Genomic DNA, 55,476 nt, shown 5'->3' on the forward strand with positions numbered 1-55,476 from the left:
TTACCGCCCCGGAATTGGAAAAACACCGGAAACAGGTGGCCGAGGAAGGCGCAGAAGCCGACCAGCGCCGCCGCCGTGGCGGACAGCCCCAGGCCGTAAGCCACCAGCACCGGCACGGTGCCCTTGAGCACGTCGCCGAGCAGGGTCAGGGCGGCGGCGGGTTTGCCGCCGATGCGCAGCACATTGGTGGCGCCGGGGTTGCTGGAACCCTGGGTGCGCGGGTCCGGATAGCCGAACAGCCGGCACACCAGAATGGCGCTGGAGATCGAGCCCAGCAGGTAAGCGGCCGCGCACAAAGGCAGCAACCAGCCCCAGCTTTCCTGTAATGCTATGGTGTCCACCGGCTATAATCCTGTTTTTTCAAAGTCTCGAAACCCCGGGCATTATCAAGGACCAACATGGATATCGTCTATATCAGTGATCTGAAGGTGGACACGGTAATCGGCATTTTCGATTGGGAGCGCCGTATCCGCCAGACCGTAAGCCTGGACCTGGAAATGGCCACCGACATACGCAAGGCCGCCGCCAGCGATCACATTGACGACGCTCTGGACTACAAGAGTATCGGCAAGCGGGTGATTCAGTTCATCGAAGACAGCGACTTCCAGTTGGTGGAAACCCTGGCCGAGCGGGTCGCCGACGTGGTCCGCGAGGAGTTCGGGGTGGCCTGGCTGAAGCTGCGCCTCAGCAAGCCCGGCGCCCTGCGCGGGTCGCGGGATGTGGGCGTTATCATTGAGCGGGGGGAGCGCACCTGATGACCACGGTATTTCTCAGCCTCGGCTCCAACATCGACCGGCAGCACAATATCGGCTCGGGGCTGGACGACCTGGCCGCCGCCTTCGGCGAGCTGCGTCTGAGCCCGGTCTATGAAAGCGAGGCGGTGGGCTTCAAGGGCAGCCCGTTCTTCAATCTGGTGGTGGCGCTGGACACCGACCTGCCGGTGGCGGCACTGGCGGACCGGCTGCGCGACATCGAACGCGCCCACGGCCGGGTGCGTGGCGAGAAGAAATTCGCCAGCCGTACCTTGGATATCGACATTCTCACCTACGGGGAGCTCACCGGCGAGTTCGACGGCGTCAGCCTGCCCCGCGATGAAATCCTCAAACACGCTTTCGTGCTGCGGCCGCTGGCCGATCTGGCGCCGTACGCGATGCATCCCCAGCTTGGCCGTACCTACGCGGCCCTGTTCAACGAATACCGTTTTCCGGAGCAGCGCCTCTGGCAGGTCCCGTTCGTCTGGCCCTGAAGTGGCTCAGCCGCCGGGGAAGGAGAGCGAGCGGCCGCCGTCCACGGCCACAATCTGGCCGGTGATGTAGGGCGCTTCCAGGGCCAGCCAGGCCACGGTGGCGGCGATGTCGTCGGGATCGCCGGCGCGGCCCAGGGCGGTGGCGTCGAGGATGTCCTGCTGGTTTTCCTGGCCCTGCTCGGGCCACAGGATGGCGCCCGGCGACACGCCGTTAACGCGCACCGCCGGCCCCAGTTCGCGGGCCAGGCTCTTGGTCATCATCGCCAGCCCGGCTTTCGCCATGCAGTAGAGCGGGTGTCCGGCGAGCGGCTTCTCCGCGTAGACGTCGACGATGTTAACGATCGCCCCGCCGGCCGCCTCCAGGTCACCGGCCAGTTGCTGGCTGAGCAGGAAGGGGGCGCGCAGGTTGCTGTGCATCAGCGTGTCCCAGTCGTCGTCGGACGCCTGGCCGAGCGGCGTGGGGTAGAAGCTGGAGGCGTTGTTGATCAGTACGTCGAGACCGCCGAAGGCGTCCCGGGCGCGCACCGCCAGATCGCGCACCGCCACCGGGTCGCGCAGGTCGGCGGCCAGGCACGCGGCGCTGGCCGGCCGCTCGCGGTTGAAAGCGTCCACCAACTGGCGGGCCTCCTGTTCGCTCCGGTGGTAGTGAATCACCACCCGACAGCCTTTCCGGTGCAGGGTTTCCGCGATGCGGGCGCCGATGCGCCGGGCGCTGCCTGTAATCAGAGCGATGGGGGCTGCCATTTTTCCAGGAACTCCTTTTTGTATTCCTTGATGCGTTTAATGCGTTTGTCGTCCAGCGCGCGGCCCAGGGCCGGACCGGTGAGGCCCGCTTCCCGCAGGCCGGCCACGTCCACGTCGCGCACCGCTTCACTGAGGCCCAGCAAAAACGCGCCCTGAACGTAGGGCGTTTTGTAGTCCGCCGAGCACACCCGGGCGTCCGCCTCGCAGGCGTCGACCAGAAACTTCAGCCGCCGGGGGCGGCGCAGCACGTCCAGGTTGTGCAGCAGCTCCCAGACCTCCGGCGGGCGCAATTTCAGCACCCGCTGCACCCGCGATTGCCAGCGCGCCATGGTCATGGCGGCGTCGGTCATTTCCTTGGGCACGCGCAGCCGCTGCGACATGGTCTTGGCCACGTGCATGCCGCGTCGTTCATGGCCGCGGTGTTCCGGCCAGCCGTCCGGCGGCGTTTCCGCTTTACCGAAATCGTGGCAGAGCAGGGCGTAGCGTGACGTCAACGGCAGTTTCAGACGCGCCGCCTGGGCCAGACAGCGCCACTGATGGCTGAGCACATCCAGGGCCGGCTGGTGGTCCGGCGATTGCGGAATGCCGTCCAGGTTGGCCACCTCGGGAAACAGTTCGGCGAGCGCGCCGCATTCGTGCAGCACCTGAAAAAAGACCTGAGGGGAGCGTTCCATCAGGGCGCGGCTGGTCTCTTTCCAGACCCGCTCGGCGGCCAGGTGCGTCATCTCGCCGCTCATCACGATGTCGCCCATCAGTTCCAGGGTGGTGTCCGCCACCCGGAAACCCATCCAGTGGTAGCGGGCGGCGAAGCGCGCCACGCGCAGCACGCGCAGCGGATCCTCGGCGAAGGCCGGCGACACATGGCGCAGAATACGCGCCTTTAAATCCCGCTTGCCGTTAAAAGGATCGATGATCTCGCCGCCCGGGGTTCTGGCCATGGCGTTGATGGTGAGGTCGCGCCGGATCAGATCGTCTTCCAGCGTTACATCGGTGTCGGTATGGAACACAAAGCCGCCGTAACCGTGGCCGCTTTTGCGCTCGGTGCGGGCGAGGGCATACTCCTCGCGGGTGTCCGGGTGCAAAAACACGGGGAAATCGTTGCCCACCGGTTTGAAACCCTGGTCCACCAGTTGTTGCGGCGTGGCGCCGACCACTACCCAGTCTCTTTCCTTGACCGGCAGCCCGAGCAGTTGATCGCGCACGGCACCGCCTACCAGATAAATGTCCATGTTGTTGTTACCAACCCTTTAACGCAAAATAGTGACACCGAGGCCGCGGCGCTGTTAAGCCCGCGGTTTTTTTGTTTTTGGAACCTTGATCCGTGTCGGCGGGCTCCTTAGTGAACGCATTTTCACTGCCGCGTCCCCGAGGTACAAGTTTTACGAGCGGATAAACACCATGAATACCCTGGTCGCCTATTTGATCGTGATCGCCGTTTGGGCGACCACGCCACTGGGCATCAAATGGAGTGGCGAGGCGCTGCCGGCGTTCGCCGCCGCCGGTTCGCGGATGGCCATCGCCGCCGCGCTGGGGTTGCTGTGGCTGGCGGCGCGGCGTCAGGGGCTGCCCCTGCACCGCCGCGCGCTGCTCAGCTACGCGGCGGCACTGCCGGGGATTTTCGGCGCCATGGGCTGCAGCTACATGGCGGCGCGGGACCTGCCGTCGGGCCTGATCTCGGTGGTGTTCGGGCTGGCGCCGTTGATCTCCGGGGTGATGATGCAGTGGCTGCCCGGCGGCACCCGGCTCAACGGTTGGCACTGGCTGGCCTGCCTGCTGGGGCTGGCCGGCCTGGCGCTGGTATTCGGCGACAGCTTCGCGCTGCTGTTCCAGGACGGCGCCGCGCTGGCCGGCGACGAGGCGCGGCGCGGGCGCGGGCTGCTGTGGATTCTCAGCGCGGTGACCCTGTTCGCCGCCTCCGGCATCGTGGTGCAGCGGGTCGGTGCCGGGCTGGCGCCGATGCAGCAGACCGTGGGCGGTTTGCTGTTTTCCCTGCCGCTGTACGCCCTGGCCATGTGGCTGAGCGGCCAGGGGTTCGACTACAGCGGCGACCAGCGCGGCCTGGGCGCGATCGTCTATCTGGCGGTGTTCGGTTCCCTGCTGGGCTTCTACTGCTACTTCCAGGTGCTGGCGCGGCTGCCCGCCGCCACGGTGGCGCTGGTCACCTTGATCACGCCGGTGCTGGCGCTGATGTTGGGCGCGGCGCTCAACGATGAACTGCTGGGCGCACGGGTGCTGGCCGGCGCCGCCGTGATCGTGGCGGCCCTGGGTCTGTACCTGCTCGGCGACCGGCGGGTGCGGCGCGGTGTCGTTTCCACCGCCGCCGGCGACGGATAAGATCATTGCGCCCACGGCGGCCTCTGAGTAGGGTCACTGGGTCACGACGGGAGAGTGAATCAATGAAAACACGTCTTACAGAATTGCTGGGTACCCGCTACCCGATCATCCAGGGCGGCATGCAGAATGTCGGCTACGCGGAACTGGCGGCGGCGGTGTCCAACGCTGGCGCGCTGGGCATCATCACCGGGCTGACCCAGCCCACGCCGGAAGATCTCGCCAAGGAGATCGCCCGCTGCAAGGAAATGACCGACCAGCCGTTCGGCGTCAACCTGACGCTGTTGCCGACCATCAAGCCGGTGCCGTACGAGGAGTACGCCCAGGTGATCGTCGACGCCGGCGTCAAGATCGTGGAAACCGCCGGGCGCAGCCCGGAACCCTTCATGCCGCTGTTCAACGAGCACGGCATCAAGGTGATCCACAAGTGCACCTCGGTGCGCCACTCCCTGAAGGCCCAGAGCCTGGGCTGCGCGGCGGTGTCCGTGGACGGTTTCGAGTGCGCCGGCCACCCCGGCGAGGACGACGTCACCAACCTGGTGCTGCTGCCCGCCGCCGCCAAGGTGCTGGACATTCCCATGGTCGCCTCCGGCGGCATCGGCACCGGCGCGCAGATGGCCGCCTGCCTGGCGCTGGGTGCCGACGGCATCAACATGGGCACGCGCTTCATGGCCACCAAGGAAGCGCCCATCCACGAGAACATCAAGCGCGCCATCGTCGAAGGCAGCGAGCGCGACACCGCGCTGGTCTACCGGCCGCTGCGCAACACCGCCCGGGTCTACAAGAACAAGGTCGCCGAGCGGGTCAACGAGATCGAGCGCGAGCAGGGCAAGGACATGAAGTTCGAGCTGATCAGCGACATGGTCGCCGGCGCCAAGGGCAAGGTGGCGCTGACCGAGGGCGACGTGGACTACGGCATCTGGACCAGCGGCATGGTGCAGGGGCTGATCGATGCCATCCCGTCCTGCGAGGATCTGGTGCAGGAAATCATCCGCGAGTGCGAGAGCACCATCCGCGACCGGCTGTCGGTGTTCGCCGCCTCCTGATTGGGGAGCGGGCCTGGCCCGCTCCCTGGACCTGGTTACGGAGTGCCGGATTCGATGGGCGTGAACGTCACCAGGTGGTCCATTTCCAGTTCGATACCGATGCGCCCCCCGACCGGGTGGGCGTGGTGGCTGGGTGCCATGCACGGCACCCGTACGCCGCCGTCCAACTCCAGCGTGTAAAGCATGTGGGCGCCGCGGAAGGCGCGGTCCACCACCCGGGCGGTGCGTGGGCTGTCGTCGTTGTGAAGGATGTCGTCCGGGCGGATCATCACGTCCACCCGGTCGCCGGGGGCGGCGCCGTCGGGCAGGTTGCCGGCGAACACGCCCAGGCAGGTCTCCACCCGGCCTTCGGTGGTCACGGTGCCGGGGATGAAGCTGCTGCGGCCGATGAAGTCGGCCACGAAGCGGGTGCGCGGCCGGTGGTAGATGCGGTAGGGCGTGTCCCACTGGGCCAGTCGGCCGGCGTGCATCACGCCGACCCGGTCGGCGATGGCGAAGGCTTCGTTCTGGTCGTGGGTGACGAACAGGGCGGTGATGCCCTCTTTCAGCAGGATGGCGCGCACGTCGCGGCTGATCTGCTCGCGCAGTTCCGCGTCCAGCGCCGAGAAGGGTTCGTCCAGCAGCAGCAGGCGGGGCTTGGGGGCCAGCGCCCGGGCCAGGGCCACGCGCTGTTGCTGGCCGCCGGAAAGCTGATGGGGGTAGCGGCCGCCCATGCCGGGCAGGCCCACCAGGGTGAGCAGGTCCTCGACCCGGACGCGGCGCTGGTCCGCGCTCCAGCGGTCCAGGCCGAAGCCGATGTTGGCGGCCACGTCCAGGTGCGGGAACAGGGCGATGTCCTGGAACACCATGCCCACCCGGCGCTGCTCGGCGGGCACCAGCAGCCGGTCGCCGGTGACGGCGTCGCCGTGCAGGGCGATGCGGCCGCGGTCCGGGGCCAGGAAGCCGGCCACCAGACGCAGCAGGGTGGTCTTGCCGCAGCCGGAGGGCCCGATCAGGCAGCCGATCAGGCCCTCGTCCAGGGAGAGGGAGACGTCTTCCAATACCGGCTGGCCGTCGAACCGTACGTTCAGGTCGTCAATGGTCAGCATGGGGGCTCTCCTGGTGGGGGTTCCGTATCGAGCGGGTCAGCAGTATCACCGGCGCCACGCCGGCGAGCAGAATGGTGAGCGCCGGCAGCGCCGCGTCCGCCAGTCGCTCGTCGGACGCCAGTTCGAAGGCGCGCACCGCCAAGGTATTGGTGTTGAAGGGCCGCAGCACCAGCGCGGCGGGCAGCTCCTTGAGGGTGTCCACGAACACCAGCAGGGCGCTGGTGGCCAGCGGCACCCGCAGCAGCGGCAGATGCACCCGCCGCAGCATCGGCAGCGACGCCGTGCCCAGCGAGCGGGCGGCGTTGTCCAGGTTGGGGGACAGGTTCTGCAGACCGGCGTCCAGCCCCTGGATGGGGATGGTCAGGAAGCGCACCGTGCAGGCGAACACCACCGCGAACAGGGTGCCGGAGAACAGCAGCCCGGGCTCCGGCAGGCCCACGGACGCCAGCAGATTGTTGAGGCCGCGGTCCAGGCTGGCGAGCACCAGCACCACGCCCACCGCCAGCACGGTGCCCGGCACCGCGTAGCCGAAGCCGGCGAGCCCGGCGGCCAGGCGGCGGGGCCGGTCGCGGCGCAGCCGCCGCGCCCAGATCAGCAGCAGGCCCAGGCCGGTGGCCGCCAGCGCGGTGCACAGGGCGATCAGCAGGCTGGTGCCGAGCAGGCCCAGGAAGCCCGGCTCCGCCAGATCCCGCCAGCGCGGCAGGCTCCACACCAGCAGTTGCAGGGCGGGCAGAATGAACCCGAGCAGCACCGGCAGCCACAGCGCCGCCGCCAGCAACAGGCCCGGGCCCCGACCCAGCGGCAGCGGCGCCGCCGCCCGCGCCGAGGCGACGCTGATGCGCCGTTCCTTGCGGGCGCGCCGCTCCAGGGTGAGCAGCACCACCATGGCGAGCAGCAGTACGCCGGCCAGTTGCGCCGCCGCCATGGCGTCGCCCAGCCCGAACCAGGTGCGGTAGATGCCGGTGCTCAGGGTGGGTACGCCGAAGTAGGCCACGGTGCCGTAGTCCGCCAGGGTCTCCATCAGCACCAGCGCCAGCCCGGCGATGATCGCCGGCCGTGCCAGCGGCAGGGCCACCCGGAAGAACCGCCGCCAGGGCCCGGCGCCCAGGGTGCGCGCCACTTCCAGCGCCACCGCGGACTGACTGACGAAGGCGGCGCGGGTCATCAGATACACATAGGGATAGAGCACCAGCGTCAGCATCAGGCCGGCGCCGGCCGGGCTGCGGATGTCCGGCAGGGGGAGCGGCAACGCCTGCTGCAGGGCGCCTTCGCTGGCCAGCATGCCGGTCCAGGTGTAGGCGATCAGATAGGCGGGGCAGGCCAGCGGCAGCAGCAGGGCCCACTCCAGCACCCGGCGCCCGGGGAAGCGGAAGCGGGACACCGCCCAGGCGGCGGCGACGCCGATCAGCAGGGTGCCGGTGCCGGTGAACAGGGCCAGGAACAAGGAGTGGCGCAGGTACGAGGGCAGTACCGTGCTGCTCAGGTGGCCCCAATTGGGCGAGGCGCCGGCCAGCCAGCTGCCGGCCACCACCAGTACCGGTGTGGCCAGCGCCAGCGCCAGCAGCAGTAGAACCAGGGAGCGCAAGGCGGGCAACGAAAACATGGCGCGATTATACCGATCCGCCGCCGCCTTGCCTGTCTTGAACGATTATTTCCAGCCTGCGCGGTCCATCAGTTTGACCGCGTCGGCGTTCAGCTCGCCGAGCTTGATCAGCGGCAGGTCGTCCTGCTTGAACTCACCCCACTCCTGCAGCAAATCGCTGACCGGCACGTCGGCGCGCACCGGGTACTCGTAGTTGGTCTCGGCGTACCACTGCTGGGATTCGTCGTTGACCAGGAACTCGATCAGCTGCCGGGCGTTGTCCGGGTTGGGGGCGTTGGTGGCCACGCCGGCGCCGGAAATATTGATGTGGGCGCCGCGGCCGTCCTGGTTGGGCCAGAACACCGCCACCTGCTCGGCGATCTCGCGGGCGTCGGCGTCGTCGCCGCCCTGCATCATGCCCAGGTAGTAGGTGTTGACCACGGCGATGTCGCACTCGCCGGCGGCCAGGGCCTTGATCTGGTTGCGGTCGCCGCCCACCGGATCACGGGCCATGTTGGACACCAGGCCCTCGGCCCATTGCTCGGTGTCCGCTTCGCCGTTGTGGGCGATCAGGCTGGCGGTGAGGGACTGGTTGTAGATGTTGTCCGAGGAGCGGATGCAGATGCGGTCATCCCATTTTTCGTCGGCCAGGGCTTCGTAGGTGGACAGCTCGGACGGGTCCACCCGGTCCGGGGCGTAGACCACCACCCGGGCGCGCACGGACAGGCCGTACCAGTGGCCTTCCGGGTCGCGCAGGGCCTCGGGCACCTGCTCGGCGAGGGTGTCGCTTTCCGTGGTGGCCAGCTGGCCTTCCTGCTGGGCGCGGTACAGACGGCCGGCGTCGGTGGTGATCAGCACGTCGGCGGGGCTGTGCTCGCCTTCGGCCTTCATGCGCTCCACCAGGGCGTCGGCGCTGCCGGTGATCAGGTTCACGGTGATGCCGGTTTCCGAGGTGAAGCGGTCCAGCAGGGGCTTGATCAGTGCTTCCTTACGGGCGGAATAGACGTTCACTTCTTCGCTTTGCGAGCTGCATCCGGTTACCACCAGGGCGGCCATTAACGAGAAGAGGACACTGAGTCGACGCATGAAGGGTTTCTCCGGCGAATGAACGAATAAGGTTGCGCCGGATATAAACATTAATGAGAACGTTTATCAATCAAGGCGGTGTGAAGGAATCGACAATCGCTCCACCACGCTGCCGTTGTCGACGCTCTCCAGGTGCACGTCGAAGCCCCACAGGCGGTGCAGGTGGCGCAGCACCTCCTGGGCGGTGTCCGCCTCCAGCGGGCGGTGGTGCTGGCGCAGGTGCTGCAGGGTGAGGGATCGGTCGCCGCGCACGTCCGCCGAGTACACCTGGATGTTGGGTTCCTGGATGCTCAGGTTGTACTGCTCGGAGAGCCGGTTGCGGATCGCCTGGTAGCCGGGCTCGTTGTGGATGGCGTTGATCTCGATGTAGTCGCGCTCGGAGTCGTCCATCAGGCTGAACAGCTTGAATTCGCGGATCAGACGCGGTGACAGAAACTGCTGAATAAAGCTCTCGTCCTTGAAGCTTTCCATGGCGAACTTGAGCGTCGCCAGCCAGTCGCTGCCGGCGATGTCCGGAAACCACTGGCGGTCTTCGTCGGTGGGCGCCTCGCAGATGCGGCGGATGTCCTGGAACATGGCGAACCCCAGGGCGTAGGGGTTGATGCCGGAATAGTAGGGCGAATCGAACGGCGGCTGGTAAATCACCTGGCTGTGGTTCTGCAGGAATTCCAGCATAAAGCCGTCGTCCACGCGGCCCTGGTCGTAGAGCTCGTTAAGCAGCGTGTAGTGCCAGAAGGTGGCCCAGCCTTCGTTCATCACCTGGGTCTGTCGCTGGGGGTAGAAGTACTGCGCCATCTTGCGCACGATGCGGATCACCTCCCGCTGCCAGGGCTCCAGTAGCGGGGCGTTCTTCTCCAGGAAGTAGAGCAGGTTTTCCTGGGGCTCGGAGGGGAAGCGCCGGCTGGGCTCGCGGCGCTGCACCATCGGCTGCATGTCGGGAAAGGTTTTCCACAGTTCCGAGACCTGACGTTGCAGGGCCTCTTCCCGGTCGCGTTGGCGGCGCTTTTCCTCATGGGCGGAGATCGGCGTGGGCCTTTTGTAGCGGTCGACGCCGTAGTTCATCAGCGCGTGGCAGGAATCCAGGGTTTCCTCCACCGCGGTGACACCGTGGCGTTGCTCGCACTCGGCCAGGTAGTGGCGCGCGAACACCAGGTAATCAATGATCGCCGAGGCGTCGGTCCAGGTCTTGAACAGGTAGTTGCCCTTGAAGAAGGAGTTGTGGCCGTAACCGGCGTGGGCGATCACCAGCGCCTGCATGGTGATGGTGTTCTCTTCCATCAGGTAGGCGATGCAGGGGTTGGAGTTGATCACGATTTCGTAGGCGAGGCCCATCTGGCCGCGCCGGTAGCGGCTTTCCACCTCCACGAACTGTTTGCCGAACGACCAGTGGTTGTAGCCCACCGGCATGCCCACCGAGGAGTAGGCGTCCATCATCTGCTCCGAGGAGATCACCTCGATCTGGTTCGGGTAGGTGTCGAGCCCGAACTTGCCGTGGGCCAGCTCGGCGATGGCCTGGTCGTATTCCGCCAGGGTCTCGAAGTCCCAGTCGGAACCGCTGGAGATCAGTTTGCTGTCGGCCACGGTCATGCCACCTCCATGCGCTTCTTGAACAGGCGCCGGAATACCGGGTAGATGTCGCCCGGGTCGTCGATCTGCGCCATGGAGAACACGTCGCCACAGCGTTCCTGCACGCTCTGGTAATGCTCCCACAGGGCCTGGTGGCTGCGCGGCATCACCTCCACGTAGGAGAAATGCTGCATGCGCGGCAGCAGTTCCTTCTCCAGCAGCGCGGCGCAGCCCGGCGAATCGTCGTTCCAGTTGTCGCCGTCCGAGGCCTGGGCGCCGTACAGGTTCCACTCTTCCACCGGGTAGCGGGCCTTGATGGTGTCCAGGGTCAGCTTCAGCGCACTGGAGACGATGGTGCCGCCGGTCTCCCGGGAATAGAAGAACTCCTCTTCGTTGACTTCCTTGGCGCTGGTGTGGTGGCGGATGAACACCACCTCGGTGTGCTCGTAGTTGCGCTGCAGGAACAGGTAGAGCAGCAGGAAGAAGCGCTTGGCCAGGTCCTTCATGTCCTGATTCATGGAGCCGGACACATCCATGATGCAGAACATCACCGCGCGACTCACCGGCACCGGAACTTTGACATGGTGGTTGAAGCGCAGATCCACCTCATCCAGAAACGGAATGCGCTCGATACGCCGGCGCACCCGGTCGATCTGGGTGTCCAGGTCATTGAGGCGCTCATTGCGCTCCGGGGACTGGTCCTGGTTCAGCAGGGCGTCGCGCTCTTCCTCGAGCAGGCGCAGCCGGCGGCGGCTGGCCGCCGTGAGCGCGCGCCGGCGCATGGACGCCTGGCGCATGGAGCGCACGATGTTGATCTTCGCCGGCAGGCCGTGGCTGACGATGCCGCCGTGGCGGCGGTGAAAAGAGCGGCTGCCCTCCAGGTGCCGTTTGATCAGGTTGGGCAGCTCCAGGTCTTCGAACAGGAAGTTGAGAAATTCCCGCTGGTCGATTTCGAACGCGAACTCGTCGGCGCCTTCGCCGGAATCGCTGGCGTCCCGGCCACCGGCACCGCCTTCGCCGCCGGAGGGCTTCTTGACCCGGTCGCCGGCCTGAAACTCCCGGTTGCCCGGATGCACCACGTTGCGGCGCCCGCCGGAACCGTGATGAAAGCGCGGCTCGGACAAATCCTTTTCCGGAATGCTGATGCGCTCGCCTTGCTCCATATCGGTAATCGAGCGGCGGCCCACCGCCTCGTTCACCGCTTCACGAATATGCCGCCGGTAACGCTCCAAAAAGCGCTGCCGGTTCACCGTACTCTTGTTCTTCCCGTTGAGACGCCGGTCAATGATATAACTCATACCGCTCTCCACTACGAAAACTCACCAGGCGCGACGCCGGCACCGTACCTTCATCCGCGGGCACGGCCCCGCCGCCCAATCCGCCCCAACCCGCGCACTATTAACTATTCACTCTTAACTATTAACTGTCTTTTCATTGCGCTTTCCGCACCCGCAAATACCACTCCGACAACAACCGCACCTGTTTCTCCGTATACCCCCGGTCCATCATTCGCTTGACGAAATTGTCGTGCTTGCGGCGGTCGTCCTCGCTGCCCTTGGGGTTGAACGAGATCACCGGCAGCAGCTCTTCGGTGTTGGAGAACATCTTCTTCTCGATCACATCGCGCAGCTTCTGGTAGCTCATCCAGCTCGGGTTGCGGCCATTGTTGTTGGCGCGGGCGCGCAGCACGAAGTTGACCACCTCGTTGCGGAAATCCTTGGGGTTGGAAATGCCGGCCGGCTTTTCGATTTTTTCCAGCTCCTCGTTGAGGGACTGGCGGTCGAAAATCTCGCCGGTGTCCGGGTCGCGGAACTCCTGGTCCTGGATCCAGAAATCCGCGTACATCACGTAGCGGTCGAAAATGTTCTGGCCGTATTCGGAGTAGGATTCCAGGTAGGCGGTCTGGATTTCCTTGCCGATGAATTCCACATAGTGCGGCACCAGGTATTCCTTGATGAAGCGGCGGTACTGTTCCTGCAGCTCCTGGGGAAATTGTTCCTGCTCGATGCGCTGTTCCAGCACGTGCATCAGATGGACCGGGTTGGCCGCCACCTCGGAGTGATCGAAGTTGAACACCTTGGAGAGAATCTTGAACGCGAAACGGGTGGAGAGCCCGTCCATGCCCTCGTCGACCCCGGCCATGTCGCGGTACTCCTGCATCGACTTGGCGCGCGGGTCCACGTCCTTCAGGTTTTCGCCGTCATAGACCCGCATCTTGGAATAGATGCTGGAATTCTCCGGCTCCTTGAGGCGCGTGAGCACTGAGAACTGGGCCAGCATGCGCAGGGTGTCCGGCGCGCAGTGCGCTTCGCGCAGGCTGGAGTTGCGCAGCAGCTTGTCGTAGATCAGCTGCTCTTCGGTGACTCTCAGGCAGTAGGGAACCTTGACGATGAACACGCGGTCGATAAAGGCTTCGTTGTTCTTGTTGTGGCGGAAGGTCTGCCACTCGGCTTCGTTGGAGTGCGCCAGCACGATGCCGTCGAACGGAATCGCGCCCATGTGCTCGGTGCCGTTGTAGTTGCCCTCCTGGGTGGCGGTGAGCAACGGGTGCAGCACCTTGATCGGCGCCTTGAACATTTCCACGAACTCGAGCAGGCCCTGGTTGGCCCGGCACAGGCCGCCGGAAAAGCTGTAGGCGTCCGGGTCTTCCTGGGCGAATTCCTCCAGCTTGCGGATGTCCACCTTGCCCACCAGGGACGAGATGTCCTGGTTGTTTTCGTCGCCGGGCTCGGTCTTGGCCACCGCCACCTGGTCGAGAATCGACGGGTAGCGGCGCACCACGCGGAACTGGCTCAGGTCGCCGCCGTAGTCCTTCAGCCGCTTCACCGCCCAGGGCGACATGATGGTGCGCACATAGCGGCGCGGAATGCCGTACTCCTCTTCCAGAATCGGGCCGTCCTCTTCGGCGTCGAACAGGCACAGCGGCGATTCGTTCACCGGCGAATCCTTGATGGCGTAGAACGGCACCTTCTGCATCAGCGCCTTGAGCTTTTCCGCCAGTGAGGACTTGCCGCCGCCCACCGGGCCGAGCAAGTACAGAATCTGTTTTTTCTCTTCCAGGCCCTGAGCCGCGTGGCGGAAGTAACTGACGATGTTTTCGATTACGTCTTCCAGACCGTAGAACTCGTCGAAGGCCGGGTAGCGGCGGATCATTTTGTTGGAAAAAATCCGCGACAGGCGCGGGTCCTTGGAGGTGTCCACCAGCTCCGGCTCGCCGATGGCCATCAGCATGCGTTCGGGGGCGGACGCGTAGACACCGGGGTCGCTTTTACAGAGGGCGAGATACTCTTCCAGGGACATCTCGTCTTCCTGGCCTGCTTCGAACCGGGCCTGATAGTGACGAAGAATACTCATGCTTTACTCCCTCCTGGCGGTGCGCCGCGCCTGCGGTGTGCCGCGAGACAAGTACGGATGGCGATACGTGTGAAAACGGTGTTCGGGGAAAAACCATGCGAGTTTCGTTCCAATCGCAAGTGGAACGAACGGGAAAAGGGTAAAAGCGGGCCCCGGTGCCGGTCGGCGGCACGAAAAAGGAGACTAAGGGTCCACGCCTGACGCATTCGGACGCTCCTGGCCGGCGGGCTGGCGCCGGCGGCTTAAGCGGGCGGAATCGAATCACTTCGGTTCTAGCATGGCGCTAAAACGAAAGCCAAGTCAAAAGCAAAAAATTTTTCCGGCGGGAACTTTTTTTATAAATAAACCAATTGTGGCGGGCGCGTTAATAACGCGCGAAGAGGGCGCCGCCGGGCGGGGTCAGTGGCAGGCGCACTGAAAGCGGCGGCCGTCCTCCAGGCGCAGGGCGGTCAGGCAGCCGCCCCAGACGCAGCCGGTATCCAGGGCTTCCACCCCGGCGGTGCTGGTGCGGCCCTCCAGGGCGGCCCAGTGGCCGAACAGCACGCGGACGTCCCTTTCACGGCGTTGCGGGTGCTCAAACCAGGGCATAAAGCCGGGCGGTGGCTGATCCGGCTCGCCCTTGCTGCCCAGGTCCAGCTCGCCGGCGTCGTTGACGAAGCGCATGCGGGTGAAATAGTTGGTGATCACCCGCCAGCGGTCGGTGCCTTCCAGGCCGTCGTGCCAGCCGGCGGGGCTGTTGCCGTACATGTTGGCGAAGAACGCCTCGGCCTTGTCCGGCGACGCCAGCACGGTTTCCACTTCCAGGGCGCGGGCGCGGGCCTCGTCCAGCCGCCACAGCGGCGGCAGGCCGGCGTGCGTCATCACCGCCTGGAATTCGGGCACCTCCACCAGCAGCGGCCGGCTCTGCAGCCAGCCCAGCAGGTCATCCCGGTCGGGGGCGTCCAGAATCGGCTGCAGGGTGTCTTTGCTCTTCAGGCCGGCGTGGCCGTGGGACGTCGCCAGCAGGTGCAGGTCGTGGTTGCCCAGCACCACGCGGACGTTGTCCCGCAGCTGGTACACCCGGCGCAGGGCGCCCAGCGAGTCCGGGCCGCGGTTGACCAGGTCGCCGGCCAGCAGCAGCCGGTCGCGGTCCGGGTGGAAACCGATCTCATCGAGAAGGGCGTCGAAGGGGGCCAGGCAGCCCTGCAGGTCGCCGATCGCGTAGGTACTCATGGCCGGCCCCTCAGTGCAGCGCGCGCGGCACGGCGAGGGTGAAGGCGGGCACTTCCGCGTCGAAGCAGGTGCCATCTTCGGCGATCATCTGGTAACTGCCTTCCATGGTGCCCACTTCGGTTTCCAGGATGGCGCCGCTGGAGTAATGAAACTCCTGGCCCGGCGCGATGCTGGGCTGTTCGCCCACCACGCCTTCACCGTGCACCTCGCGGGAGCGTTCCTCGCCGTCGGTGATCACCCAGTGACGGGTCAGCAGACGCGCGGTTACCGCGCCCCGGTTGAGGATGCGGATGTGGTAGGCGAACACCCAGCGCTGGCCGTCCTCGTCGCTTTGATCGGGCAGATACTCGGTTTCCACGGTGACCTGCATGCGGTAGCGGTCGGTATCGATGGCGGTGTCGTCCACGGCGGTCATGGCGTCGGCTCCTTGGTTGTTCCGGGTCCCGGCTTCGGCGCGGTGGCGTTGGCCAGGGTCACGTAGTCCGCGACGGACAGGTGATCCGGGCGCAGGCCGGGATCGATGCCGGCGGTGTCGAACACCTCCGGGGCGATCAGTGTTTTCAGGCTGTTGCGGATCGCCTTGCGGCGCTGGCTGAACGCCTGCGCCACCAGCCGGCTCAGCCAGGCCGGGTCATCCGCCGGCCACGGCGGGCGGGCGTAGGGAATCAGGCGCACCACGGCGGAATCCACCTTGGGGGGCGGTTGAAACGCCCCGGGCGGCACCGGAAACAGGTAATCCGCCTGACAATGATACTGCACCATCACCGACAGGCGCCCGTAATCCTTGCCGCCGGGGGCGGCGGTCAGCCGTTCCACCACTTCCTTCTGCAGCATGAAGGTCATGTCGGCGATGGCGCCGGTCTGCGCCAGCAGGTGGAAAATCAGCGGCGTGGAGATGTTGTAGGGCAGATTGCCGACCACCCGCAGCGGGCCTTGCCCGGCGAGGGCGGTGAAGTCGAAGCGCAGGGCGTCGCTCTGGTGGATGGTGAGGCGGTCTTCCGGCACCTGGTCGCGCAGCCGGCCGATCAGGTCCCGGTCCAGTTCCACCACCGTCAGGTGCGCCACCTGTTCCAGCAGCGGGAACGTCAGGGCGCCCTGGCCGGGGCCGATTTCCACCACGGTCTCGCCGTCGCGGGGCGCCACCGAGCGCACCAGCCGGTCGATGATCTCGGCGTCGTGCAGGAAGTGCTGGCCGAAGCGTTTGCGGGCGCGATGTTCGCTCATGGGCTCTCCTGGCCTTCGGTGCGGGCGGCCAGATCCGCCGCCAGGCGGGTGGCGGCCAGCAGGCTGCCGGCGCGGGCCCGGCCGGTGCCGGCCAGGTCGAAGGCGGTGCCGTGGTCCACCGAGGTGCGGATGAACGGCAGCCCCAGGGTCAGGTTCACCGCCTCGCCGAAGCCGGCGTATTTCAGCACCGGCAGGCCCTGGTCGTGGTACATGGCGAGCACCGCGTCGTGTTGCGCCAGCAGGTCCGGTTGGAAGGCGGTGTCCGCCGGCACCGGGCCGGTCAGCTGCAGGCCCTGGTCGCGCAGGCGCGCCAGGGTGGGAATGATCACATCCAGTTCCTCGCGGCCCAGGTGGCCGCCTTCGCCGGCGTGGGGGTTGAGCCCCAGCACCAGAATTCGGGGGCGCGGCAGGGCGAACTTGCGGCGCAGGTCGTCGTGCAGGATGGTCAGGGTGCGCGTCAGGGCGGCATCGGTGATCGCCGCCGGCACCCGCGCCAGGGGCAGGTGGGTGGTGGCCAGCGCCACCCGCAGGTCGCCGGCGGTGAGCATCATCACCACCTGGTCGACGCCGGCCCGCTCGGCCAGGAATTCGGTGTGGCCGGTGAAGGCGGGGTCGGCGCCGTCACAGATGATGTTTTTGGCCACCGGCGCGGTGACCATGGCGGCGAAGGTGCCGTCCAGGCAGCCGTCGGCGGCCCGCTCCAGCATCGCCAGGGTGCCGGCGCCGGTGGCCGGGTCCGGCTGTCCGGCGGTCACGGTGGCGCCGGCCGGGCAGTGCCACAGCACGGCGCCGTGCTCCGGCGCGGGCCGGCCCGGCGCCCATTCCGGCAACGGCAGTTCCAAGCTGAGCGCGGCGGCCCGCGCCGCCAGTACGTCACGGTCGGCGAGCAGCACCAGGGGCAGGTCCGGCAGCGCCGCCGGCAGCGCGGCCAGCAGGTCCGGACCGATGCCGGCGGGGTCACCGGCGGTGATGGCGATCGGGCGCCGCGTCATGATTGCAGGCGGATATCCACGTAGGCTTCCGCGCGCTGCTCCTGCAGCCAGGTTTGCAGCTCTTCGTCGAAGCGGCGCTTCTGCAGCGCCTTGCGGGCCTGCAGCTCGCGGAACTGGTCGCTCATGTCCGCTTCCCGGGTCTCTTCCACGCGCAGGAAGTGCCAGCCGAACTGGCTTTCGAACACCGGTGACAGCTGGCCGGGCGGGGTTTCCACCATCATCTGCTCGAATTCGGGCACCATTTCGCCGGGGGTGACCCAGCCCAGCTCGCCGCCCTGGCGGCCGCTGCCCGGGTCGTCGGAGTGTTCCGCCGCCGCTTCCGCGAAGCTCAGTTCGCCGCTGGCCACCTGGTCGTGAACCCGGTTGATCTCCGCGCGGGCCTGCTCCTCGCTGGTGAGGGTGTCGGCGCGCACCAGAACGTGGCGCACCTGGTACTGGGTGACCACTTTCTCGGCGCCGCCGCCGCGGCGGTCGATCATCTTGAGAATGTGGAAGCCGGCGCCGGAGCGCAGCGGCTCGCTGATGTCGCCCTTGTTCATGTCGATCGCCGCGTCGGCGAACAGACTCGGCCACTGGGCCGCTTCCCGCCAGCCCAGGTCGCCGCCTTCCAGCGCCTCCGGGCCGTCCGATTCGGACACCGCGGTCTCCGCGAAGTCGGCGCCGTCGCGCAGGCGCCGCACCAGGGCCTCGGCCTCTTCCTGGGCCGCGCTCACCTGTTCCGGGCTGGCGTTGCCGGGCACCTTGACCAGGATGTGGCCGAGGTGGAAATCCGCCTGGAACATCTGGCGGCCGGTTTCCGACTCCAGGAACCGTTGCACTTCGCGGTCGGTGACCCGCACCCGGGACGCCACGCTGCGTTGCTGCAGCCGGGACACCACCATCTCGCCGCGCACCTGCTCGCGGAAACGGGACCAGTCGTAGCCGTCGGCGCGCAGGGCGTCGGCGAACTGCTGCAGGGTCATGTTGTTCTGCCGGGCGATGCCGGACAGCGCCTGGTTAAGGGCGCCGTCGTCGACGCGGATGCCGGCCCGCTCCGCCATCTGCAGCTGCAGACGCTCCAGGATTACCCGGTCGAGGACCTGCTCGCGCAGCACCTCGCGGGGCGGCAGCGGGCGGTTGTCGCCTCGGAACTGGGCGGCGATTTCGTCCACCCGTTCCTGGAGCTCGCTTTCCATGATCACGCCGTCGTTGACCACCGCCACGATGCGGTCGAGCATTTCCACCTGGGCATGGACGCCCGGGGACAGCAAAATCGTCGCGCTCAGCAACCAGGTTGCCAGAGACCTAATCATACTCACTCCTGTATCCGGGAATGCTGCGTTCCAGCAGGGAATCCACCCGGCCGCCGAAGCCGCCCAGCCCGGTCATTTGAATCTGTAGTAGCACGGTGGTGTCCGCTTCCAGCGTGGTGTCACCGTCTTCGTCGGTGAGTTCCCGCTGGCTCAGCAAACGGATTTTCCAACAGCAGTTACGCCATTCCGCGCCCGCCAGTGTTTCCACGGTGCGCTGGTTCTCATAGTCGTAGAGCCAGCGGCCCACCAGCCGCCAGTTGTTGTGGATCGGCAGGATGGCGGCGATCTCCGACTGGCGGATGTCGTCCGCGGGACGATCGTGGAAGGCCAGGTTGAACACCCGCCGCTCCCGATCCGTATAGCCCAGGCGCATCGAGGAGCGCTGCCGCTCGTTGGCGTGCGTATCCCATTGTCCCTCCGTGTAGAGGTACCAATCGTGCCCAAAGTTCCAGCGCATGTCGGCGACCATGGGGGTCTGGTCGGCGTCGTCCGGCGGTTCGCCGTCCAGTTGCACCTTGCGCTCGCCCCGGTAGAAGCCCTGGCCGAGGCGCAAGCGCAGCTGCTCGCGGCCGTCGGCGTTGCGCAGGAAGCGGCTGGTCAGACCCAGCGACGCCTTTTCCTCGTCGCCGAAGCGGTCGTAACCGATGAACCGGTTCTGCCGGAACAGCGTATTGTACGAGAAGGTCAGCTCGCCGCTGTCGAAATTGGGCAGCTGGTCCTGCTGCTCGTAGGCCAGTTTGTTGATGAACAGCCGCGGCTCCAGGGTTTGCGTGTAGCCGCGCCCGAACAGATTGGTCTCGCGCTCCAGGAACAGCCCGGAATCCACGCTTGCGCCCCAGGTGCTCAGGGTGGCGTCGCTGGCGGAGGTTTCCGCGTCGTCGAGCTGGTAACGGTTATGGTAAAGCCGCGCCTGGGGTTCCACATAGCCCCAGCTCTCCTCCATGCGCACCGCCAGGCCCGGGGCCAGGTGCACGCGGGCGCCGGTGGGGTTGTTGCTGGTGTCCTTGTCGGAGCGGTCAAAGGCGGTCACGTCGCTGAGCCACAGGCCGCGCACCGGGCCCAGCAGTTCCGGATCGCCGGACAGCTGCAGCTGCGGCAGGCGGCGGTAGGGCAGCTGGTCGTCCGGCAGCGTCGGGTCGATGGTCTGCCAGGATTGCAGACGCGCCAGCGCCCGCCAGTCGCGGCCGAAGTAGCGGGCCTGGCCGAGCCGGGGCAGATGGGTGCGGGAGCTCACCTCCAGGCCGGTATCCAGATCCTTGAAATAGAAGTCGTCGGACACGTAGTTCACATCGGAGGTGAGCGCCCAGCGCCCCACCGAGCCGTCGTGTTGCCAGGCGGCCAGCTCCCGGTTCTCGCCGTCGAACTCGCTGTCGTTGAACAGCACGCCGTAGCTGAGGCGGCCCTGGCCCAGGTCGGACAGGTAGCGGAACTCGCCTTCCACGCCGCTGCCCCGGCCGTCGATATGGCGCGGTGCGATGGTGGCGTCCATCTGCGGGTGGATGTTGATATAGATCGGCTGGGTCAGGTCCACACCGCCGCTGTCGCTGGTGCTGATGGTGGGGAACAGCAGGCCGGTCTTGCGACGCTCGTCGATCGGGAAGGTGATCCACGGCAGCCACAGAAGCGGCATGCCCTTGACGCGCAGGGTCACGTCGCGGGCCTCGCCCCAGCCCTTTTCCCGGTCCAGCCGGATTTGCCGGCCGCCCAGTTCCCAGCCGTTGGAGCCGGGCGCGCAGGTGGTGTAGGTGCCCTGCTCAATGGTGGTGAAATTGTCCACCAGATCAATGTGCTCGGCGGTGCCCCGGGCGCCCGGGCCGAACAGCGCGTAGCGGACCCGGTTGAGGCTCGCCTCGCGGCGCTGGGTCTGGCCGCTCATGCCGTCGGCGATGAAGGTGAACTGGTCGGTTTCCAGGCGCAGGCTGTTGGCCACCTCGAATTTGCCGCTGGACTGATCGAGCAGGGCGGATTGGCTGGTCAGGCGCCGGCCGGGGCGCTCGATCAGCACCTCGCCGTCCATGTTGATCAGCCCGTCCTCGGTGAGGCTGGTGCTGTCGGCGGTGATGATGATGTCGCTCTGATCCGCCGGCACACCCACGGACGGGTTGTAATAGATGCCGCTGCACCAGACCGGAATCGGCCGCTGCTGCACCGGCGGCAGGCTCGTCATGGTGTCGCGGTCGACCCAATTGAGGTCGTCGTCGGCTCCGGCGACGCCGGCCAGCAAAAGGGCGAGGCCGGTTAAAAACAATCGTGAGGGCAGTGGCATCGGCTGCTCGGAACAGGTAAAAAGGGCCGTTTCGCAATCGCGGCAGTGTAATGGATTGATGGTGGCAATGCAGCCAGAGAAGGGTAACTCCGATATTCGCCGCCGGGCACTGGACCAATGGGTCGGTGACTGGCTGGGTGCGCCGGTGAGCGGCGAAGTGGCGTCCGCCGACGCCAGCTTCCGGCGCTACTTCCGCTACCGGCACGGCGGCCGCACCCTGGTGGCCATGGACGCGCCGCCGGAGCAGGAGGACTGCCGGCCCTTCGTGGACGTGGCCGGCCGCCTGGCCCGCGCCGGCGTGGCGGTGCCGGAGATTCTCCACCAGGACCTGGAACAGGGCTTTCTGCTGCTCACCGACATGGGCCGGGAAACCTGGCTCACCGCCCTGGACGGGGGCAACGCGGACGCCTGGTTCGACGCCGCCCTGGAGACGCTGATCACCCAGCAGCGCTTCGCCGACACCCAAGGGCTGCCCGAGTATGACCGGGCCCTGCTGCGCCGCGAGCTGGACCTGTTTCCGCACTGGTACCTGGGCGAGCACCGGGGCCTGCGCCCGGACGGCGACACCGCCGGGCGGCTGGAGACGGTGTTCGAGACGTTGATCGAGTCCGCCCTGGCCCAGCCCCGGGTGTTCGTGCACCGCGATTTCATGCCGCGCAATCTGATGGTCAGCGACCCCAACCCCGGGGTGATCGACTTCCAGGACGCGGTGGCCGGGCCGATCAGCTACGACCTGATCAGCCTGTTCAAGGACGCCTTTCTGAGCTGGCCGGAGGCGCGCGTGCTGGAGTGGCTGCGCGATTACCACCGGCGCGCCGCCGCGGCCGGGCTGCCGGTGCCGGCGGCGTTCGACGACCTGCTGCGCTGGTGCGATCTGATGGGCGCCCAGCGGCATCTGAAGGTGATCGGCATCTTTGCCCGCATCCGCCACCGCGACGGCAAGCCGAAATACCTGGAAGACGCGCCCCGCTTCTTCGCCTACCTGCGCACCGTGATCGCCCGCCGCCCGGACGAGCTGGGCGACCTGGGGCGGCTGCTGGATCTCTGGGAGTGCCCCTGATGCGCGCCATGATCCTGGCCGCCGGCTACGGAAAACGGATGCGCCCGCTCACCGATCACACCCCCAAGCCGCTGCTGCTGGCCGGCGGCAAGCCGCTGATCGAGTACCACATCGAAGCGCTGCGCGGCGCCGGCGTCGAGCAGCTGGTGATCAACACCGGCTGGCTGGGCGAGCGGCTGGAGGCGCACCTGGGTGACGGCGAACGCCTGGGCGTGTCGATCCGCTGGTCCCGGGAAGGCACCCCGCTGGAAACCGCCGGCGGCATCCGCCGGGCCCTGCCGTTGCTGGGGCCGGACCCGTTTCTGCTGGTCAACGGCGACATCTGGACCGACTACGATTTCAGCGCCCTGGTCGACGCGCCGGTGGGCGACGACCTGGCGCGGCTGGTGCTGGTGGACAACCCGGCCCACCACGACAGCGGCGATTTCCATTTAACAGCCGGGGGCCGGGTAAGCGATAATGCCGAGCCCCGGCTCACCTACGCCGGTATCGCCCGGCTCGCCCCGGCCCTGTTCGCCGCGCTCGACGACGGTGAGCGCCGGCTGGCGCCGGTGCTGCGCGCCGCCATGGCGCAGCAGCGGGTCAGCGGCGAGCACCACCGCGGCCACTGGTGGGACATCGGCACCCCGGAACGGTTGGCGGCGCTCGACCGTTTTCTGGCCGCCCCGCACACTGACTAAGGACATTTCATGGCCAAGCAAACCGACTTCATCGCCCCCTCCATTCTCGCCGCCGACTTCGCGCGCCTGGGCGAGGAGTGCGACGCGGTGCTTGCCGCCGGCGCCGACATGATCCACTTCGACGTCATGGACAACCACTACGTGCCCAACCTGACCATCGGCCCGATGGTCTGCAAGGCGCTGCGTCAGCACGGTATTACCGCGCCCATCGACGTCCATCTGATGGTCAGCCCGGTGGACGATCTGATCCGCATGTTCGCCGACGCCGGCGCCTCCATGATCACCTTCCACCCGGAAGCCTCCGCCCACGTGGATCGCTCTCTGCAGCTGATTCACGACGCCGGCTGCCAGGCCGGGCTGGTGCTCAACCCGGCGACCAGCCCGGCGTGCCTGGAGTACGTGATGGACAAGCTCGACATGGTGTTGTTGATGAGCGTCAATCCGGGCTTCGGCGGCCAGTCGTTCATTCCCGGCACCCTGGGCAAGATCGAGCAAGTGCGCGCCCTGATCGACGCCAGCGGCCGGGACATCCGCCTGGAAGTGGACGGCGGTGTCTCGGAAAAGAACATCCGCCAGGTGGCGGCCGCCGGCGCCGACACCTTCGTGGCCGGCTCCGCGATTTTCGGCAAGGACGATTACCCGGCGGTGATCGGCGAGCTGCGCCGGGAGCTGGCCGGCGCCTGACGCCGTTGTGAAATTTCGTAATGATGCCGGGTCCGCGCTTGTGGACCCGGCCTTCCCCCGCCGAAGCTGAGCCCCTTTCTCCCCGCGACGGAAGCGAGAATGCAAGGAGGCGATATGCTCTCTCAGTGGTTGACTTGGCCGGTGCTGGCGGTCTGGGCCGTGATATCCCTGGCCTGCGCCGCCTGGGTGATCCAGGACCTGCGCCGCCACAACGCCTTCCTGGGCGGCATGATGAAGGTCGCCTGGGTGCTGACGGTGCTGTATTCCGGCCCCCTGGGCCTGGCGGTGTACTGGTACACCGGGCGCGGCCAGATCGCCCACGATTCCCTGTGGCGCAAGAGCTTCCGCTCCGTGGCCCACTGTTATTCAGGCTGCGGGCTGGGCGAAATCATCGGCGTGCTGACGCTGGCCGGGCTGCTGGCGATCAGCGGCTGGCCGGTGAACCTGGTGTCGTTCGCGCTCGCTTACGTTATCGGTTTCGCCTTTACGCTGGGCCCGCTGATGCAGGCCGGCGAGGCGTTCCGGGTGGCGCTGAAGGATTCGGTGGTGGCGGAGTCCATCAGTATCACCGTGATGGAAGTGGTGGCCCTGTCGGTGAACGCGGGGCTGGCCGGCGACGCCCGGATCGGCGACCCGGTGTTCTGGGGCGCGCTGATTATCTCCCTGTCCATGGGGTTGCTGGCGGCCTATCCCGTCAATGTGCTGCTGATCCGCTTCGGCGTGAAAGAGGGCATGCACAACCCCAAGCACATGATGGAACACCAGGGGCACCACTGACTTTGGCGTTGGCCGGCGCCGCCGGCCGGCGGTATAGTCCGCAAAACGCTGTTCCGAAAACCCAGGGAGACGCCGTTTCCGTGCTTTTTGCCCCCGTTCTTCAGCGCGCCTCACTGCCGGTGCTTTTGATACTGGCGGCCTTGCTTGTCGGCTGCGCCAGCCGCCCGGCGCCCCATGTGGAAGAGCGTGCCGCCGGCGGCGAGCCGCCGCCGCTGCTGCGCGACGACGTGCCCGCCCAGGGCGCCGGGGGCGAGAGCTCGCCGGTGCTGCCGCTGCTGCGCGCCCAGGCGGAGCGCTGGCGCGGCGTGCCGTACCGGCTTGGCGGCAGCAGCGAGGCCGGCGTGGATTGTTCCGCCTTCGTGCAGATCACCTTCCGGTCCAAGCTCGGCGTGGACCTGCCGCGCACCACCGAGGAGCTGGCCCGCGAAGGGGAGCGCGTGGACCGTTCCGAACTGCAGGCCGGCGACCTGGTGTTCTTCAAGACCGGCTTCCGCCAGCGCCATGTGGGCATCTACATGGGCGGCAAGCGCTTCCTGCACGCCTCCACCAGCCGTGGGGTGATGACCTCGTCGTTGAACAACGTCTATTGGAAGGAGCGTTACTGGAAGGCGCGCCGCATCGAGCTGGAGGATCAGCCCGCGGCGCTGTCGGTGTCCGACGAATCCCGGTAGACCACCGCGCGCACGTCCAGCGCGCGGCCATCGCGGCTTTGCACCGCCACGGTCCGCACCGGTTCGCCGTTGGCCCGGTCGACCAGTTCCGGGCCGTCGCTTTCCCCGTTCCAGCGGTCGCTCCACTGACGCAGCGCGGTGATCACCGTGAACAGATCCCGCCCCTTGTCGGTGAGCCGGTACTCGTAGCGGGTGCCGTGCTCGCCCACGTCCTGCTTGATCAGCACGCCGGTCTCCAGCAGCCGCGCCAGCCGGTCGCAGAGAATATTGCGGGCGATGCCCAGGTTCTGCTGAAAGTCCACGAACCGGCGAGTGCCGAGCATGGCTTCTTTCACCACCAGAAGGGACCACCAGTCGCCCACGTCATTGAGCGCGCGGGCCACCGAGCAGTGGGTGTCGGGAAATCGTTTACGGACCATACGGGCAGTGTGCCAAATACGGTTGCAAGAAGAAACCGTTATGGGTACGGTTTCGAAACGCAACCGAATTGCCTGTTATCGTATCCCTGTCTGGAGTGCCCCAATGAGCGCTGATCTGGCCCCTTTGTTCCGTCCTTTTGAATGCAAATCCCTGAAGCTGCGTAACCGGGTGGCGATGGCGCCCATGACCCGCAATTTCTCGCCGGGCCAGGTGCCCACCGAGGAAGTGGCCGGCTACTACCGGCGCCGCGCCGAGGGCGAAGTGGGGCTGCTGATCACCGAGGGCACCACCGTGGGCCACCCCGGCGCGCCGGGCCACGACAGCGTGCCGGCGTTCCACGGCGAAGCGGCGCTCAACGGCTGGAAGGAAGTGGTGCGCCAGGTGCACGCCGCCAACGGTGCGATCATTCCCCAGCTGTGGCACGTGGGCGGCACCCGCCGGCCCGGCGTGGGCCCGGACAAGGACGCCCCCGGTTATTCCCCGTCCGGCCTGTTCAAGCCCGGCAAGCCCAACGGCGAAGCCATGACCCTGAAGGACATCCAGGACGTGATCCAGGCGTTCGCGGATTCCGCCCGCGCCGCCAAGGAGATCGGCTTCGACGGCGTGGAGATCCACGGCGCCCACGGCTACCTGCTGGACCAGTTCTTCTGGGAAGGCACCAACCAGCGTGACGACCAGTACGGCGGCTCCCTGGAAAACCGCGCCCGCTTCGGCGTGGAAATCGTCGAGGCGGTGCGCGCCGCGGTGGGCGAGGACTTCGCCATCGTGCTGCGCTTCTCGCAGTGGAAGCAGCAGGATTATGAAGCGCGTCTGGCGGAAACCCCGGAAGAGCTGGAGCGCTTCTTGACGCTGTTCACCGACGCCGGCGTGGACGTGTTCCACGCCTCCACCCGCCGCTTCTGGACCCCGGAATTCGAAGGCTCCGACCTGAATCTGGCCGGCTGGACCCGCAAGCTCACCGGCAAGCCGGTGATCTCGGTGGGCAGCGTGGGGCTGGACGACGACTTTATCGGCGCCAACAACCAGGGCATCGGCGGCAACGCCAACCCCAAGGGCATCGAGGACCTGGCCAAGCGCATGGCGGCGGACGAGTTCGACCTGATCGCGGTGGGCCGCGCCCTGCTGCAGGACCCCAACTGGCTGGTCAAAATGCGCAACGGCCAGCATGATGAGATCGAGCCGTTCACCAAGGCGGCGTTGGGCTCACTGAGCTAGCGGCACTCACGGCGCGGGCGATAACAAGGAGAACACCGATGCCCTCTGACCCACACCCGCCCGCCCTCCAGGCGATCGAGACCTGGCGGGCCGGCGGTGCCACCTTCGACTGGAACGGCCAGGACATCTGGTACCGGGACGAGGGCGGCGCCGACCGCCCGGTGCTGGTGATGATCCACGGCTTCCCCACCGCCAGCTGGGACTGGCGGCACATCCTGCCGGCGTTCGCCGCCGACTACCGGGTGATCATGATGGACCTGCTGGGCTTTGGGCTCAGCGCCAAGCCGCGCCGCTTTCCCTACAGCATTCTCGCCCAGGCGGACATGGTGGAAGCCCTGCTCGCCGAGCTGGGCGTGGCGCGCTGCCGGATACTGGCCCACGACTACGGCGACACCGTCACCCAGGAGCTGCTGGCCCGCCACGGCGAGCGCGCCGACCGGCAACAGCCCGGCCTGCGGATCGACAAAGTGGTGCTGCTCAACGGCGGCCTGTTCCCGGAAACCCACCTGCCGGTGCGCCTGCAGAAACTGCTGATCAGCCCGCTCGGCCCCCTGGTGGTGAAGTTCTTCACCTTCGAGAAGATGGAAGCCACCTTCCGCCACATCTGCGCCCGGCCCCTGCCGGACGGCGAAGTGGCGGGCTACTGGGCGTTGCTGCAGCACCGTAACGGCCGCGCGGTGATGCCGCGCCTGATTCGCTACATGGAGGAGCGGCGCCGCCACCGTGAACGCTGGGTGGGCGCCCTGCGCGACGCGGCGCGGCGCGGTATCCCGGTGCGTTTGATCGACGGTACCGAGGACCCGGTGTCCGGCGGCCACATGGTGGCGCGCTACCGGGAGCTGATTCCCGACCCGGACGTGGTGGAACTGGCCGGCGTCGGCCACTACCCACAGACCGAAGCGCCGGACGCCGTGATCGACGCCGCCCGGCCTTTCCTGGTGTGAACAGGCTCTAGTCGCTGGCTTCCAGGGATTTGTTGATGCGCAACGCCAGCAGCGTGCAGACCACCCCGGAGAGCAGGTAGACACTGACGTAGGCGAGGCCGAAGTTGGCCGACAGCCCGAGCGCCACCAGCGGCGCGAAGGCGGCGCCGAACAACCAGGCGAAATCGGACGTGAGGGCCGCGCCGGTGTAGCGGAAGCGGCGCTCGAAGTTGGTGGTCACGGTGCCGGCGGCCTGGCCGTAGGACACGCCCAGCAGGGCGAAGCCGATCAGGATAAAGGCGTCCTGCTGGATCGGGGAGCCGTCCAGCAGCATCGGCGTGAACAGCGCGAAGACACCGATCAGACAGGCCAGCAACGCCACCGTGGTGCGTTTGCCGATGCGATCGGCGATCCAGCCGGAGGCGATGGTGCCGAACACGGCGAGCACCGCGCCGGCGAGCTGGACGCCGAGCACGTCGTGGATCGACTGGCTTTCGTTAAAGCTGATCCAGGACAGCGGGAAAATGGTCACCATATGGAACAGGGCGTAGCTGGCCAGCGCCGCGAAGGAACCGATGAAGATGTTGTAGCCCTGCCGGCGCAGCATCTCGCGGGTGCCGATGGGCTCCAGTTCGCCTTCTTCCAGGGCGCGGGTGTACTCATCGGTGACCACCAGGCGCAGGCGCGCGAACAGCGCCACCACGTTGATCGCGAAGGCGACGAAGAACGGATAGCGCCAACCCCATCCCAGGAAATCCTCACTGGAGAGGCTCAGCACCAGGTACAGGAACAGGGCCGCGGCCACCAGGAAGCCGATCGGCGCGCCCAGCTGGCCGAGCATGGCGTACCAGCTGCGCCGATGGCGCGGCGCGTTCAGTGCCAGCAGAGAGGGCAGGCCGTCCCAGGAACCGCCCAGCGCGAAGCCCTGCAGAATACGGAACAGCGCCAGCAGCAGGATGGTCCAGACGCCCAGGGTGTCATAGGTGGGCAGCAACGCCATGCCGACGGTGGCGGTGCCCAGCATGAACAGCGCCACGGTGAGTTTCACGCCGCGGCCCCAGTGCCGCTGAATGGTCATGAACAGGGCGGTGCCGAAGGGCCGGGCCAGGAACGCGAAGGAAAAAATAATGAACGCCGCCAGCATCCCTTCCAGGCGCCCCAGGAACGGGAAGAACACGTAGGGGAACACCAGCACCGAGGCGATGCCGAACACGAAGAAATCAAAATATTCCGAGGCGCGGCCGATCACCACGCCCACGGCGATTTCCCCGGGCGCCACCTTGGAGCGGTCGGCGGTGGTATTACGCAGATCCTGTTCCAGGGTAGTGACGGGCGTCGTGGTTTGATCTTGGCTGCTGGACATGATGCTGGCTCTTTATGCAAACAAAGGGTTAAGCACGTCAACGGACGACCAATGCATAGCATCGCCTGAACCCGGGGCCCGCCGCCATAGGACAAAATGTCCAATTCCCGCGACGTCCCCCAACGAGTAGAGTCGTTCGTATCGTGGGCCACAAATCCTGATCCGGCAATGGCATTTCCCAAGCTGTTTTCATTATCCAGGCCGCTTCGAGGCGCCCTTCTATCCGTTCCCCTGGCCCTGCTGGCGGGCTGTGACATGGTGGTGATGTCGCCCTCCGGGGATGTCGCCATGCAACAGCGTGATCTGATTCTCTGGGCCACCGGTCTGATGCTGATCGTGATCGTGCCGGTGATCATCATGACGCTGATGTTCGCCTGGCGGTATCGCGCTTCCAACCGGGACGCGGAGTATTCGCCGGACTGGGATCACTCGACCATGCTCGAGCTGGTGATCTGGGCGGTGCCGTTGCTGATCATCATCGCGCTGGGCGCGATCACCTGGGTGAGCACCCATAAGCTGGACCCGTATCGTCCGCTGGACCGCATCGACGCCAGCCGCCCGGTGCCCGAAGGCACCGAGCCGCTGGTGGTGCAGGTGGTGTCGCTGGAGTGGAAATGGCTGTTCTTCTATCCGGAGCAGGGCATCGCCACCGTCAACGAACTGGCGGCGCCGGTGGACCGGCCGATCCGCTTCGAGATCACCTCGCACTCGAACATGAACTCGTTCTACATCCCCGCGCTGGCCGGGCAGATCTATTCCATGGCGGGCATGGAGACCAAGCTGCACGGCGTGATCAACGAGCCCGGCGTGTACGACGGTTTCTCCGCCAACTACAGCGGCGCCGGTTTCTCCCACATGCGCTTCCATTTCCACGGCCTGGAAACGGAGGCGGACTTTGAAGACTGGGTGGAAAAGGTGCGTGACGATGGCGGCGAGCTCAGCCGGGCGTCCTACAAGCAACTCGCCGAACCCAGCCAGAAGGAACCGGTGCGCTATTACGCCGATGTCGATCCCGGGCTGTATGACGCCATCCTGAACCGCTGCGTGGACCCGGGCACGGTGTGCATGAAGGACATGATGGATCATCACGGTTCGGCGCACACCAATGACCATGATGAACATCATGACCACGGATCTCATGGGAACTGAACATGCTTGAGCAACTCGATCTCACCCAGCTGATTTTCGGACGTCTGTCCTGGGACGCCATTCCGCTCCATGACCCGGTGATCGTGGCAACGTTCGTGGTCGTGGCGATCGGCGGCGCCGCCCTGTTGGGGGCGCTGACCTATTACCGCGTCTGGGGCTACCTGTGGAAAGAGTGGTTCACCAGTATCGACCACAAAAAGATCGGCATCATGTACATGGTGCTGGGTCTGGTGATGCTGCTGCGCGGCTTTGCCGACGCCATCATGATGCGCATTCAGCAGGCCTGGGCGTTCGGCGACGCCACCGGTTACCTGCCGCCGGATCATTACGATCAGATCTTTACCGCCCACGGCGTGATCATGATCTTCTTCGTCGCCATGCCGCTGATCACCGGCATCATGAACTACATCATTCCGTTGCAGATCGGCGCCCGGGATGTGGCCTTCCCGTTTCTCAATAACTTCAGCTTCTGGATGACCGCCAGCGGCGCCGCCCTGGTGATGGCGTCCCTGTTCATCGGTGAGTTCGCCAAGACCGGCTGGCTGGCCTACCCGCCGCTATCGGGGATCATGGAAAGCCCCGGGGTGGGGGTGGATTACTATCTATGGGCGCTACAGATCGCCGGGGTGGGCACCTTGCTATCGGGCATCAACCTGTTGGTGACCATCGTCAAGATGCGCGCCCCCGGCATGAATCTGATGAAAATGCCGGTGTTCACCTGGACCTCCCTGTGCACCAACGTCCTGATCGTCGCCGCCTTCCCGGTACTCACCGCGGTGCTGGGCATGCTGCTGCTGGACCGTTATCTCGGCACCGCCTTCTTCACCAATGATCTGGGCGGCAACGTGATGATGTACATCAACCTGATCTGGATCTGGGGTCACCCGGAGGTGTACATCCTGATTCTGCCGGCCTTCGGTATCTTCTCCGAGGTGGTGTCCACCTACAGCGGCAAGCGCCTGTTCGGCTATGCCTCCATGGTCTACGCCACGGTGGTGATCACGGTGCTCTCCTACATGGTCTGGCTGCACCACTTCTTCACCATGGGGTCGGGGGCCAGCGTGAATTCGTTCTTCGGCATCACCACCATGATCATCTCGATCCCCACCGGGGCGAAGATTTTCAACTGGCTGTTCACCATGTACCGGGGCCGTATCCGCTTCGAGGTACCCATGCTGTGGACCATCGGTTTCATCATCACCTTCGTGATCGGTGGCATGACCGGTGTGTTGCTGGCGGTGCCGCCGGCGGACTTCGTGCTGCACAACAGCCTGTTCCTGGTGGCGCATTTCCATAACGTGATCATCGGCGGGGTGCTGTTCGGTCTGTTCGCCGGCATCACCTACTGGTACCCGAAGGCGTTCGGTTACAAGCTGGACCCGTTCTGGGGCAAGATGTCGTTCTGGTTCTGGACCATCGGCTTCTACTTCGCCTTCATGCCGCTGTACGTGCTCGGCCTGATGGGCGTGACCCGGCGCATGAGCCAGTTCGAGGAAGACGCCGCCATGCAGTTCTGGTTCCAGGTGGCCGCCTTCGGCGCCTTCCTGATCGCCCTGGGTATTCTGTTCTTCATCGTGCAGTTGGTGGTCAGCCATCGCCGCCGGGATCAGCTGCGCGACACCACCGGCGACCCCTGGGACGGCCGCACCCTGGAGTGGGCCACCTCGTCGCCGCCGCCGCAGTACAACTTCGCCTTCACGCCCCGGGTGCATGATCTGGATGCCTGGTGGCAGATGAAGCAGCACAAGTACCGCCGGCCGGAGCAGGGCTTCAAGGCCATCCATATGCCGAAGAATACCGCCGCGGGCATCATTCTCGCCGGTATCAGCACGGTGCTGGGCTTCGCCCTGGTGTGGCACATGTGGTTGCTGGCGGGGGTGAGCTTCGCCGCGCTGCTGGCGGTCGCCATCGGCCATACCTTTAACTATGACCGTGACTATCACATTCCCGCCGAAGAAGTGGAGCGGGTGGAAGCGGAACGTACGCGGATGTTAGCCAGCCATGTCTGAGACCACCTACACCCCGGAAAGCGGTGACGTGGAAGCCCTGGAGTTTCACGTCACCGAGGATCATCACCCGGAAACCGGCACGTTGCTGGGGTTCTGGCTCTATCTGATGAGCGACTGCCTGATCTTCGCCTGTCTGTTCGCCACCTATGGCGTGCTGGGGCGCAGTTACGCGGGCGGCCCCACCGGCGCCGAGCTGTTCGATCTGCCGCTGGTGGCGATCAACACCTCGTTCCTGCTGCTGTCGTCGATCACCTATGGCTTCGCCATGCTGGAGACGCAGCGCAAGCGGGTCGGCGCCACCATCGGCTGGCTGGCGGTGACCGGTCTGTTGGGCGTGGCCTTCCTGGGCCTGGAGCTGTACGAGTTCGCCCATCTGTTGAATGAAGGGGCGGGCCCGCAGCGCAGCGCCTTCCTGACCTCCTTCTTCGCCCTGGTGGGTACGCACGGCCTGCACGTGCTGTTCGGTATCATCTGGCTGGTGGTGCTGGTGGTGCAGCTGCGTAAGCACGGGCTGATCGTCGAGAACCAGCGCCGTCTGTTCTGTCTGTCCATGTTCTGGCATTTCCTGGATGTGGTCTGGATCGGCGTGTTCACCTTTGTCTACCTGATGGGAGTCCTGCCATGAGCGATCATCACGACGCGGCTCACGACGACGTCCTCCCCGATGCGCCGCACAGTACCTTCAAGGGGTACATGACCGGCTTCGTGCTCGCCGTGGTGCTCACGGTGATCCCGTTCTGGGTGGTGATGGCCGACGTGTTCGAGAGCACCGGCGTCACCGCCCTGGTGATCCTCAGCCTGGCGGCGGTGCAGATCGTGGTGCACATGATCTATTTCCTGCACATGAACTTCCGCTCCCAGGGCGGCTGGAACATGCTGGCGCTGATTTTCACGGCGGTGATCGTGTTCATTACCCTGGCCGGTTCGCTGTGGGTCATGTACCACCTGAACGTGAACATGATGCCGGGGATGATGCAGGACCCCTGGGGCTGAGATGGCCCCGCGGACTGCCCGCCGCTGGCCGGGGCGGCTGCTGTGGGGCGCCCTGGCGCTGCTGGCGTTCATCGGCTTCCTGGCGCTCGGCCAGTGGCAGCTGGAGCGGCGGGCCTGGAAGCTGGACCTGATCGAGCGGGTCGAGCAGCGCGTGGACGCGCCCCCGGTGGCCGCCCCGGCGGGCGCCGACATCGACCCGCAAGAGTACGAATATCTGCGGGTGCGCCTGCACGGCGAGTTCCTGCACCAGCGGGAGACGCTGGTGCAGGCCAGCACCGTTCTCGGCAGCGGTTACTGGGTATTGACCCCGCTGCGCCGCCAGGACGGTACCACGGTACTGGTCAACCGGGGCTTCGTGGCACCGGAGAACCGGCAACGGGCGCAGCGCCGGGAGGGCGAGCCGCGCGGGCCCGTGACGATCACCGGCCTGCTGCGCTCCAGCGAACCGGGCGGTGCCTTTCTGCGCGATAACGCGCCGGAAAAGGACCGCTGGTATTCCCGCGACGTGGCCGCCATTGCCAAGGCCCGTGGCCTGGACCGGGTGGCGCCGTACTTCGTCGACGCCGAGGCGCCGCCGCTGGCTGAAGGCGGCGGTGCCGGTCAGCCGGTGTCCGGCCTCACCGTGATCCAATTCCGCAATAATCACCTGGTCTATGCGCTCACCTGGTTTATGCTCGCGCTGATGGTGGCCGGCGGCGCCGGCTACGCGGCCCGGGAAGAATTCCGGCCGCGCCGATCAGGAGACCCGCGATGATTCCGCCCAGCGCGACCACGCCGGTGGACGACGACGCCACCGGGCGCAAGAACATGCAGCAGCTGATCCAGCTGCGCTGGATCGCCGTGCTCGGTCAGGTGGGCACCATCCTGGTGGTCTTCTTCGTGTTCAGGATCGAGCTGCCGCTGCTGTATATGTTCGCGGTGCTGGCCGGGCTGGTGGCGTTCAACGGCGCCAGCCTGCTGCGCCTGCGGCTGCGGCGGCCGGTCAGTAACGGCGAGCTGTTCGTCGCCCTGCTGGTGGACGTGATCACGCTCACCATGCAGCTCTATCTCAGCGGCGGCGCCACCAACCCCTTTATTTTCCTCTACCTGCTGCAGGTGGTGCTGGCGGCGGTGCTGCTGGAGGCCTGGTCCACCTGGATCATTCTGCTGGTCACCGCCGGCTGTTTCGTGGCTCTGGAGTTCGCCGCCCGGCCGCTGCCGTTGCCGCTCGACTACGAACTGGGCCCGCTGAGCCTCTATATCCAGGGCATGCTGCTGTGCTTCGTGCTCAACGCGGTGCTGCTGGTGATCTTTATCAACCGCATTACCCGCAACCGGCGCGACCGGGACGCGCGTCTGGCGGCCCTGCGCCAGCGCGCCGCCGAGGAAGAGCACATCGTGCGCATGGGCCTGCTGGCCTCCGGCGCCGCCCACGAACTGGGCACGCCGTTGGCCACCCTGGCGGTGATCCTGGGCGACTGGCGGCGCATGTCGGTGTTCCAGTCCGACCCGGATCTGGCCCAGGAGATCGGCGAAATGCAGACCCAGGTGCTGCGCTGCAAATCCATCGTCAGCGGTATTCTGCTGTCCGCCGGCGAGGCCCGCGGCGAAGCCTCGGAGGAGACCACCGTGCACGCCTTCGTCGACGAGCTGGTGGCGGAGTGGCGCACCACCCGCCCGGTGAACGACTTCGAATACCGCAACCTGTTCGGCGAGGACCGGGCGATCATCTCCGATTCCGCGCTCAAACAGACCGTGCATAACGTGCTCGACAACGCCCTGGAGGCGTCGCCGCACTGGGTGGGGCTGGAAGTCAGCCGCCGCGACGATACGCTGATCGTCTCGGTGATGGACCAGGGCGCCGGTTTTTCCGAGGCCATGCTCAGCCATCTTGGGCGCCCCTACCAGTCCACTAAGGGCCGTCCCGGCGGCGGCCTGGGCCTGTTCCTGGTGTTCAATGTGGTGCGCACCCTGGGCGGCAACGTCCGCGCCGGCAACCGCCCCCAGGGCGGCGCCGTGGTGACGCTGACGCTGCCGTTGTCGGCGCTTACCATCGATGAACAGGAGATTGATGAACAGCGGATGGATGAACCGGACCGGAAGGAGGGCGGTTATGAGCACTGAGCAGCCGGAACACCAGCGAACCCTGCTGATCGTCGAGGACGACGCCGCGTTCGCCCGTACCCTGGGCCGTTCGTTCGAACGGCGCGGCTATCAAGTGCGCCACGCGGACAGCCTGGACGTGTTGCGCGAGGTGCTGAGCGAGCAAACCCCGGACTACGCGGTGGTGGATCTCAAGCTCAAAGGCGGCGCCTCCGGTCTGGCCTGCGTGCAGGCCCTGCGCGAGCACGACCCGGAAACCCTGATCGTGGTGCTCACCGGCTACGCCAGCATCGCCACCGCGGTGGAAGCGATCAAGCTCGGCGCCTGCCACTACCTGGCCAAACCCTCCAACACCGACGACATCGAAGCCGCCTTCGAACGCGCCGAAGGCAACGTGGAAGTGGAAGTCACCGGCCGCCCCACCTCGATCAAAACCCTGGAGTGGGAACGCATCCACGAAACCCTCGCCGAGACCGACTTCAACATCTCCGAAACCGCCCGCCGCCTCGGCATGCACCGCCGCACCCTCGCCCGCAAACTCGGCAAACGACAAGTGAAATGAAAGCAGTTAATAGTGAATAGTTAGCAGTTAACAGTGAATAGTTAACAGTGAATAGTTAACAGTTAATAGTTGCGCGGGGTTGGGCCGTGCCGACTGGAACGTAAGAGGCCGCGCCCAATTCGGAAGCGCGGCCTCACACCTTTCAAATTGGCGGCAGCCTCTACCGCGAACTGTTAACTGTTCACTGTTAACTATTAACTGCCCACGCGGCTAGGGCACTAGCCGCGTGGGGGCCCCGCGTCCTTCGCCGTGGTATTGCCAGTGGCGGTGAGGGGATTCGGCGAGTTCGAGGACGTCGACCTGGTCGGCGGTGAGCACCAGGATGGAGAAGTCTTCCGCCGGGTGGTCTTCCGGGGTGGGCGGCAGGTAGCGGTAGTGGTCGGATTTGGGCGGTTGCCAGAGGCTGCCGGGCGGCGGGCCGCAGAAGCGCGCCCGGGCTTCGCGGTCGATCAGGCGCCACAGTCGTAGAGTGTCCTCGGGGTGCTGTTGCGGGGTGAGGAAATGCACCCGGCCGCGGAAACGCCACTGGGTGCGGCTGGTGAGGTCGTACCAGCAGGCTTCGGCGCCGGCCTGGCGCTCCAGCTGCATGGCTTTTTCGCTGCGCTGGTCGGTGGTGAACCACAGGGCCCGTCCGTGGCGCTCGCGCAGGCTCAGGGTGCGACAGCGGGCACCGCCGTCGTCGCCCACGGTGGCGAGCTGCATAAAGCAGTGGGGGGCGGCCTTGCGGGTGGCCTCGAACCAGTCTGTCCATCGCTGGGGTAAGCTCATGGGCACGCAGTATGGCGTCTTGACGGGCGCTTGGCCATTCCCCAAACGGGTGTTGGCATCGGCCCCGAAGCGGCGCTAGAATCCGCCCATGGACCGCTCAAACCTGCTTAATTCGTTCCTGCCTTTCTCCCCCGCCGGCTGGCGATGGTGACGCTCGCCCTCGGGAGTCTCCCGGTGCCGCTGGTTGCCTGAGAGTCTCCGCAGTTTTTCCGCTACAATTCACGACTTGCGATTGCCGCACCTGACAAAGACCGGGGACCACCATGTCACCACGCAATCTGGACGATTACGCCCGCCAGGGTTATAGCCGCGTACCGATCGTGCGCGAAGTGCTGGCGGATCTGGACACGCCGCTGTCCGCCTACCGCAAGCTGGCCGCCGGGCCCTACAGCTACCTGTTCGAATCGGTGCAGGGCGGCGAGCGCTGGGGCCGCTATTCGATCATCGGCCTGCCGGCCCGCGAGGTGGTGCGCATCACCGGCCCGCGCATCACCGTGAGCGATGCCGACGGCGCCGTCGTCGAGGAGCTCGACAGCGACGACCCGATCGGCTGGATCGAAGACTACCGTCTCCAGTACCGGGCCCCGGACGTGCCCGGGCTGCCCCGCTTCAACGGCGGCCTGGTGGGCTATTTCGGCTACGACAGCGTGCGCTATTTCGAGCCCCGGCTGGGCCCGGCGCGTGGCGAGGACGTGCTGCGGGTGCCGGACATCCTGCTGATGCGCTCCGAGGAAGTGGTGGTGTTCGATAACCTGCGCGGCAGCCTGTTCCTGATCGTGCACGTGAGCCCCGACGCCGCGGACGCGGTGGCCGGCGCCGAAGCCCGTCTGGACGAGCTGGAGCGCCGCCTGCGCGCGCCGCTGCCGGAACCGGAGCACCAGGTGTACGGCGCGCCGGTGGACGAAAACGACTTCGTCTCCGAGTTTCCCCGCGAGCAGCACGCCGCCGCCGTGGAGAAGATCCGCGAGTACATTCTCGCCGGCGACGTCATGCAGGTGGTGCCGGCCCAGCGCATGAGCTGCGATTTTCCGGCCCCGGCCATCGACCTGTACCGGGCGCTGCGCTATCTGAACCCGTCCCCTTATATGTTTTATCTGGACCTGGAGGATTTTCACATCGCCGGCTCCTCGCCGGAGATCCTCACCCGGGTGGAGGACGACCAGGTCACGGTGCGGCCCATCGCCGGCACCCGCAAACGCGGCGCCACGCCGCAGCGCGACAAGGAGCTGGAAGAAGAGCTGCTCGCCGACCCGAAAGAGATCGCCGAGCATCTGATGCTGATCGACCTGGGCCGCAACGACGTGGGCCGGGTGGCGGAGCCCGGCCAGGTGCGTGTCACCGGCAACATGGAGATCGAGCGCTACTCGCACGTGATGCACATCGTCTCCAACGTGGAAGGCACCCTGCGCAAGGGCCTGGGGCCGCTGGAAGTGCTGGCCGCCACCTTCCCGGCGGGCACCCTGAGCGGCGCCCCCAAGATCCGCGCCATGGAGATCATTGACGAGGTGGAGCCCACCAAGCGCGGTGTCTACGGCGGTGCCGTGGGCTACATCGGCTTCAACGACGACATGGACATGGCCATCGCCATCCGCACCGCCGTGGTCAAGGACGGCCGTCTGTACGTGCAGGCGGGCGGCGGCATCGTCGCCGATTCGGTGCCTGACCTGGAATGGAAGGAAACCATGAACAAGGCGCGCGCCGTGTTCCGCGCCGTGAATATGGCGCTGGGCGGCCTCGACCTGGGCGGCGCCAACGGGGACGGGGGGAACCAGTAATGCGCGTACTGATGATCGACAACTACGACAGCTTTACCTACAACCTGGTGCAGTATCTGCAGGAGCTGGGCGCCGAGGTGCTGGTGCACCGCAACGACAAGATCGACCTGGCCGGCATGGAAGCGCTCAACGCCGACCGGCTGATGATTTCGCCGGGGCCGTGCACGCCCAACGAGGCGGGCATTTCCGTGGACGCCATCAAGCACTTCGCCGGCAAGATACCGGTTCTTGGCGTCTGCCTGGGCCATCAGGCCCTGGGCCAGGCGTTCGGCGGCCAGGTGGTACGCGCCAGAACGGTGATGCACGGCAAGACCTCGCCGGTGCATCATACCGGCAAGGGTGTGTTCCGCGGCCTGCCCAGTCCCTACACGGCCACCCGCTATCACTCCCTGGTGGTGGACAAGGCCAGCCTGCCGGACTGCTTCGAGGTGACCGCCTGGACCCTGGACGATAACGGCGACATGGACGAGATCATGGGCATGCGCCACCGGGAACTGCCGCTGGAAGGCGTGCAGTACCACCCGGAGTCGATCCTTACCGAACACGGCCATGATCTGCTCAACAACTTTCTGAAGGGGGAAAGCGCATGAATATCCAGGAGGCCCTGGCCACGGTGGTCGATCACATCGACCTGTCCACCGAGCAGATGAACGACGTGATGCGCCAGATCATGACCGGCGGCGCCACCGACGCGCAGATCGGCGGCTTTCTGGTGGCCCTGCGCATGAAAAGCGAATCCCTGGACGAGATCACCGGCGCCGCCATGGTGATGCGCGAACTGGTCACCCCGGTGGTGATCGACAACCGCCGCCACCTGGTGGACATCGTCGGCACCGGCGGCGACGGCGCCAACCTGTTCAACGTGTCCACCGCCAGCGCCTTCGTGGCGGCGGCGGCGGGCTGCCGGGTGGCCAAGCACGGCAACCGCTCGGTGAGTTCGAAAAGCGGCTCCTCGGATCTTCTCGAGGAAGCGGGCATCCGCCTGGACCTGAGCCCCAACGAGGTGGCCCAGTGCGTGGACGCGGTGGGCGTCGGCTTTATGTTCGCGCCGTCCCACCACAGCGCCATGAAGTACGCCATCGGCCCGCGCAAGGAACTGGGCATGCGTACCCTGTTCAATATTCTCGGCCCGATGACCAACCCGGCCGGCGTGCAGCGGCTGGTGGTGGGCGTGTTCTCCGACAAGCTGTGCCGGCCCATGGCGGAAGTGATGGGGCGCCTGGGCGCCGAGCACGTGATGGTGGTGCACGGCCTCGACGGCCTGGATGAAATCAGCCTGGCCGGGCGCACCCATGTGGCGGAATTCAAGGACGGGGAAGTGCGCGAGTACAGCCTCACCCCGGAAGACGTGGGCATTGAGTCCGCCTCCCTGGTGGGGCTGGACGTGACCGACCCGAAGGCGTCGCTGGCGCTGATCCGCGAGGCGTTCAGCAAGCGTAAAGAAGGCAACGCCGCCAAGGCCGCCGACATGATCACCCTCAACGCCGGCGCCGCCATCTATGTGTCCGGTGTCACCCGCACCCTGGAAGAGGGGGTTCGGATGGCCGAGGATCTGGTCCACAATGGGGAAGCCGCCGAGCGCATGCGCGAACTGGCGCAGTTCACTTTCGCATTGAAGGAAGAGGTATGAGCGACGCAGCCATCAGCGGAACCATTCTGGAGCGCATCGTCGAGCGCAAGCGCGAGGAGATCCAGGCCGGCCAGCAGCGCTACAGCCTGGGCGAACTGGAAGCCATGGCGGACAACCAGGGCAAGGCCCGGGGCTTCGCCAAATCGCTGTACGCCAGCGTGGCCGCCGGCCGGCCGGCGGTGATCGCCGAGGTCAAAAAGGCCTCGCCCAGCAAGGGGCTGATCCGCGAGGACTTCGACCCGGTGGACATCGCCCGCCGTTACGAAGGCGCCGGCGCCAGCGCCCTGTCCGTGCTCACCGACCAGGACTTCTTCCAGGGCCACGAGGACTACCTGCGCGCCGCCCGCAACGCGGTCTCCCTGCCGGTGCTGCGCAAGGACTTCATCATCGACCCGTGGCAGGTGTTCGAAACCCGCGCCATGGGCGCCGACGCGGTGCTGCTGATCGTGGCCGCGCTGTCCGACGCCCAGCTCGACCAGCTCTACCACGCCGCCCAGCGGGCCGGCTGTGACGTGCTGGTGGAAGTGCACACCGCCGACGAGCTGGCCCGGGCGCTGAAGCTCAACATCGAGCTGATCGGCATCAACAACCGCGACCTGCACACCTTCGACACCCGCCTGGACACCACCCTGGAGCTCGCCGAGCAGGTTCCCGGCGGCCACCTGGTGATCACCGAAAGCGGCATCCACACCCGCGACGACGTCCGCCTGATGCGCAAAAACGGAATCAATGGCTTTCTCGTCGGCGAGGCCTTTATGCGGGCTGAGGATCCGGGCGCGGCCCTTAAAGCATTGTTTTTCTAGTTAATAGTGAACAGTTAACAGTGAATAGCGGCGCGGTGGGGAACCGTGCCGCCTGAAACGAAAGAGGCCGCGTCCCAAGCCAGGAGCGCGGCCTCTTTCAGTTCAGTGTGGCGCCAGCCCTGCCCGCGCCGCTGTTAACTGTTAACTATTCACTGTTAACTGCTCTCAGCGGGTGCCGTAGACCACCATGGTCTTACCCTTCACCGACACCAGCCCCTGCTCCTCCAGGTTCTTCAACACCCGGCCGACCATTTCGCGGGAGCAGCCGACGATGCGGCCGATTTCCTGGCGGGTGACCTTGATCTGCATGCCGTCCGGGTGGGTCATGGCGTCGGGCTGCTTGCACAGGTCCAGCAGGGTGCCGGCGACGCGACCGGTGACGTCCAGGAACGCCAGGTCGCCGACCTTGCGGGTGGTGGCGCGCAGGCGTCCGGCGATCTGCGCGGATACCGCGAACAGGATCTCGGCGTCCTCGCGGGCCAGCTGGCGGAATTTGGGGTAGCTGACCTCCGCCACCTCGCACTCGGTTTTCGCTTTCACCCAGGCGGAACGGGACGGATCGGCCTCGAACAGGCCCATCTCACCGAAGAAGTCGCCTTCATTCAGGTAGGCCATGATCATCTCACGGCCATCGTCGTCCTCGATCATCACCGTCACGGAGCCCTTGAGGATGTAGTACAGGGCGTCCGACTCGTCACCGGCGTAGATGATGGTGCTCTTGGCCGGGTACTTTCGGCGATGACAGTTGGCGAGAAATTGGTCCAGATTTGGAATTATCTTGTTACCGTCGCTCATGGGCTCTCTGCTTCTGGGCACGCTGCTTAAAAGCCGGAAAAAAGTCTTAGCTATTTAAGCTTATGGAGTTTGCCTGTTTTTCACGTGACTGCCAAGGGAACCGGTCCACAGTCTGCCGCTTCGCCGCGCCGCGCGCCAGCCCGGCGCTGTTCTACGTTCGCCGGGGTATGGCGTGGGGGTGGTCTGTGGTAGTCTTCGCGGCCATTCCGCGAGGGCGTGAGCAGGAGACTCGAATGAAAGCGGTGGTTGATTGGCAGGGCGATGTCTGTTTCCAGGCCGAGTCGGAAACCGGCCATACTCTGGTGATGGACGGACCGCCGGATCACGGCGGCAAAAACCGTGGCGCGCGGCCCATGGAAACCGTTCTGATGGGCGTCGGCGGCTGCTCCAGCTTCGATGTGGTGCACATCCTGCGCAAGGCCCGCCAGGACGTGACCGGTTGCCGCTGCGAAATGGAAGCGGAACGGGCCGAAAACGAGATTCCGGCCGTTTTTACCAAAATTCACCTGCATTTCCGGGTCAGTGGCAATAACCTCAAGGAAAATCAGGTGAAACGGGCCGTGGAACTGTCCGCGGAGAAGTACTGCTCCGCCGCCATTATGCTCACACGCGGTGGCGTGGAAGTGACGCACAGCTACAGCATCGAATCCTGATAACGGCCAGCGGGGAAATAACGCCGTGGTGAAAGATCCCAATCCCAAGATTTCGGTCCATGGTTTTAACAACCTGACCAAGTCCCTCAGCTTTAATATCTTCGATATCGCCTATGCGAAAACCGAGCAGCATCGCAAGGAATACATCGAGTATATCGACGAGCTGTACAACGCCGAGCGTCTCACCGAGATCCTCACCAACGTGACCCGGATCATCGGCGCCAATATTCTCAATATTGCCCGCCAGGATTACGATCCCCAGGGCGCCAGCGTGACCATGCTGATCGCCGAGCACGAATCCCCGCCCACCGACGGCGACTGGGACGAAGAGGCGCCGGGGCCGCTGCCGGATTCAGTGGTCGCCCACCTGAACAAGAGCCATGTGACGGTACACACCTATCCGGAGTCGCACCCGGACAACGGCATCTCCACCTTCCGGGTGGACGTGGACGTGTCCACCTGCGGGGTGATTTCACCGCTGCGGGCACTGAACTACCTGATCCACAGCTTCGATTCCGACATCGTCACCATCGACTACCGGGTACGCGGCATGACCCGCGACGTGGACGGCACCAAGCACTACATCGACCACGACATCAACTCGATTCAGAACTTCCTCACCGAGGACACCCAGAACGGGTATCAGATGATCGATGTGAACGTGTACCAGGAGAACATCTTCCACACCAAGATGCTGCTCAAGGAATTCGACATCAACAACTACCTGTTCGGCGCCGGCAGCGACGAGTTCGACGACAAGGAACTCGCCGACATCCGCGAACGCCTGCAGACCGAAATGCTCGAAATCTTCTACAGCCGCAATATGTAACTCCCGGATCTCTACGAAGTCAGGTTTGTAGGAGCGGGCCTCGCCCGCGAAAGGGAGCGACGCTCCCGGCAGGATCCCAGAGCCCTCTCTAACGGCAGCACAATTGGCGTCTCTGGTATCCCGCCGGCCGGCTTTGCCGGCCTTTCGCTTGCAGGCAAGCTCCCACAAAGAGGCCGCGCCCCAAGCCAGGAGCGCGGCCTCTTTCGTTTCAGCCGGCACGATTCTCCACCGCGCAACTATTAACTGTTCACTGTTAACTATTAACTATTAACTAGATTCTGTAGGTGGTGAAGGTCATGACTTTGCTCATCAGCGCCATGGCGCCTTTGATGGGCGGCGGCAGGGGCGCGCCGCCGGCGCCTTCGGCGGTGACCGCGTGGCGCAGCTCGTCCTCGCGCATCTGCTCCAGGATGGCGCGGCTGCGCCGGTCGCCGGCGGGCAGGCGGGTGAGGTGGTTCTCCAGGTGGCGCACCACCTGGTGCTCGGTCTCCGAGACGAAGCCCAGGCTCCAGCGGTCGCCGGCCAGGCCGGCGCCGGCGCCGAGGGCGTAGCTGACCGCGTAGAACAGCGGGTTCAGCCGGCTGGGCACGCCGCCCAGCTCGCGGATGCGGTCGTCGCACCAGGCCAGATGATCCTCCTCCTCCCGGGCCGCCGCCTCCATGGCGTGGCGCACATGGGGCAGGGTGGCGGTGCTGGCCTGGCCCTGATAGAGCGCCTGGGCGCACACTTCGCCGGTGTGGTTGATGCGCATCAGCCCGGTGACGTGGCGGCGCTCGCTGGGGTTGAGCGGCGCCTCCGGCTGCGGGTCCGCGTTGGGCGGCTGGCGCTCGGCGCGGGCGGAGCCCGGCGTCAGGGTGCGCAGGGCGCTGTCCACGCGGCTCAGCAGGCGGTCCATGGGGCTAAAGTGTCGTTCGGTCATCGTTCCGGTCTCCGGGCACCAGTCACGGGCATGCTAGCATAACCGCTTCATTGACCAGTGAAACAGAGGGCCAGGGCATCATGCACATCAGTCCCGCGGTGGCCGGCACCGACCGCAGCGTGTCCGCCGCCTTTGTCGACTCGGTGCTGCCGGATCTGCTCGCGCACTATCGCTTGCAGCGGGCCACGGTGCTGGAACAGGCGGGCATCGACGGCGCCGTGTTCAACGACCCGGGGCGGCTGCTGCCGCTGCTCGATGTGATGCGCCTGTTTCTGGTGATTCTGGAAGCCTGCGGCGACCCGGGCCTGGGCTTTGAAACCGGGCGCCGGGTGCGGCCCCGTTCCTACCAGGTGCTGGGCTACGTGATTCTTGCCAGCCGCGACCTGGACGAAGCCATCGAGCGGCTGATGCGCTTCGAGAAGCTGTCCGGCAACCTGGGGCGCACCGAACGCCATGACGAGGGTGACCAGGTGCGTCTGTGCTGGCGGTGCCCGGTGGCGGGGGAGCCGGGCCGCATGCTCACCGAGGCGGCGATCACCGGCTGGGTGACCTTCATGCGCCCGCTGATGCCGCCCGGCGCGGCCCCTGCGGAGGTGTGCTTCCGCCATCCGCCGCCGGCGGACGCCGCCCGTTACCGGGACTGGTTCCAGGCGCCGGTGCGATTTAACGCCGACTTCGACGGCGTGCGTTTGCCGGCCGCGCTGCTGCGCCACTCCCTGGAAAGCGCCGACCCGGGGCTGGGGCGGATGATGGAGAAGGAGGCCGGCGCCTTGCTGGCGGATTTCGACGCCCACGGCAATCTGCTCAGCCGGGTGCGCTCGGCGATCTACCGGCGTCTGGGCAGTGGCGACCCGTCCGTGGACGCGGTGGCCGCGGAACTGGGGCTCACCGTGCGCACCCTGCAGAGCCGGCTGCAGCGCCAGGGGCTGGCCTATCAGGAAGTGCTCGACGGCCTGCGCCGCAGCCTGGCCGAGCTCTACCTGCGAGACCCGGCGCTCAACCTGACCGAGATCGCCCTGTTGCTGGGGTTCGCCGAGTCCAGCTCGTTCAGCCGCGCGTTCCGCCGCTGGCGCGGCGAGTCGCCGGTCAGTTGGCGTCGCCGTCTGCCGCGCCCGGATCCTTCCGGGTAAAGCGCACCAGCGCCTCGCGCAGCACGCTCATCTCCACCGGTTTGGGGATGTGCGCGTTCATCCCCGAGGCCAGGCTGCGCTCGCGGTGCTCGCGCAGAATGTGGGCGGTGAGGGCGACGATCGGCACCGCCACCAGGCCCTGGCGGCGCTCGTACTCACGGATCCGCTGGGTGGCCTCGAAGCCGTCCATCTCCGGCATCTCGCAATCCATCAGGATCAGGTCGTAGCGCTTTTCGGTGGCCATCGCCAGGGCTTCCTTGCCGTTGGCGGCCAGGTCCGCGCTCAGCCCCAGCTTGCTGAGCATGCCGCGAATCACCTTCTGGCTGAGCTTGTGATCCTCCACCACCAGCAGTTTGAGCGCCGGGTCCGGGGTTTCCGGCTGCCCCTGTTCGCGCACCGGCCGGCGCAGGCCCATTTCCTCCGCCAGCGCCTGCTTCAGGCGCGGCGCCGACACCGGCTTGGTGAGCACCCGGTGGATGCTCACGTTGCGCGCTTCGGTGGCGGTGGGGGCGTTGTTCACGCCGGTGAGCATGATCAGCGTGGTGGGGTGGGTGATCACCGGGTCCTCGTGGATGCGCGCCGCCAGCTGCAGGCCGTTCATGCCCGGCATGTGGTGGTCCAGCAGCACGATGTCGTAGGGTTCGTTGATGTTGGCCTGGGTGCGCAGCGACGCCAGCGCCTCGCGCGGGTCGTGGCAGGCGGTGACGCGCATGCCCCAGCCCAGGGCCAGATGGCGGATCACCCGGGTGACGGTGCTGGAGTCGTCGACCACCAGCATGCTGCGGCCCTGCAGCGCGCTGATGTCGGTGTCCGGGCCGCTGGGCGGCGCCTCCATGGCCGGCAGCGGCAGCACGAACCAGTAGGCCACGTCGCCGCCGTGCTCGTCGCGCTCGCCGGCGCGGCCCTGCATGGCCTCCACCAGTTGCTCGGCGATCGACAGGTTGAGGTTGCTGCTGTCCTGGCGGGCGGCGGGATCGCGCAGCGCCCGGAAGGTGCCGGGCCGCAACGCCGTGCCGCTGAATTCGAAGCGCACCTGGCCGGCCCGGCCGGTGGGCTCCAGGGAGATGTCGATGATCAGCTCGCCGGGCTGCGCGTGGCGTATGAAGGCGCCCATCAGGTTGGTGAGCACCTGGCGCAGCCGGCCGGGGTCGCCCTCCATGCGCGCCGGCAGGTTGGTGTGCACGTGGGTGATCAGCTCCACCTGCTTCTCTTCCGCCCGCTCGCGGAACAGATCCACCGCGCCCATCAGCAGCTCGTTGGCGTCCAGGGCCTCGCGGTTGATGTCGGCGCCCTGGTCGGACAGCTGTGAGTATTCCAGCACATCGTTGATGATCTTGAGCAGGCTCTCGCCGGCATTGCGGATGCCGCCCACGCAGTCCTTCTGGTTGGGCGTCAGCGGCGTGTCCTCAAGAATTTCGGCCATGCCGAGAATGCCGCTCAGCGGCGTGCGCACGTCGTGCCCCATGCGCGCCAGGGTCTCCCGGCGGGTGGTGTCGACGGTGTCCGCCACGCTCTGGCTGCGCCGGTGCTCCATCTTCACATGCAGGTGCTGGTGGTGCTGGATGCGCAGGCCGGCGGCCTGGATAAAGCCGGCCAGGTTGACGGTGATCATCACGCACAGGCCCAGGTCCACGTTGCTCTGCACCAGGCCGAGCATGGTCAGGCAGCCCAGCACCACCGGGCTGCCCACCAGCAGGCTGGTAAAGAAATACAGGGCCCCCAGCGGCACCTCGCGGTGCCAGGCCTGGTAGCCCAGGGCCACCAGCAGAGCGGCGGCGGCCAGGCCCAGCCCGAAGGCGGCGGCCAGGGCGCCGGCGATCGGCAGCCAGGGCACCGCCACCAGAAACAGCAGCGCCAGCAGGGTCAGGCCGCGCAGCAGGCGGTCCAGCAGCGGCGCGTTGTGGCGGCTGTCCACGAAGGTTCGGCCGACGCCGCTGGCGCCGATGATCGCCAGCATCAGGCTGCCCATCTTCAGTTGCGGCAGCCAGGCGCCGATCAGCGAGTGGCCGGCCAGGATGCCGGACGAAAACAGCACCAGGCCGGCCAGGGCGAGCAGGAAGCCGGCGTGGTAACCGTGGCTGATGCCGCCGCGCATCAGCGCCACCAGGCCGTTGTAGACGGCCAGCGCCAGCATCACGCCGAACAGCAGCCAATAGAGTGCGAACAGCGGGTCGTTGCCGAGCGCCGCCGGCAGGGTGCTCAGGTTGATGGAGTAGATCAGGCTGCCGCGCGGATTGACCCGCCAGTAGAACACCTGGGGTTCGCCGGGGGGCAGGTCGACCAGATAGACCGGCGTGCGGTGCACGAAGCGCTCGCCGGGCCCGGCGGGGCGGTAGCCGCCGTCGCCGGGCAGGAAGAATTCACTGTCGAAGTAGTGGCGGGGCCCCTGCATCAGGGCAAAGCGGCGCTGGTCGCCCAGTTCGTTCTGCACCGCGATGCGTATCCACCAGGGGTGGTCGCTCAGGCCCAGCCGTTCCACGAACCGCGAGGCCGGTTTGAAGCGGCCCTCGAAATCGCCGGCGGTGACCGCGTCCAGGCTCAGGGTGCCGTCCGGGTCGGGCAGGTATTCCGAATAGATGGTGAGGCGTGCGTTGTCGGGCAGGCTGCTGACCACGTAGGGGGGCGGCGGCGCCGCCTGGACGGCGGTCGCCAGCAGCATCAGCAGGGCCGGCAGCCAGCGCAGCCAGGCCGGGGGCCGTGACGGCCGGTGGCGTTCAGCTCTCGGCGTTGGCCGCCATGTTCCGTTCGCTGTGTTGTTGTTCTTCCCTAGTGTCATCATGTCCCCGATCCAGCACATAGGCGTCCAAGCCCGCCTCGGAGAGGATATAGGCTCCCAGTTCACTGCGTCGACCTTCGGCGCAGAGGATGTAGGTGAATTCCTGCTCCAGGCGGGGCGCCTGCTCGCGCAATTGGTTGAGCGGCAGGTTGCGGGCACCGGGGATCAGGTCATGGCGTGCCTCCATGGGCAGGCGCACGTCGATCAGCACATGGGCGCGTTCGCCTTCCAGCACGCGGTCTTCCAGCTGGTCCTCGCTGAGGCGGCGGATCACCGTGGCCTGCAGAATGGCCTGGAAGTCGGCTTTGTCCAGGCACATCAGTTCGCCGTCGCTGGTCATGGTCACGGTGGCGTTGCGCGGCTGGTCGCTGATCAGGGCGTCCTCGCCGAAGAAGCGGCCGGCGGCCAGGCCGGCCACCGGCTGATCGCCGCCGGCGCCGGCGCGGCTGACCATCGCCTTGCCGCGCTTGATCACGTAGAAGGTGTCGCCGCTTTCGCCTTCGCGCACCACGGTTTCGCCCAGTTCCACCTCGCGGGGCTGGAACTTCACGAACAGGGCGTGCAGCTTGGCCGGCGGCATTTGCGCGAACAGCCCCGACGCCAGCAGCGCGTCCATCCAGTTATGGTCCTCGCCGTCGCTGTCGTGCTCGCCGGGCATCAGTTCGGTGGCCTGGGTCCAGGCCATCAGCAGGTCCAGCTTGTCCCGGTCGATGCTGTAGAGGGTGGCGCTGTCGCGGGTGATGGCGTTGACCGTATGGCGGGGGTAGTTGTCCACGGCCAGGTAGTTCTCATCGTCGTCGGCGGCGAACGGGCGCACCGTGAAGCCGGCATCGATCAGATCCAGTTCGCCGTCGATCAGAAAGTAGGCCTTGTCGCCGCTCTGGCCGCGCTTGAACAGCAACCGGCCGGCGGGGAGCCGGTGCACGGTGATCTGCTGTTCGATTTCGCGCAGGTGCGACGGGCTCAGGCCGTCGAAGGGAATAAAGGCGCTCAGGCGGGACACGTCGGGCGTGCCGGCGGTGTCCACCGATGTGGATGCGGTCATGGCTCCCCCGGGGTTTTCTCATTCGTTATTCTGAGGGGGTATGCTAAGCCTTTTCCCGGGCCAATGCACGGTAGCCGATGTCGCTTCTGTGATAGGCGTCGTCCCAGCCGATGCCCTGCACCGCCTGGTAGGCGCGCTGCTGGGCCTGGGCCACGGTGTCGCCCAGGGCGGTGACGCACAGCACGCGGCCGCCGCTGGTGACCACCTGGCCGTCGTCCTCGCGGGTACCGGCGTGGAACACTTTGACGGTGTCCGAATCGGCGCCGTCCAGGCCGTGGATCACATCGCCCTTGCGGTAGGCGTCCGGGTAGCCGCCGGCGGCCAGCACCACGCCCAGGGCCGGGCGCGGGTCCCAGTCGGCGGTGACGCTGTCCAGGGCGCCGTCCAGCGCCGCCAGGCAGAGATCCGCCAGGCTGCTGTTCAGGCGCATCATGATCGGCTGGGTTTCCGGGTCGCCGAAGCGGCAGTTGTACTCGATCACCTTGGGGTGGCCGTCCGGGCTGATCATCAGGCCGGCGTACAGGAAGCCGGTGTAGGGCATGCCTTCGGCCGCCATGCCGGCCACGGTGGGGCGGATCACTTCTTCCATGATGCGCTGGTGCACCTGATCGGTGACCACCGGCGCCGGTGAGTAGGCGCCCATGCCGCCGGTGTTGGGGCCGGTGTCGCCGTCGCCGACGCGCTTGTGGTCCTGGCTGGTGGCCATCGGCAGGATGTGCTCGCCGTCCACCATGACAATGAAGCTGGCTTCCTCGCCGTCGAGGAATTCCTCCACCACCACCCGGTGGCCGGCGTCGCCGAATTTGTTGCCGTCGAGCATATCGCGCACGGCGGCTTCCGCCTCTTCCAGGGTCATCGCCACGATCACGCCCTTGCCGGCGGCCAGGCCGTCGGCCTTGATCACGATCGGCGCGCCCTGCTCGCGCACATAGGCGAGGGCTTCGTTCACATCGGTGAAGTTGCCGTAGGCGGCGGTGGGGATGTTCTGGCGGGCCAGAAAGTCCTTGGTGAAGGCCTTGGAGCCTTCCAGCTGGGCGGCGGCCTTGCCGGGGCCGAAGCACTTCAGGCCGCGGCTCTGGAAGTAGTCCACCAGGCCGTCCACCAGCGGCGCCTCGGGGCCGACGATGGTCAGCGCCACGCCTTCGCGCTCGGCCAGGTCGGCCAGGCCGGTCTGATCGTTGACGTCCAGGGCCACGTTTTCCAGCTTGGCGTCGCGGGCGGTGCCGGCGTTGCCCGGCGCCACCAGCACTTTCTCCACCTGTTCCGCTTGCGCCACTTTCCAGGCCAGGGCGTGCTCGCGGCCACCGCCGCCGATGATCAGGACTTTCATGGGCTCGATTCTCTTATCCTTGCTTAGTGCCGGAAATGCCGCATGCCGGTGAACACCATGGCGATGTCCGCTTCGTCGGCGGCGGCGATCACTTCCTCGTCGCGGATCGAGCCGCCCGGCTGGATCACGCAGCGGATGCCCGCCTTGCCGGCGTTGTCCAGGCCGTCGCGGAACGGGAAGAAGGCGTCGGAGGCCATCACCGAACCGGCCACTTCCAGACCCGCGTGCTCGGCCTTGATGGCGGCGATGCGCGCGGAATTAACGCGGCTCATCTGGCCGGCGCCGACGCCCACGGTCTGCCGGTTCTTGGCGTAGACGATGGCGTTGGACTTGACGAACTTGGCCACCTTCCAGGCGAAAATGGCGTCGTGCAGTTCCGCCTCGGTGGGGGCGCGCTTGGTCACCACCTTGAGGTCTTTCTCGGTGATCATGCCCACGTCCCGGTCCTGCACCAGCAGGCCGCCGTTGACGCGCTTGTAGTCCAGGCCGCCGGCGGTGGCGCCGTCCCATTCGCCGCACACCAGCACGCGCACGTTCTTCTTGGCGGCGGTGATGGCCAGGGCTTCTTCGGACACCTTGGGCGCGATGATCACTTCCACGAACTGGCGGTCGACGATCGCCTTGGCGGTGGCCGCGTCCAGTTCCCGGTTAAAGGCGATGATGCCGCCGAAGGCGCTTTCCGGGTCGGTGGCGAAGGCCAGCTCGTAGGCCTGGTCGATGCCCTCCAGGCTGACCGCCACGCCGCACGGGTTGGCGTGTTTGACGATCACGCAGGCCGGCTTGCTGAAGGACTTCACGCACTCCAGGGCGGCGTCGGTGTCGGCGATGTTGTTGTAGCTGAGCGCCTTGCCCTGCAGCTGGCGGGCGGTGGCCACGGACGCCTGGCCGGGCTGACGCTCCACATAGAAAGCCGCTTTCTGGTGGGGGTTCTCGCCGTAGCGCATGCCCTGGGCTTTCTTGAAGTTCAGGTTGATGGTGCGCGGGAAATCCTGATTGTCCTCGCCCACCAGCTTGCCGAAGTGGTTGGCGATGGCGCTGTCGTAGGCGGCGGTGTGCTCGAACGCCTTGATCGCCAGGTCGAAACGCAGGCCGTCGGACAGGGCGCCGCCGTTGCCGTTCAGATCGTCGAGCACGCGGGCGTAGTCGCCGGCGTCGGTGACGATGCCCACATGGGCGTGGTTCTTGGCCGCCGAGCGCACCATGGTGGGGCCGCCGATGTCGATGTTCTCGATGGCGTCCTCGAGGCTGCAGTCGGGCCGCGCCACGGTCTGTTCAAAGGGGTAGAGGTTGACCACCACCAGGTCGATGGGGCGAATGTCGTTATCCGCCATCACCGCATCGTCCTGGCCGCGCCGGCCGAGGATGCCGCCGTGCACCTTGGGGTGCAGGGTTTTCACCCGGCCGTCCATCATTTCCGGGAAGCCGGTGTAGTCGGACACTTCGCGTACCGCGATGCCCGCTTCCTGGATGGCGCGGAAGGTACCGCCGGTGGACAACAGCTCCACGCCCCGGTCGGCGAGGGCGCGGGCGAAATCGACGATGCCGGTTTTATCCGAGACGCTGATCAGCGCGCGTTCAACGGCCTTGCTCATGGGATGATCACCTTAAAAATAAGAAAGGGGCAGTCGGAAACTGCCCCTGTCGTCACGGGTTGCGTTCAGAGCAAGCCGTATTGCTTGAGTTTCTTGCGCAGCGTGCCGCGGTTCAGGCCCAGCAGCTCGGCGGCCTTGGTCTGGTTGCCGCGGGTGTACTCGAGAACTTTCTCAAGCAGAGGGATTTCCATTTCCGCCAGCACCATCTGATACAGCTCGCTGACCGGCTCGCCTTCCAGCTGGTTGAAGTAATCGGCGAGCGACCGTCGCACGCAGTTGCGCAGCGTGTCGTGGGTTTCGCTGCGGGCCAGCGTGAGATGGGGTTTGCGCGATTCAGCGGTATTCATTTCTGTCAGTGTCCGTGCAGCAGCGGTCTTCATTGAAGAAAGGGTCATGCGGCCAATGCTCCGTCTTTGTTCCGGGCAGACACCTCGCCGTAGCCACCGATTCGAATCCGGTCGCCGAGGGCGCTGATCTGTTGGAAAAACTGCTCAATGGCCCGCCGTTGTTGGCCGGCCTTTTCCAGTCTGTTGAACCCGCGCCGAAAATCTTCCCCGCCGGGCAGGTGTTGCGTATACCAGCCCAGATGCTTGCGGGCGATGCGCACGCCGGAGTAGTCCCCGTAAAAGCGATGCAGGTCGATCAGGTGCGCGAGGACGCGGGCAGCCACGTCTTCGACCTTCGGCGCCGGGGGCAGCCGACCGTGATCCAGGTAATGCACGGTGTCCTGGAAGATCCAGGGATTACCCTGGGCAGCGCGGCCGATCATGATACCACTGGCACCCGTGGTTTCCAGTATCCGTTGGGCTTTTTGTGGCGAATTGATATCACCGTTGGCGATAACAGGGATGCCCACCGCGGCCACAACGTCGCGGACGGTGTGGAACTCCGCCTCGCCGTTGAACTTGTCGGCGCGGGTGCGTCCATGGATCGCCAGCGCCTGGATACCGGCCTGCTCGGCGATGCGGGCGATGGCCACGGCATTGCGATCGTCGCGGGTCGGGCCGGTGCGGATTTTCAGGGTCACCGGCACGTCCACCGCCGCCACCACCGCGTCCAGAATCCGGGCCACCAGGTCCGGGTCGGAAAGCAGTGCGGAGCCGGCGGCGCGCTTGCACACCTTTTTCGCCGGGCAGCCCATGTTGATATCGATGATCTGCGCGCCCCGGTCCACATTGGCCCGGGCCGCGTGCGCCAGCATGTCCGGTTCGCCGCCGGCGATCTGCACCGACACCGGCCCCGGCTCGCCGCTATGGTCGAGCCGGTGGGCGGACTTGCGGGTGTCCCACAGCCGGGTGTCGGAAGTCACCATTTCGGACACCACCAGCCCGGCGCCCAGCTCCCGGCATAAATGCCGGAAAGGACGATCCGTCACGCCGGCCATGGGCGCGAGAATCAAGGGGTTGGGGAGCAGGTAGGAGCCGATTTGCATGCTGGATTCGGGTTCGGTTGGCAGTCAGGTGTCGCCTGGAACACTGTTGAAAGTGCCCCGCGCGGGCCGCGCGGGGCGACAATGATAGTGACCCGGAGCGCCGGGGGAAAGGCCCGTGATCAATCAGGGCCGCTGGGACACCCGGGACGACGGCGGCGCGGGGGCGCGCAGGCGCAGGTTGTAGTTCACCGCGCGCTCGCCGGGATCGACGATTTCCAGGGCAATGTGCACCGGGGTATCCACCGGCATGGCGTCCAGCCCGGCCAGCTCGCCGCGCAGATATTCCGACGGCGCGAAGCGGCGCATGGCCACGGTGTCGCCGCGCAGATCCTTGAAGGTCAGCTCCAGCGCCGGGAACGGCTGCGGCCAGTCGCCCTCATTGAACAGCAGCGCATCCACCATCAGGGCGTTCTGGTAGTGCGGATGGCTGCGCACCACCAGGTTGGCGCCGCGCAGCCGGCTCAGGTCGGTCTGCAGCGGCAACTGGCAACCGAGCAGCTGGCAGGCCTCCGCGTAGAGCGGCCGCCACTGCGGCGAGCGCGCCAGGGTGTCGAAATGGAAGAAGGCGTATTGAGCCGCCAGCAGCACCAGGGCGAGCACCGACAGCAGTGCCCATTTGGCGGTCACCGCCGGCCCGGAGGGTGGCGCCGCCATGTAGTCCAGGCGCTCGTTGGCGACTTTATGGCGCCGTGTGGGGGTGCTGTTCAGAAACTCGAACTGGTCGTCGTGTTCGCTGATCGGGTCCGGGCGGGACGCGGCCGCCGGGCGGGGTTTCGGCGGCGGCGCGCTGGCCGGGGCCGGCTCGTCCTCGTCGTCCAGGTCTTCCAGCAGCGCTTCCGCCCAGGCTTCATCGGTGTCGTCGCTGCCGCCGGCCCGGCCGGCGCCTTCCATGTCCGAGAAGTCCTCACCCAGCCCTTCGTCGCCGTCGCGGTCCAGGGACAGGAACGAATCGCTCAGCTCGCTATCGCCGAAGCCGCCGCTTTTTTTGCCGTCGTCCCGGCCGTCGGTGTCCTCGTCGTCGTCGAGGGCGTACTGCCATTGCCCGGCGTTATCGCCGGTGGGGGTGGTGTCGTTGTCATCGGCGTGGGGCCGCGCCGGCGTTTCGCCGACGAAGTGATCGGTGGCCTGGAAGATCTGCAGACAGGAACCACAGCGCACCGCACCCCGGGCCTGCCCCAGGTGCTCGTCGCTGATCTTGAATTGGGCACCGCAATGCGGGCAGCGGGTTTTGTACTGGCCGGCCATGGTTTTTATGTTTTGAGGGATAGAGAGTTTGTTGTACAGAAAAACAGGGGGTGGCGGCAAGCGCCGCGGCCGCTTATCTGTCCGCCTTGCGAACCCCGTCCACCCGCACCCAGTCGCCGCGCTGCCGGGTGGGGCTGAGATCGAACCAGGGCGCGTAGGCGTCGCGCACGCTTTGCGCCTGACCGGCGAGGATACCGGACAGCGCCATCGGCGCGCCCGGGCGGCAGCGGCCCGCCAGCACCGGCGCCAGCTCGATCAGCGGCGCGGCGAGAATATTGGCCACCAGCAGGTCGCACTGATAGTCGGTGGCCAGGGCCTCCGGCAGGCACAGATCGAGCCGCTCGCCGACGCCGTTGGCGGCGGCGTTGTCGGCGCTGGCGGTGAGCGCCTGGTGGTCGATGTCGGTGCCCAGCGCCCGCTCCGCGCCCAGCAGCAGCGCGGCGATCGCCAGCACCCCGGAGCCGCAGCCGAAGTCCAGCACCTGCTTGCCGTCCAGGTCGGTCTGCTCCAGCCACTCCAGGCACAGGGCGGTGGTGTCATGGGTGCCGGTGCCGAACGCCAGGCCCGGGTCCAGCTTGAGATTGACCGCGTCCGGCTGCGGCGGGTCGCTCCAGCTGGGTACGATCCACAGCCGCTCGCCGAAGCGCATGGGCTGGAAGTCGTCCATCCAGGCCCGTTCCCAGGCCTGGTCGGCCAGTGCTTCGACACGGTGATCGGCGAACACCAGACCCTGCTCGCCCAGGCGGGCGAGGATGGCGTCGGTGTCGGTGTCGTCGCTGAACAGGGCGGTGACCACGGTGGTGCGCCACAGGGGGCGGGCCCCCGGGGGCGGCTCGAAGACCGGCTGGTCGGCGCCGTCGGTGAGCGTCACCGCGCCGGCGCCGAGCGCTTCCAGGGCGTCCTGGAAAGCGTCGGCGTGGTCCGGGTCGGTGGCGATGTGGAGCTGAAGCCAGCTCATGAACCGAGCTTCTTCTCCAGGTGGTGGATGTCCACGCCGCCTTTCTGGAACGCGGGGTCGCGGAAAATCTTGTCCCGGTGCAGGGCCACGTTGGTCTTGATGCCCTCCACCACGATTTCATCCAGGGCGTTGCGCATGCGCGCGAACGCCACGTCCCGGTTTTCGCCCCAGGTGATCAG

General features: G+C 66.4%; 54 protein-coding genes (2 of these 54 only partly in view). 25 read left to right on the forward strand and 29 right to left on the reverse strand.

Going from position 1 to position 55,476, the window contains the following annotated elements; genetic code table 11:
* Positions 1-341 carry the 5' portion of a glycerol-3-phosphate 1-O-acyltransferase PlsY gene (gene plsY, locus ACMG4O_RS05885; RefSeq protein ID WP_414434630.1) on the reverse strand. The gene continues 274 nt to the left of window position 1, outside the view, so the window shows 341 of its 615 coding nt (coding positions 1-341); the start codon lies at positions 339-341; the stop codon falls past the left edge of the window.
* Positions 342-398: 57 nt separating this feature from the next.
* Here plsY and folB point away from each other — a divergent pair, with 57 nt between their 5' ends.
* Both folB and folK read left to right on the forward strand, forming a co-directional pair.
* On the forward strand, positions 399-755 hold the full coding sequence (gene folB, locus ACMG4O_RS05890; protein ID WP_067605199.1) for a dihydroneopterin aldolase: 357 nt from the start codon (positions 399-401) through the stop codon (positions 753-755).
* A complete protein-coding gene (gene folK / locus ACMG4O_RS05895) occupies positions 755-1,246 on the forward strand; it encodes a 2-amino-4-hydroxy-6-hydroxymethyldihydropteridine diphosphokinase (RefSeq protein ID WP_414434631.1) in 492 nt (163 codons plus the stop codon). Before folB ends, folK begins: the two co-directional genes overlap by 1 nt.
* Positions 1,247-1,252: 6 nt before the next feature.
* Here the strand turns inward: folK and ACMG4O_RS05900 are convergent, their stop codons facing one another.
* Together ACMG4O_RS05900 and ACMG4O_RS05905 are read right to left on the reverse strand one after the other, a co-directional pair.
* A complete protein-coding gene (locus ACMG4O_RS05900) occupies positions 1,253-1,990 on the reverse strand; it encodes a pteridine reductase (protein WP_414434632.1) in 738 nt (245 codons plus the stop codon).
* On the reverse strand, positions 1,969-3,219 hold the full coding sequence (locus tag ACMG4O_RS05905) for a multifunctional CCA addition/repair protein (protein WP_142947314.1): 1,251 nt from the start codon (positions 3,217-3,219) through the stop codon (positions 1,969-1,971). The genes ACMG4O_RS05900 and ACMG4O_RS05905 overlap by 22 nt, the downstream gene beginning before the upstream one ends.
* A gap of 169 nt (positions 3,220-3,388) precedes the next feature.
* Here ACMG4O_RS05905 and ACMG4O_RS05910 point away from each other — a divergent pair, with 169 nt between their 5' ends.
* The gene (locus ACMG4O_RS05910) at positions 3,389-4,324 is read left to right on the forward strand and encodes a DMT family transporter (RefSeq protein ID WP_414434633.1); all 936 of its coding nucleotides are present in this window, start codon (positions 3,389-3,391) and stop codon (positions 4,322-4,324) included.
* A 62-nt stretch (positions 4,325-4,386) separates the two neighbouring features.
* The gene (locus ACMG4O_RS05915; protein WP_142947312.1) at positions 4,387-5,367 is read left to right on the forward strand and encodes an NAD(P)H-dependent flavin oxidoreductase; all 981 of its coding nucleotides are present in this window, start codon (positions 4,387-4,389) and stop codon (positions 5,365-5,367) included.
* A gap of 35 nt (positions 5,368-5,402) precedes the next feature.
* On the opposite strand, the gene ACMG4O_RS05920 is transcribed toward ACMG4O_RS05915, so the two are convergent.
* The 12 genes from ACMG4O_RS05920 to ACMG4O_RS05975 all read right to left on the reverse strand — a co-directional run bounded on the left by ACMG4O_RS05920 (position 5,403) and on the right by ACMG4O_RS05975 (position 21,029).
* A complete protein-coding gene (locus tag ACMG4O_RS05920) occupies positions 5,403-6,455 on the reverse strand; it encodes an ABC transporter ATP-binding protein (RefSeq protein ID WP_414434634.1) in 1,053 nt (350 codons plus the stop codon).
* The gene (locus ACMG4O_RS05925; protein WP_414434635.1) at positions 6,442-8,058 is read right to left on the reverse strand and encodes an ABC transporter permease; all 1,617 of its coding nucleotides are present in this window, start codon (positions 8,056-8,058) and stop codon (positions 6,442-6,444) included. The genes ACMG4O_RS05920 and ACMG4O_RS05925 overlap by 14 nt, the downstream gene beginning before the upstream one ends.
* A gap of 45 nt (positions 8,059-8,103) precedes the next feature.
* Positions 8,104-9,123, reverse strand: a complete 1,020-nt coding sequence (locus tag ACMG4O_RS05930) for a Fe(3+) ABC transporter substrate-binding protein (protein ID WP_414434636.1) — start codon at positions 9,121-9,123, stop codon at positions 8,104-8,106.
* A 66-nt stretch (positions 9,124-9,189) separates the two neighbouring features.
* Positions 9,190-10,710, reverse strand: a complete 1,521-nt coding sequence (locus ACMG4O_RS05935) for a SpoVR family protein (protein WP_370210043.1) — start codon at positions 10,708-10,710, stop codon at positions 9,190-9,192.
* Positions 10,707-11,987, reverse strand: coding sequence for a YeaH/YhbH family protein (locus tag ACMG4O_RS05940; RefSeq protein WP_414434637.1), 1,281 nt, complete (start codon positions 11,985-11,987; stop codon positions 10,707-10,709). Before ACMG4O_RS05940 ends, ACMG4O_RS05935 begins: the two co-directional genes overlap by 4 nt.
* Before the next feature lie 133 nt (positions 11,988-12,120).
* Positions 12,121-14,043: a PrkA family serine protein kinase gene (locus ACMG4O_RS05945; RefSeq protein WP_142947306.1), complete on the reverse strand. Its 1,923-nt coding sequence runs from the start codon at positions 14,041-14,043 to the stop codon at positions 12,121-12,123.
* A 399-nt stretch (positions 14,044-14,442) separates the two neighbouring features.
* Positions 14,443-15,255 (reverse strand): symmetrical bis(5'-nucleosyl)-tetraphosphatase, encoded by an 813-nt coding sequence (locus ACMG4O_RS05950; RefSeq protein WP_414434638.1) that lies wholly within the window; start codon positions 15,253-15,255, stop codon positions 14,443-14,445.
* Positions 15,256-15,265: 10 nt separating this feature from the next.
* Positions 15,266-15,670 carry a Co2+/Mg2+ efflux protein ApaG gene (gene apaG, locus ACMG4O_RS05955; RefSeq protein ID WP_142947304.1) on the reverse strand — a complete coding sequence of 135 codons (405 nt, stop codon included), beginning with the start codon at positions 15,668-15,670 and terminating at the stop codon, positions 15,266-15,268.
* The gene (gene rsmA, locus ACMG4O_RS05960; protein WP_370202795.1) at positions 15,667-16,479 is read right to left on the reverse strand and encodes a 16S rRNA (adenine(1518)-N(6)/adenine(1519)-N(6))-dimethyltransferase RsmA; all 813 of its coding nucleotides are present in this window, start codon (positions 16,477-16,479) and stop codon (positions 15,667-15,669) included. The genes apaG and rsmA overlap by 4 nt, the downstream gene beginning before the upstream one ends.
* Entirely contained in the window at positions 16,476-17,471 is a 996-nt protein-coding gene (pdxA, locus tag ACMG4O_RS05965) for a 4-hydroxythreonine-4-phosphate dehydrogenase PdxA (RefSeq protein WP_414434639.1), read from the reverse strand. Before pdxA ends, rsmA begins: the two co-directional genes overlap by 4 nt.
* On the reverse strand, positions 17,468-18,763 hold the full coding sequence (locus ACMG4O_RS05970) for a peptidylprolyl isomerase (RefSeq protein ID WP_414434640.1): 1,296 nt from the start codon (positions 18,761-18,763) through the stop codon (positions 17,468-17,470). The genes pdxA and ACMG4O_RS05970 overlap by 4 nt, the downstream gene beginning before the upstream one ends.
* The gene (locus tag ACMG4O_RS05975) at positions 18,756-21,029 is read right to left on the reverse strand and encodes an LPS-assembly protein LptD (RefSeq protein ID WP_194856823.1); all 2,274 of its coding nucleotides are present in this window, start codon (positions 21,027-21,029) and stop codon (positions 18,756-18,758) included. Before ACMG4O_RS05975 ends, ACMG4O_RS05970 begins: the two co-directional genes overlap by 8 nt.
* A gap of 67 nt (positions 21,030-21,096) precedes the next feature.
* Between ACMG4O_RS05975 and ACMG4O_RS05980 the strand changes: the two genes are divergently transcribed.
* From ACMG4O_RS05980 to ACMG4O_RS06000, 5 genes are all read left to right on the forward strand, one after another.
* Entirely contained in the window at positions 21,097-22,089 is a 993-nt protein-coding gene (locus ACMG4O_RS05980; protein WP_414434641.1) for an aminoglycoside phosphotransferase family protein, read from the forward strand.
* Positions 22,089-22,769: an N-acetylmuramate alpha-1-phosphate uridylyltransferase MurU gene (gene murU, locus ACMG4O_RS05985; RefSeq protein ID WP_370202800.1), complete on the forward strand. Its 681-nt coding sequence runs from the start codon at positions 22,089-22,091 to the stop codon at positions 22,767-22,769. Before ACMG4O_RS05980 ends, murU begins: the two co-directional genes overlap by 1 nt.
* A gap of 9 nt (positions 22,770-22,778) precedes the next feature.
* Positions 22,779-23,453 carry a ribulose-phosphate 3-epimerase gene (gene rpe, locus ACMG4O_RS05990; protein ID WP_370202802.1) on the forward strand — a complete coding sequence of 225 codons (675 nt, stop codon included), beginning with the start codon at positions 22,779-22,781 and terminating at the stop codon, positions 23,451-23,453.
* A gap of 114 nt (positions 23,454-23,567) precedes the next feature.
* Positions 23,568-24,230, forward strand: a complete 663-nt coding sequence (locus ACMG4O_RS05995; RefSeq protein ID WP_228548194.1) for a DUF4396 domain-containing protein — start codon at positions 23,568-23,570, stop codon at positions 24,228-24,230.
* 80 nt (positions 24,231-24,310) lie between these two features.
* Positions 24,311-24,901, forward strand: coding sequence for an NlpC/P60 family protein (locus ACMG4O_RS06000; RefSeq protein WP_414434642.1), 591 nt, complete (start codon positions 24,311-24,313; stop codon positions 24,899-24,901).
* Here ACMG4O_RS06000 and ACMG4O_RS06005 read toward each other — a convergent pair.
* Positions 24,862-25,320 (reverse strand): winged helix-turn-helix transcriptional regulator, encoded by a 459-nt coding sequence (locus ACMG4O_RS06005; protein ID WP_414434643.1) that lies wholly within the window; start codon positions 25,318-25,320, stop codon positions 24,862-24,864. The genes ACMG4O_RS06000 and ACMG4O_RS06005 overlap by 40 nt on opposite strands.
* A 103-nt stretch (positions 25,321-25,423) precedes the next feature.
* Between ACMG4O_RS06005 and ACMG4O_RS06010 the strand changes: the two genes are divergently transcribed.
* Both ACMG4O_RS06010 and ACMG4O_RS06015 read left to right on the forward strand, forming a co-directional pair.
* Positions 25,424-26,536, forward strand: coding sequence for an NADH:flavin oxidoreductase (locus ACMG4O_RS06010; RefSeq protein WP_414434644.1), 1,113 nt, complete (start codon positions 25,424-25,426; stop codon positions 26,534-26,536).
* Positions 26,537-26,574: 38 nt separating this feature from the next.
* Complete coding sequence (locus tag ACMG4O_RS06015; protein ID WP_194855948.1) at positions 26,575-27,480, forward strand: alpha/beta fold hydrolase; 906 nt, start codon at positions 26,575-26,577, stop codon at positions 27,478-27,480.
* A 7-nt stretch (positions 27,481-27,487) separates the two neighbouring features.
* Here the strand turns inward: ACMG4O_RS06015 and ACMG4O_RS06020 are convergent, their stop codons facing one another.
* Positions 27,488-28,822 carry an MFS transporter gene (locus ACMG4O_RS06020; RefSeq protein WP_194855949.1) on the reverse strand — a complete coding sequence of 445 codons (1,335 nt, stop codon included), beginning with the start codon at positions 28,820-28,822 and terminating at the stop codon, positions 27,488-27,490.
* Between the two features lie 168 nt (positions 28,823-28,990).
* Between ACMG4O_RS06020 and cyoA the strand changes: the two genes are divergently transcribed.
* From cyoA to ACMG4O_RS06055, 7 genes are read left to right on the forward strand one after another with little or no spacing between them, the layout of a single operon-like run.
* Positions 28,991-29,971, forward strand: a complete 981-nt coding sequence (gene cyoA, locus ACMG4O_RS06025; RefSeq protein ID WP_194855950.1) for a ubiquinol oxidase subunit II — start codon at positions 28,991-28,993, stop codon at positions 29,969-29,971.
* A gap of 2 nt (positions 29,972-29,973) precedes the next feature.
* Entirely contained in the window at positions 29,974-31,980 is a 2,007-nt protein-coding gene (gene cyoB / locus ACMG4O_RS06030) for a cytochrome o ubiquinol oxidase subunit I (protein WP_194855951.1), read from the forward strand.
* Positions 31,973-32,605, forward strand: a complete 633-nt coding sequence (cyoC, locus tag ACMG4O_RS06035) for a cytochrome o ubiquinol oxidase subunit III (protein WP_067606448.1) — start codon at positions 31,973-31,975, stop codon at positions 32,603-32,605. Before cyoB ends, cyoC begins: the two co-directional genes overlap by 8 nt.
* A complete protein-coding gene (cyoD, locus tag ACMG4O_RS06040) occupies positions 32,602-32,973 on the forward strand; it encodes a cytochrome o ubiquinol oxidase subunit IV (protein WP_067610483.1) in 372 nt (123 codons plus the stop codon). Before cyoC ends, cyoD begins: the two co-directional genes overlap by 4 nt.
* A gap of 1 nt (position 32,974) precedes the next feature.
* Positions 32,975-33,727, forward strand: a complete 753-nt coding sequence (locus ACMG4O_RS06045; protein ID WP_194855952.1) for an SURF1 family protein — start codon at positions 32,975-32,977, stop codon at positions 33,725-33,727.
* Positions 33,724-35,076 (forward strand): ATP-binding protein, encoded by a 1,353-nt coding sequence (locus ACMG4O_RS06050; protein WP_370202334.1) that lies wholly within the window; start codon positions 33,724-33,726, stop codon positions 35,074-35,076. Before ACMG4O_RS06045 ends, ACMG4O_RS06050 begins: the two co-directional genes overlap by 4 nt.
* Complete coding sequence (locus ACMG4O_RS06055) at positions 35,066-35,617, forward strand: response regulator transcription factor (protein WP_194855954.1); 552 nt, start codon at positions 35,066-35,068, stop codon at positions 35,615-35,617. The genes ACMG4O_RS06050 and ACMG4O_RS06055 overlap by 11 nt, the downstream gene beginning before the upstream one ends.
* 210 nt (positions 35,618-35,827) lie before the next feature.
* Here the strand turns inward: ACMG4O_RS06055 and ACMG4O_RS06060 are convergent, their stop codons facing one another.
* Positions 35,828-36,385, reverse strand: a complete 558-nt coding sequence (locus ACMG4O_RS06060; protein WP_194855955.1) for a pyridoxamine 5'-phosphate oxidase family protein — start codon at positions 36,383-36,385, stop codon at positions 35,828-35,830.
* A gap of 263 nt (positions 36,386-36,648) precedes the next feature.
* Here ACMG4O_RS06060 and trpE point away from each other — a divergent pair, with 263 nt between their 5' ends.
* From trpE to trpC, 4 genes are read left to right on the forward strand one after another with little or no spacing between them, the layout of a single operon-like run.
* Positions 36,649-38,160 (forward strand): anthranilate synthase component I, encoded by a 1,512-nt coding sequence (gene trpE, locus ACMG4O_RS06065; RefSeq protein WP_194855956.1) that lies wholly within the window; start codon positions 36,649-36,651, stop codon positions 38,158-38,160.
* Positions 38,160-38,750, forward strand: a complete 591-nt coding sequence (locus ACMG4O_RS06070) for an anthranilate synthase component II (RefSeq protein ID WP_194855957.1) — start codon at positions 38,160-38,162, stop codon at positions 38,748-38,750. Before trpE ends, ACMG4O_RS06070 begins: the two co-directional genes overlap by 1 nt.
* Positions 38,747-39,790 (forward strand): anthranilate phosphoribosyltransferase, encoded by a 1,044-nt coding sequence (gene trpD, locus ACMG4O_RS06075; RefSeq protein ID WP_335629758.1) that lies wholly within the window; start codon positions 38,747-38,749, stop codon positions 39,788-39,790. The genes ACMG4O_RS06070 and trpD overlap by 4 nt, the downstream gene beginning before the upstream one ends.
* Entirely contained in the window at positions 39,787-40,593 is an 807-nt protein-coding gene (gene trpC, locus ACMG4O_RS06080) for an indole-3-glycerol phosphate synthase TrpC (protein ID WP_414434645.1), read from the forward strand. Before trpD ends, trpC begins: the two co-directional genes overlap by 4 nt.
* A gap of 165 nt (positions 40,594-40,758) precedes the next feature.
* On the opposite strand, the gene crp is transcribed toward trpC, so the two are convergent.
* The gene (gene crp / locus ACMG4O_RS06085) at positions 40,759-41,388 is read right to left on the reverse strand and encodes a cAMP-activated global transcriptional regulator CRP (RefSeq protein ID WP_067611683.1); all 630 of its coding nucleotides are present in this window, start codon (positions 41,386-41,388) and stop codon (positions 40,759-40,761) included.
* 233 nt (positions 41,389-41,621) lie between these two features.
* Between crp and ACMG4O_RS06090 the strand changes: the two genes are divergently transcribed.
* Positions 41,622-42,041, forward strand: coding sequence for an OsmC family protein (locus ACMG4O_RS06090; protein WP_194855960.1), 420 nt, complete (start codon positions 41,622-41,624; stop codon positions 42,039-42,041).
* Between the two features lie 25 nt (positions 42,042-42,066).
* Positions 42,067-42,870: an adenosylmethionine decarboxylase gene (speD, locus tag ACMG4O_RS06095; protein ID WP_142947281.1), complete on the forward strand. Its 804-nt coding sequence runs from the start codon at positions 42,067-42,069 to the stop codon at positions 42,868-42,870.
* Positions 42,871-43,141: 271 nt separating this feature from the next.
* On the opposite strand, the gene coq7 is transcribed toward speD, so the two are convergent.
* Complete coding sequence (coq7, locus tag ACMG4O_RS06100) at positions 43,142-43,789, reverse strand: 2-polyprenyl-3-methyl-6-methoxy-1,4-benzoquinone monooxygenase (RefSeq protein ID WP_142947280.1); 648 nt, start codon at positions 43,787-43,789, stop codon at positions 43,142-43,144.
* Between the two features lie 80 nt (positions 43,790-43,869).
* On the opposite strand from coq7, the gene ACMG4O_RS06105 reads away from it, so the two are divergent.
* The gene (locus tag ACMG4O_RS06105) at positions 43,870-44,919 is read left to right on the forward strand and encodes an AraC family transcriptional regulator (protein ID WP_142947279.1); all 1,050 of its coding nucleotides are present in this window, start codon (positions 43,870-43,872) and stop codon (positions 44,917-44,919) included.
* Here the strand turns inward: ACMG4O_RS06105 and ACMG4O_RS06110 are convergent.
* From ACMG4O_RS06110 to accC, 9 genes are all read right to left on the reverse strand, one after another.
* On the reverse strand, positions 44,876-47,578 hold the full coding sequence (locus ACMG4O_RS06110; protein WP_414434646.1) for a response regulator: 2,703 nt from the start codon (positions 47,576-47,578) through the stop codon (positions 44,876-44,878). The genes ACMG4O_RS06105 and ACMG4O_RS06110 overlap by 44 nt on opposite strands.
* Positions 47,579-47,633: 55 nt before the next feature.
* Complete coding sequence (locus ACMG4O_RS06115; RefSeq protein WP_194855961.1) at positions 47,634-48,740, reverse strand: cyclic nucleotide-binding domain-containing protein; 1,107 nt, start codon at positions 48,738-48,740, stop codon at positions 47,634-47,636.
* Between the two features lie 43 nt (positions 48,741-48,783).
* Entirely contained in the window at positions 48,784-50,070 is a 1,287-nt protein-coding gene (purD, locus tag ACMG4O_RS06120) for a phosphoribosylamine--glycine ligase (RefSeq protein ID WP_414434647.1), read from the reverse strand.
* A 23-nt stretch (positions 50,071-50,093) separates the two neighbouring features.
* A complete protein-coding gene (gene purH, locus ACMG4O_RS06125) occupies positions 50,094-51,662 on the reverse strand; it encodes a bifunctional phosphoribosylaminoimidazolecarboxamide formyltransferase/IMP cyclohydrolase (RefSeq protein ID WP_142947276.1) in 1,569 nt (522 codons plus the stop codon).
* 65 nt (positions 51,663-51,727) lie between these two features.
* Positions 51,728-52,009 (reverse strand): DNA-binding transcriptional regulator Fis, encoded by a 282-nt coding sequence (gene fis, locus ACMG4O_RS06130; protein WP_067606742.1) that lies wholly within the window; start codon positions 52,007-52,009, stop codon positions 51,728-51,730.
* Between the two features lie 44 nt (positions 52,010-52,053).
* Complete coding sequence (gene dusB, locus ACMG4O_RS06135) at positions 52,054-53,094, reverse strand: tRNA dihydrouridine synthase DusB (RefSeq protein ID WP_142947275.1); 1,041 nt, start codon at positions 53,092-53,094, stop codon at positions 52,054-52,056.
* Between the two features lie 123 nt (positions 53,095-53,217).
* The gene (locus tag ACMG4O_RS06140; protein WP_194855964.1) at positions 53,218-54,339 is read right to left on the reverse strand and encodes a DUF3426 domain-containing protein; all 1,122 of its coding nucleotides are present in this window, start codon (positions 54,337-54,339) and stop codon (positions 53,218-53,220) included.
* Between the two features lie 73 nt (positions 54,340-54,412).
* On the reverse strand, positions 54,413-55,297 hold the full coding sequence (gene prmA / locus ACMG4O_RS06145) for a 50S ribosomal protein L11 methyltransferase (protein ID WP_194855965.1): 885 nt from the start codon (positions 55,295-55,297) through the stop codon (positions 54,413-54,415).
* Positions 55,294-55,476: the 3' end of an acetyl-CoA carboxylase biotin carboxylase subunit gene (gene accC, locus ACMG4O_RS06150; RefSeq protein ID WP_370185839.1), read on the reverse strand. It continues 1,161 nt past the right edge of the window; 183 of the gene's 1,344 nt are visible here — the last part of the coding sequence; the start codon falls outside the window, past its right edge; it ends in the stop codon at positions 55,294-55,296. Before accC ends, prmA begins: the two co-directional genes overlap by 4 nt.

It is taken from the genome of Alloalcanivorax venustensis (assembly GCF_047495515.1).
Taxonomy (GTDB): domain Bacteria; phylum Pseudomonadota; class Gammaproteobacteria; order Pseudomonadales; family Alcanivoracaceae; genus Alloalcanivorax; species Alloalcanivorax venustensis.

Coding starts and splice junctions, on each gene's coding strand:
- ACMG4O_RS06055 (WP_194855954.1), top strand. CDS start 35,066: ATGAGCACTGAGCAGCCGGAACACCAGCGAACCCTGCTGATCGTCGAG.
- dusB (WP_142947275.1), bottom strand. CDS start 53,094: ATGCAAATCGGCTCCTACCTGCTCCCCAACCCCTTGATTCTCGCGCCC.
- ACMG4O_RS06110 (WP_414434646.1), bottom strand. CDS start 47,578: ATGCTGCTGGCGACCGCCGTCCAGGCGGCGCCGCCGCCCCCCTACGTG.
- ACMG4O_RS05950 (WP_414434638.1), bottom strand. CDS start 15,255: ATGAGTACCTACGCGATCGGCGACCTGCAGGGCTGCCTGGCCCCCTTC.
- ACMG4O_RS06050 (WP_370202334.1), top strand. CDS start 33,724: ATGATTCCGCCCAGCGCGACCACGCCGGTGGACGACGACGCCACCGGG.
- folK (WP_414434631.1), top strand. CDS start 755: ATGACCACGGTATTTCTCAGCCTCGGCTCCAACATCGACCGGCAGCAC.
- ACMG4O_RS05945 (WP_142947306.1), bottom strand. CDS start 14,043: ATGAGTATTCTTCGTCACTATCAGGCCCGGTTCGAAGCAGGCCAGGAA.
- ACMG4O_RS05935 (WP_370210043.1), bottom strand. CDS start 10,710: ATGACCGTGGCCGACAGCAAACTGATCTCCAGCGGTTCCGACTGGGAC.
- ACMG4O_RS06140 (WP_194855964.1), bottom strand. CDS start 54,339: ATGGCCGGCCAGTACAAAACCCGCTGCCCGCATTGCGGTGCCCAATTC.
- rpe (WP_370202802.1), top strand. CDS start 22,779: ATGGCCAAGCAAACCGACTTCATCGCCCCCTCCATTCTCGCCGCCGAC.
- ACMG4O_RS06060 (WP_194855955.1), bottom strand. CDS start 36,385: ATGAGCTTACCCCAGCGATGGACAGACTGGTTCGAGGCCACCCGCAAG.
- cyoA (WP_194855950.1), top strand. CDS start 28,991: ATGGCATTTCCCAAGCTGTTTTCATTATCCAGGCCGCTTCGAGGCGCC.
- ACMG4O_RS05900 (WP_414434632.1), bottom strand. CDS start 1,990: ATGGCAGCCCCCATCGCTCTGATTACAGGCAGCGCCCGGCGCATCGGC.
- ACMG4O_RS05905 (WP_142947314.1), bottom strand. CDS start 3,219: ATGGACATTTATCTGGTAGGCGGTGCCGTGCGCGATCAACTGCTCGGG.
- ACMG4O_RS06020 (WP_194855949.1), bottom strand. CDS start 28,822: ATGTCCAGCAGCCAAGATCAAACCACGACGCCCGTCACTACCCTGGAA.
- prmA (WP_194855965.1), bottom strand. CDS start 55,297: ATGAGCTGGCTTCAGCTCCACATCGCCACCGACCCGGACCACGCCGAC.
- rsmA (WP_370202795.1), bottom strand. CDS start 16,479: ATGAGCGAACATCGCGCCCGCAAACGCTTCGGCCAGCACTTCCTGCAC.
- murU (WP_370202800.1), top strand. CDS start 22,089: ATGCGCGCCATGATCCTGGCCGCCGGCTACGGAAAACGGATGCGCCCG.
- ACMG4O_RS05975 (WP_194856823.1), bottom strand. CDS start 21,029: ATGCCACTGCCCTCACGATTGTTTTTAACCGGCCTCGCCCTTTTGCTG.
- ACMG4O_RS05920 (WP_414434634.1), bottom strand. CDS start 6,455: ATGCTGACCATTGACGACCTGAACGTACGGTTCGACGGCCAGCCGGTA.
- ACMG4O_RS05930 (WP_414434636.1), bottom strand. CDS start 9,123: ATGCGTCGACTCAGTGTCCTCTTCTCGTTAATGGCCGCCCTGGTGGTA.
- ACMG4O_RS05970 (WP_414434640.1), bottom strand. CDS start 18,763: ATGATTAGGTCTCTGGCAACCTGGTTGCTGAGCGCGACGATTTTGCTG.
- ACMG4O_RS05915 (WP_142947312.1), top strand. CDS start 4,387: ATGAAAACACGTCTTACAGAATTGCTGGGTACCCGCTACCCGATCATC.
- folB (WP_067605199.1), top strand. CDS start 399: ATGGATATCGTCTATATCAGTGATCTGAAGGTGGACACGGTAATCGGC.
- ACMG4O_RS05925 (WP_414434635.1), bottom strand. CDS start 8,058: ATGTTTTCGTTGCCCGCCTTGCGCTCCCTGGTTCTACTGCTGCTGGCG.
- fis (WP_067606742.1), bottom strand. CDS start 52,009: ATGAATACCGCTGAATCGCGCAAACCCCATCTCACGCTGGCCCGCAGC.
- ACMG4O_RS06070 (WP_194855957.1), top strand. CDS start 38,160: ATGCGCGTACTGATGATCGACAACTACGACAGCTTTACCTACAACCTG.
- ACMG4O_RS05995 (WP_228548194.1), top strand. CDS start 23,568: ATGCTCTCTCAGTGGTTGACTTGGCCGGTGCTGGCGGTCTGGGCCGTG.
- trpC (WP_414434645.1), top strand. CDS start 39,787: ATGAGCGACGCAGCCATCAGCGGAACCATTCTGGAGCGCATCGTCGAG.
- ACMG4O_RS06045 (WP_194855952.1), top strand. CDS start 32,975: ATGGCCCCGCGGACTGCCCGCCGCTGGCCGGGGCGGCTGCTGTGGGGC.
- apaG (WP_142947304.1), bottom strand. CDS start 15,670: ATGACCGCCGTGGACGACACCGCCATCGATACCGACCGCTACCGCATG.
- ACMG4O_RS06010 (WP_414434644.1), top strand. CDS start 25,424: ATGAGCGCTGATCTGGCCCCTTTGTTCCGTCCTTTTGAATGCAAATCC.
- ACMG4O_RS06015 (WP_194855948.1), top strand. CDS start 26,575: ATGCCCTCTGACCCACACCCGCCCGCCCTCCAGGCGATCGAGACCTGG.
- ACMG4O_RS06005 (WP_414434643.1), bottom strand. CDS start 25,320: ATGGTCCGTAAACGATTTCCCGACACCCACTGCTCGGTGGCCCGCGCG.
- ACMG4O_RS06090 (WP_194855960.1), top strand. CDS start 41,622: ATGAAAGCGGTGGTTGATTGGCAGGGCGATGTCTGTTTCCAGGCCGAG.
- cyoC (WP_067606448.1), top strand. CDS start 31,973: ATGTCTGAGACCACCTACACCCCGGAAAGCGGTGACGTGGAAGCCCTG.
- purH (WP_142947276.1), bottom strand. CDS start 51,662: ATGAGCAAGGCCGTTGAACGCGCGCTGATCAGCGTCTCGGATAAAACC.
- cyoB (WP_194855951.1), top strand. CDS start 29,974: ATGCTTGAGCAACTCGATCTCACCCAGCTGATTTTCGGACGTCTGTCC.
- crp (WP_067611683.1), bottom strand. CDS start 41,388: ATGAGCGACGGTAACAAGATAATTCCAAATCTGGACCAATTTCTCGCC.
- trpE (WP_194855956.1), top strand. CDS start 36,649: ATGTCACCACGCAATCTGGACGATTACGCCCGCCAGGGTTATAGCCGC.
- cyoD (WP_067610483.1), top strand. CDS start 32,602: ATGAGCGATCATCACGACGCGGCTCACGACGACGTCCTCCCCGATGCG.
- ACMG4O_RS05940 (WP_414434637.1), bottom strand. CDS start 11,987: ATGAGTTATATCATTGACCGGCGTCTCAACGGGAAGAACAAGAGTACG.
- coq7 (WP_142947280.1), bottom strand. CDS start 43,789: ATGACCGAACGACACTTTAGCCCCATGGACCGCCTGCTGAGCCGCGTG.
- ACMG4O_RS05910 (WP_414434633.1), top strand. CDS start 3,389: ATGAATACCCTGGTCGCCTATTTGATCGTGATCGCCGTTTGGGCGACC.
- pdxA (WP_414434639.1), bottom strand. CDS start 17,471: ATGACGCGGCGCCCGATCGCCATCACCGCCGGTGACCCCGCCGGCATC.
- ACMG4O_RS05980 (WP_414434641.1), top strand. CDS start 21,097: ATGCAGCCAGAGAAGGGTAACTCCGATATTCGCCGCCGGGCACTGGAC.
- ACMG4O_RS06105 (WP_142947279.1), top strand. CDS start 43,870: ATGCACATCAGTCCCGCGGTGGCCGGCACCGACCGCAGCGTGTCCGCC.
- purD (WP_414434647.1), bottom strand. CDS start 50,070: ATGAAAGTCCTGATCATCGGCGGCGGTGGCCGCGAGCACGCCCTGGCC.
- ACMG4O_RS06115 (WP_194855961.1), bottom strand. CDS start 48,740: ATGACCGCATCCACATCGGTGGACACCGCCGGCACGCCCGACGTGTCC.
- trpD (WP_335629758.1), top strand. CDS start 38,747: ATGAATATCCAGGAGGCCCTGGCCACGGTGGTCGATCACATCGACCTG.